Origin of the sequence: Rhizobium sp. CF142 (genome assembly GCF_000281145.1) — a bacterium.
Lineage (GTDB): Bacteria > Pseudomonadota > Alphaproteobacteria > Rhizobiales > Rhizobiaceae > Rhizobium.
Genome location: NZ_AJWE01000124.1, coordinates 1 through 57,671, shown reverse-complemented (window position 1 = coordinate 57,671; position 57,671 = coordinate 1). Strand labels below are relative to the sequence as shown.

The 57,671-nt window shown below is 60.7% G+C and carries 51 protein-coding genes and 1 riboswitch (1 of these 52 running past the window's edge); of the genes, 36 read left to right on the top strand and 15 right to left on the bottom strand.

Annotated features, from left to right (window positions below):
- The 4 genes from PMI11_RS31220 to PMI11_RS31205 form a co-directional block, all read left to right on the top strand.
- Window positions 1–448: part of a 4Fe-4S dicluster domain-containing protein coding region (locus PMI11_RS31220; RefSeq protein ID WP_007825461.1), annotated on the top strand (this coding region is incomplete at its 5' end). 148 nt of the annotated region lie to the left of the window's left edge; the window shows 448 of its 596 annotated nt.
- Window positions 449–472: 24 nt separating this feature from the next.
- Complete coding sequence (locus tag PMI11_RS31215; protein WP_007825459.1) at window positions 473–667, top strand: hypothetical protein; 195 nt, start codon at window positions 473–475, stop codon at window positions 665–667.
- A gap of 90 nt (window positions 668–757) precedes the next feature.
- Window positions 758–1,939 (top strand): acetyl-CoA C-acetyltransferase, encoded by a 1,182-nt coding sequence (locus tag PMI11_RS31210; RefSeq protein ID WP_007825457.1) that lies wholly within the window; start codon window positions 758–760, stop codon window positions 1,937–1,939.
- Window positions 1,940–2,006: 67 nt separating this feature from the next.
- On the top strand, window positions 2,007–2,732 hold the full coding sequence (locus tag PMI11_RS31205; RefSeq protein ID WP_007825455.1) for a beta-ketoacyl-ACP reductase: 726 nt from the start codon (window positions 2,007–2,009) through the stop codon (window positions 2,730–2,732).
- Between the two features lie 2 nt (window positions 2,733–2,734).
- Here PMI11_RS31205 and PMI11_RS38455 read toward each other — a convergent pair whose 3' ends face one another.
- From PMI11_RS38455 to PMI11_RS36910, 4 genes are all read right to left on the bottom strand, one after another.
- Complete coding sequence (locus PMI11_RS38455) at window positions 2,735–2,860, bottom strand: hypothetical protein (RefSeq protein ID WP_007825454.1); 126 nt, start codon at window positions 2,858–2,860, stop codon at window positions 2,735–2,737.
- 66 nt (window positions 2,861–2,926) lie between these two features.
- The gene (locus PMI11_RS37825) at window positions 2,927–3,073 is read right to left on the bottom strand and encodes a hypothetical protein (protein WP_007825453.1); all 147 of its coding nucleotides are present in this window, start codon (window positions 3,071–3,073) and stop codon (window positions 2,927–2,929) included.
- A gap of 193 nt (window positions 3,074–3,266) precedes the next feature.
- Complete coding sequence (locus PMI11_RS31200) at window positions 3,267–3,521, bottom strand: YMGG-like glycine zipper-containing protein (RefSeq protein ID WP_007825452.1); 255 nt, start codon at window positions 3,519–3,521, stop codon at window positions 3,267–3,269.
- Between the two features lie 25 nt (window positions 3,522–3,546).
- Window positions 3,547–3,702 (bottom strand): DUF3309 family protein, encoded by a 156-nt coding sequence (locus PMI11_RS36910; RefSeq protein WP_007825451.1) that lies wholly within the window; start codon window positions 3,700–3,702, stop codon window positions 3,547–3,549.
- Window positions 3,703–4,559: 857 nt separating this feature from the next.
- Here PMI11_RS36910 and PMI11_RS31195 point away from each other — a divergent pair.
- From PMI11_RS31195 to PMI11_RS31175, 5 genes are all read left to right on the top strand, one after another.
- The gene (locus PMI11_RS31195; protein ID WP_007825450.1) at window positions 4,560–7,697 is read left to right on the top strand and encodes a helicase-related protein; all 3,138 of its coding nucleotides are present in this window, start codon (window positions 4,560–4,562) and stop codon (window positions 7,695–7,697) included.
- A 2-nt stretch (window positions 7,698–7,699) separates the two neighbouring features.
- Window positions 7,700–8,104 carry an RNA-binding S4 domain-containing protein gene (locus tag PMI11_RS31190; RefSeq protein ID WP_007825447.1) on the top strand — a complete coding sequence of 135 codons (405 nt, stop codon included), beginning with the start codon at window positions 7,700–7,702 and terminating at the stop codon, window positions 8,102–8,104.
- A 195-nt stretch (window positions 8,105–8,299) separates the two neighbouring features.
- Window positions 8,300–8,638, top strand: coding sequence for a ferredoxin FdxA (gene fdxA, locus PMI11_RS31185; RefSeq protein WP_007825445.1), 339 nt, complete (start codon window positions 8,300–8,302; stop codon window positions 8,636–8,638).
- Window positions 8,639–9,035: 397 nt separating this feature from the next.
- Entirely contained in the window at window positions 9,036–9,608 is a 573-nt protein-coding gene (locus PMI11_RS31180; RefSeq protein ID WP_007825443.1) for a CarD family transcriptional regulator, read from the top strand.
- Between the two features lie 380 nt (window positions 9,609–9,988).
- On the top strand, window positions 9,989–10,852 hold the full coding sequence (locus tag PMI11_RS31175; protein WP_007825441.1) for an RNA polymerase factor sigma-32: 864 nt from the start codon (window positions 9,989–9,991) through the stop codon (window positions 10,850–10,852).
- Window positions 10,853–10,905: 53 nt separating this feature from the next.
- Here the strand turns inward: PMI11_RS31175 and PMI11_RS31170 are convergent, their stop codons facing one another.
- Both PMI11_RS31170 and PMI11_RS31165 read right to left on the bottom strand, forming a co-directional pair.
- Window positions 10,906–12,450, bottom strand: coding sequence for a M48 family metalloprotease (locus PMI11_RS31170; RefSeq protein ID WP_037072539.1), 1,545 nt, complete (start codon window positions 12,448–12,450; stop codon window positions 10,906–10,908).
- A gap of 384 nt (window positions 12,451–12,834) precedes the next feature.
- On the bottom strand, window positions 12,835–14,376 hold the full coding sequence (locus tag PMI11_RS31165) for an MDR family MFS transporter (protein WP_037072538.1): 1,542 nt from the start codon (window positions 14,374–14,376) through the stop codon (window positions 12,835–12,837).
- Window positions 14,377–14,493: 117 nt separating this feature from the next.
- Between PMI11_RS31165 and PMI11_RS31160 the strand changes: the two genes are divergently transcribed.
- From PMI11_RS31160 to PMI11_RS31135, 6 genes are all read left to right on the top strand, one after another.
- Complete coding sequence (locus PMI11_RS31160) at window positions 14,494–15,018, top strand: MarR family winged helix-turn-helix transcriptional regulator (protein WP_007825435.1); 525 nt, start codon at window positions 14,494–14,496, stop codon at window positions 15,016–15,018.
- Window positions 15,019–15,111: 93 nt separating this feature from the next.
- The gene (locus PMI11_RS31155) at window positions 15,112–15,786 is read left to right on the top strand and encodes an OmpW/AlkL family protein (protein ID WP_007825432.1); all 675 of its coding nucleotides are present in this window, start codon (window positions 15,112–15,114) and stop codon (window positions 15,784–15,786) included.
- A 120-nt stretch (window positions 15,787–15,906) separates the two neighbouring features.
- Entirely contained in the window at window positions 15,907–16,563 is a 657-nt protein-coding gene (locus PMI11_RS31150) for a thiamine diphosphokinase (protein ID WP_007825430.1), read from the top strand.
- 3 nt (window positions 16,564–16,566) lie between these two features.
- Window positions 16,567–18,390 carry an ABC-F family ATP-binding cassette domain-containing protein gene (locus PMI11_RS31145; RefSeq protein ID WP_007825428.1) on the top strand — a complete coding sequence of 608 codons (1,824 nt, stop codon included), beginning with the start codon at window positions 16,567–16,569 and terminating at the stop codon, window positions 18,388–18,390.
- A gap of 104 nt (window positions 18,391–18,494) precedes the next feature.
- Complete coding sequence (locus tag PMI11_RS31140; protein ID WP_007825426.1) at window positions 18,495–18,893, top strand: VOC family protein; 399 nt, start codon at window positions 18,495–18,497, stop codon at window positions 18,891–18,893.
- Between the two features lie 161 nt (window positions 18,894–19,054).
- A complete protein-coding gene (locus PMI11_RS31135) occupies window positions 19,055–19,684 on the top strand; it encodes a hypothetical protein (protein ID WP_007825424.1) in 630 nt (209 codons plus the stop codon).
- Between the two features lie 55 nt (window positions 19,685–19,739).
- Here the strand turns inward: PMI11_RS31135 and PMI11_RS31130 are convergent, their stop codons facing one another.
- Window positions 19,740–21,581, bottom strand: a complete 1,842-nt coding sequence (locus PMI11_RS31130; protein WP_007825422.1) for an ABC transporter ATP-binding protein/permease — start codon at window positions 21,579–21,581, stop codon at window positions 19,740–19,742.
- Window positions 21,582–21,729: 148 nt separating this feature from the next.
- A riboswitch (SAM riboswitch) is annotated at window positions 21,730–21,807 on the top strand.
- Between the two features lie 47 nt (window positions 21,808–21,854).
- On the opposite strand from PMI11_RS31130, the gene metA reads away from it, so the two are divergent.
- From metA to PMI11_RS31100, 6 genes are all read left to right on the top strand, one after another.
- Entirely contained in the window at window positions 21,855–22,778 is a 924-nt protein-coding gene (metA, locus tag PMI11_RS31125) for a homoserine O-acetyltransferase MetA (protein ID WP_007825420.1), read from the top strand.
- A gap of 140 nt (window positions 22,779–22,918) precedes the next feature.
- Window positions 22,919–23,941, top strand: coding sequence for an aldose epimerase family protein (locus PMI11_RS31120; protein WP_007825418.1), 1,023 nt, complete (start codon window positions 22,919–22,921; stop codon window positions 23,939–23,941).
- Between the two features lie 117 nt (window positions 23,942–24,058).
- Entirely contained in the window at window positions 24,059–24,832 is a 774-nt protein-coding gene (locus tag PMI11_RS31115; RefSeq protein ID WP_007825416.1) for a GntR family transcriptional regulator, read from the top strand.
- The gene (locus PMI11_RS31110) at window positions 24,829–25,860 is read left to right on the top strand and encodes an SIS domain-containing protein (RefSeq protein WP_007825414.1); all 1,032 of its coding nucleotides are present in this window, start codon (window positions 24,829–24,831) and stop codon (window positions 25,858–25,860) included. The genes PMI11_RS31115 and PMI11_RS31110 overlap by 4 nt, the downstream gene beginning before the upstream one ends.
- Entirely contained in the window at window positions 25,860–27,011 is a 1,152-nt protein-coding gene (gene nagA / locus PMI11_RS31105; protein WP_007825411.1) for an N-acetylglucosamine-6-phosphate deacetylase, read from the top strand. The genes PMI11_RS31110 and nagA overlap by 1 nt, the downstream gene beginning before the upstream one ends.
- A gap of 12 nt (window positions 27,012–27,023) precedes the next feature.
- Entirely contained in the window at window positions 27,024–27,752 is a 729-nt protein-coding gene (locus PMI11_RS31100) for an SIS domain-containing protein (protein ID WP_007825410.1), read from the top strand.
- 129 nt (window positions 27,753–27,881) lie between these two features.
- On the opposite strand, the gene efp is transcribed toward PMI11_RS31100, so the two are convergent.
- Window positions 27,882–28,451, bottom strand: a complete 570-nt coding sequence (gene efp / locus PMI11_RS31095; protein WP_007825409.1) for an elongation factor P — start codon at window positions 28,449–28,451, stop codon at window positions 27,882–27,884.
- A gap of 150 nt (window positions 28,452–28,601) precedes the next feature.
- Here efp and epmA point away from each other — a divergent pair, with 150 nt between their 5' ends.
- The 9 genes from epmA to PMI11_RS31050 all read left to right on the top strand — a co-directional run bounded on the left by epmA (window position 28,602) and on the right by PMI11_RS31050 (window position 41,413).
- Window positions 28,602–29,666, top strand: a complete 1,065-nt coding sequence (gene epmA, locus PMI11_RS31090; RefSeq protein WP_007825408.1) for an EF-P lysine aminoacylase EpmA — start codon at window positions 28,602–28,604, stop codon at window positions 29,664–29,666.
- Complete coding sequence (locus PMI11_RS31085; RefSeq protein ID WP_007825407.1) at window positions 29,663–30,715, top strand: lysine-2,3-aminomutase-like protein; 1,053 nt, start codon at window positions 29,663–29,665, stop codon at window positions 30,713–30,715. The genes epmA and PMI11_RS31085 overlap by 4 nt, the downstream gene beginning before the upstream one ends.
- Window positions 30,716–30,979: 264 nt before the next feature.
- Entirely contained in the window at window positions 30,980–31,231 is a 252-nt protein-coding gene (locus PMI11_RS31080) for an acyl carrier protein (RefSeq protein ID WP_007825406.1), read from the top strand.
- Window positions 31,231–32,412, top strand: coding sequence for an acyl-CoA dehydrogenase family protein (locus PMI11_RS31075; protein WP_007825405.1), 1,182 nt, complete (start codon window positions 31,231–31,233; stop codon window positions 32,410–32,412). The genes PMI11_RS31080 and PMI11_RS31075 overlap by 1 nt, the downstream gene beginning before the upstream one ends.
- Before the next feature lie 4 nt (window positions 32,413–32,416).
- The gene (locus PMI11_RS31070) at window positions 32,417–33,325 is read left to right on the top strand and encodes an amino acid--[acyl-carrier-protein] ligase (protein ID WP_037072536.1); all 909 of its coding nucleotides are present in this window, start codon (window positions 32,417–32,419) and stop codon (window positions 33,323–33,325) included.
- Entirely contained in the window at window positions 33,316–34,296 is a 981-nt protein-coding gene (locus tag PMI11_RS31065; protein ID WP_193385637.1) for a DUF1839 family protein, read from the top strand. Before PMI11_RS31070 ends, PMI11_RS31065 begins: the two co-directional genes overlap by 10 nt.
- 16 nt (window positions 34,297–34,312) lie before the next feature.
- The gene (locus PMI11_RS31060) at window positions 34,313–36,787 is read left to right on the top strand and encodes a glycosyl hydrolase 2 galactose-binding domain-containing protein (protein WP_007825401.1); all 2,475 of its coding nucleotides are present in this window, start codon (window positions 34,313–34,315) and stop codon (window positions 36,785–36,787) included.
- Between the two features lie 46 nt (window positions 36,788–36,833).
- Window positions 36,834–38,012 (top strand): glycosyltransferase family 4 protein, encoded by a 1,179-nt coding sequence (locus PMI11_RS31055; RefSeq protein WP_037072541.1) that lies wholly within the window; start codon window positions 36,834–36,836, stop codon window positions 38,010–38,012.
- Between the two features lie 89 nt (window positions 38,013–38,101).
- Window positions 38,102–41,413, top strand: coding sequence for an oligosaccharide flippase family protein (locus PMI11_RS31050; RefSeq protein WP_007825398.1), 3,312 nt, complete (start codon window positions 38,102–38,104; stop codon window positions 41,411–41,413).
- 54 nt (window positions 41,414–41,467) lie between these two features.
- On the opposite strand, the gene PMI11_RS31045 is transcribed toward PMI11_RS31050, so the two are convergent.
- The 3 genes from PMI11_RS31045 to PMI11_RS31035 all read right to left on the bottom strand — a co-directional run bounded on the left by PMI11_RS31045 (window position 41,468) and on the right by PMI11_RS31035 (window position 43,954).
- Window positions 41,468–42,634: a glycosyltransferase family 4 protein gene (locus tag PMI11_RS31045; protein WP_007825396.1), complete on the bottom strand. Its 1,167-nt coding sequence runs from the start codon at window positions 42,632–42,634 to the stop codon at window positions 41,468–41,470.
- A gap of 103 nt (window positions 42,635–42,737) precedes the next feature.
- On the bottom strand, window positions 42,738–42,974 hold the full coding sequence (locus tag PMI11_RS31040; RefSeq protein ID WP_007825394.1) for an Lrp/AsnC ligand binding domain-containing protein: 237 nt from the start codon (window positions 42,972–42,974) through the stop codon (window positions 42,738–42,740).
- Between the two features lie 71 nt (window positions 42,975–43,045).
- Window positions 43,046–43,954, bottom strand: a complete 909-nt coding sequence (locus PMI11_RS31035; protein ID WP_037072535.1) for a LysR substrate-binding domain-containing protein — start codon at window positions 43,952–43,954, stop codon at window positions 43,046–43,048.
- Between the two features lie 103 nt (window positions 43,955–44,057).
- Here PMI11_RS31035 and PMI11_RS31030 point away from each other — a divergent pair, with 103 nt between their 5' ends.
- From PMI11_RS31030 to PMI11_RS31005, 6 genes are all read left to right on the top strand, one after another.
- Complete coding sequence (locus PMI11_RS31030; protein WP_007825392.1) at window positions 44,058–45,464, top strand: 2-oxoadipate dioxygenase/decarboxylase HglS; 1,407 nt, start codon at window positions 44,058–44,060, stop codon at window positions 45,462–45,464.
- A gap of 69 nt (window positions 45,465–45,533) precedes the next feature.
- Window positions 45,534–46,817: an NAD(P)/FAD-dependent oxidoreductase gene (locus PMI11_RS31025; protein WP_007825391.1), complete on the top strand. Its 1,284-nt coding sequence runs from the start codon at window positions 45,534–45,536 to the stop codon at window positions 46,815–46,817.
- 25 nt (window positions 46,818–46,842) lie between these two features.
- Entirely contained in the window at window positions 46,843–48,381 is a 1,539-nt protein-coding gene (locus tag PMI11_RS31020; protein WP_007825390.1) for an L-piperidine-6-carboxylate dehydrogenase, read from the top strand.
- A gap of 205 nt (window positions 48,382–48,586) precedes the next feature.
- Window positions 48,587–49,612 carry an iron ABC transporter substrate-binding protein gene (locus PMI11_RS31015; RefSeq protein WP_007825389.1) on the top strand — a complete coding sequence of 342 codons (1,026 nt, stop codon included), beginning with the start codon at window positions 48,587–48,589 and terminating at the stop codon, window positions 49,610–49,612.
- Window positions 49,613–49,675: 63 nt separating this feature from the next.
- Window positions 49,676–51,334 (top strand): ABC transporter permease, encoded by a 1,659-nt coding sequence (locus tag PMI11_RS31010; RefSeq protein ID WP_007825387.1) that lies wholly within the window; start codon window positions 49,676–49,678, stop codon window positions 51,332–51,334.
- Entirely contained in the window at window positions 51,331–52,368 is a 1,038-nt protein-coding gene (locus PMI11_RS31005; RefSeq protein WP_007825386.1) for an ABC transporter ATP-binding protein, read from the top strand. The genes PMI11_RS31010 and PMI11_RS31005 overlap by 4 nt, the downstream gene beginning before the upstream one ends.
- Before the next feature lie 2 nt (window positions 52,369–52,370).
- On the opposite strand, the gene PMI11_RS31000 is transcribed toward PMI11_RS31005, so the two are convergent.
- The 4 genes from PMI11_RS31000 to PMI11_RS30985 form a co-directional block, all read right to left on the bottom strand.
- Window positions 52,371–53,702 carry a glucoamylase family protein gene (locus PMI11_RS31000; protein ID WP_007825384.1) on the bottom strand — a complete coding sequence of 444 codons (1,332 nt, stop codon included), beginning with the start codon at window positions 53,700–53,702 and terminating at the stop codon, window positions 52,371–52,373.
- A gap of 256 nt (window positions 53,703–53,958) precedes the next feature.
- Complete coding sequence (locus PMI11_RS30995) at window positions 53,959–55,797, bottom strand: ABC transporter ATP-binding protein (RefSeq protein ID WP_007825382.1); 1,839 nt, start codon at window positions 55,795–55,797, stop codon at window positions 53,959–53,961.
- 53 nt (window positions 55,798–55,850) lie between these two features.
- Entirely contained in the window at window positions 55,851–56,606 is a 756-nt protein-coding gene (locus PMI11_RS30990; RefSeq protein WP_007825378.1) for a DUF1028 domain-containing protein, read from the bottom strand.
- A gap of 2 nt (window positions 56,607–56,608) precedes the next feature.
- On the bottom strand, window positions 56,609–57,671 hold a 1,063-nt coding region (locus tag PMI11_RS30985; RefSeq protein ID WP_007825377.1), incomplete at its 5' end, for a gamma-glutamyltransferase family protein.

Sequence of the window (57,671 nt, the reverse complement as noted above, 5' to 3'; positions counted from 1 at the left end):
TGGCGGTCTCGACATGTGGACCAACCAGCTCTTCGGCTTCTCCTTCTTCGGCACGCTTGGTCACGGCAAGACCGATGCCGCCTCGCTGGAGCCGGCTTCACAGCACAAGAAGATCGATTATCCGAAGCCCGACGGTGTCCTGACCTTCGACCGCTTGTCCTCCGTCTTCCTGTCCAACACCAACCATGAGGAGGATCAGCCGGTCCACCTTCAGGTCAAGGACATGGCCCTGCAGAAGTCGTCCGAGCACGATATCTATGCCGGCCCGTCGACGCGCTACTGTCCGGCCGGCGTCTATGAATGGGTGGAGAAGGACGGCAAAGAGACCTTCGTCATCAACGCCCAGAACTGCGTCCACTGCAAGACCTGCGATATCAAGGATCCCAACCAGAACATCAACTGGGTGCCGCCGCAGGGCGGCGAGGGGCCGGTCTATCCGAATATGTGACCAATGAGCCAATGTGAGGCCGTTATGAACAATCTTATCAGCAGATGGCTGCAATGCCGGATACGTCGGCGTTGCAGCGGCTCCATCTATGAAAAAACTGCGCGCGGCGCGTCAGAGACGGGCGGCGCGAACTGCGTCGAGGACGACCACCTCCGCCTCGTCGCCGTTCTCGTCAACGAGATCTATATCGAAGAAAAAATGATGGGGACGGAACGATAGGCGGGGCTCTTCCACACTGCAAGATCACAGTCCCAACATGCAGCAGTCCATCTGTGGCACACGTCGTTCCTTGAAAACCAGGAGTATTCCATGAGCAGTTCATCCGTCGTCATCGCCAGCGCAGCGCGTACCGCTGTCGGTTCCTTCAACGGTGCTTTCGGCACAATTCCCGCTCACGAGCTCGGCGCAGCCGCCATCAAGGGCGCGCTGGAGCGGGCAAGTGTTTCCCCTGAAGACGTAGACGAGGTCATCCTTGGCCAGGTCCTGCAGGCCGGCGAGGGCCAGAACCCCGCTCGCCAGGCGGCGATGAAGGCCGGTGTTCCCAAGGAGGCGACGGCCTGGAGCGTCAATCAGCTCTGCGGTTCCGGTCTGCGTGCCGTTGCACTCGGCATGCAACAGATCGCGCTCGGCGATGCGAAGATCATCGTCGCCGGCGGTCAGGAATCCATGTCGATGGCGCCACACGCGGCGCATTTGCGCAGCGGCGTGAAGATGGGCGACATGAAGATGATCGACACCATGATCAAGGACGGCCTAACCGACGCCTTTTACGGCTATCACATGGGCGTTACTGCTGAAAATATCGCACGCCAATGGCAGCTTTCCCGTGACGACCAGGACCAGTTCGCCGTCAGCTCGCAGAACAAGGCCGAAGCCGCGCAGAAGGCTGGCCGCTTCAGGGACGAAATCGTTCCCTTCGTCATTCAGGGCCGCAAGGGTGACGTAACCGTCGATGCCGACGAATATATCCGCCACGGCGCGACGCTGGAGGCTATGGCCAAGCTGCGGCCCGCCTTCGACAAGGATGGCACGGTGACCGCGGCGAATGCCTCCGGTCTCAACGACGGCGCTGCCGCAGCCGTACTGATGAGCGAAGCGGAAGCGTCGCGACGCGGCATCCAGCCGCTTGCCCGCATCGTTTCTTGGGCAACAGCCGGTGTCGATCCGCAGGTCATGGGGACTGGTCCGATCCCCGCTTCCCGCAAGGCACTGGAAAAGGCCGGTTGGTCCGTCGGCGATCTAGACCTCGTCGAGGCCAATGAAGCCTTCGCGGCCCAAGCCTGCGCCGTGAACAAGGATCTCGGCTGGGATCCTAATATCGTCAACGTCAATGGCGGCGCGATTGCGATCGGTCATCCGATCGGCGCTTCGGGTGCGCGCGTCCTCAATACGCTCCTCTTCGAAATGAAGCGCCGCGGCGCCAAAAGGGGTCTCGCCACGCTATGCATTGGCGGTGGCATGGGTGTCGCGATGTGCTTCGAGGCAATGTAAATAGCGTACAATGCATGTTTCTTGAGGCCCGTCCGAGAGCGGGCTGACAACAACAGGGGAGCGGAACATGAGCAGAGTGGCTCTGGTCACTGGGGGTACGCGCGGCATTGGCGCGGCAATTTCGATGGCGCTAAAGAATGCCGGCTATAAGGTTGCCGCCAACTATGCCGGCAATGATGAAAGGGCCAAGGCATTTCACGATGTTACCGGCGTGCCGGTCTTCAAGTGGGACGTGTCCGACTATGTTGCCTGCGGCGAAGGTATCGCAAGGGTCCAGGCCGAACTCGGCCCGGTCGAGATCCTCGTCAATAATGCCGGCATCACGCGCGATGCGATGTTTCACAAGATGACGCCGCAGCAGTGGCATGAGGTGATCAATACCAACCTCACCGGTCTCTTCAACATGACGCACCATGTCTGGAGCGGCATGCGTGACCGCAGCTTCGGCCGCATCGTCAATATCTCCTCCATCAACGGCCAGAAGGGCCAGATGGGGCAGGTGAACTATTCTGCCGCCAAAGCCGGCGACCTCGGATTTACCAAGGCGCTTGCCCAGGAAGGTGCGGCCAAGAACATCACCGTCAATGCCATCTGCCCCGGTTATATTGGGACGGAAATGGTGCTTGCGGTGCCGGAAAAGGTGCTGAATGAGAAGATCATTCCGCAAATCCCGGTTGGGCGCCTCGGCGAACCCGAGGAGATCGCGCGGTGCGTGACCTTCCTCATTTCCGACGATGCCGGGTTTATTACCGGTTCGACGTTGACGGCCAATGGCGGTCAGTTCTTCGTCTGAACCTATTTCTTCTGGCTGTGGGCGTAGTTGCTCGGGAAGCTGCCGGCACTGTCATAGGGGCCGGCAGATGCGCCATAGGCCGCGAGGGCAATGGTGATGAGGGCGGCGATTGCGATGATCCTGTTCATGGTCGTGTCTCCCTGCGGACGGGCACTCGGATAGTTGCCGTCACGCGGTTCGGTTCATTGATGCTGTCAGGCGTTTGGATGACGCCGTCTATTGGCTTTGACGGGCACTTTCTGGACGGCGCGGTCCTGGCTGCGGAGGGCAGCGACAGCCGTCGTGAGGAAAACCGAGGCGATCAGGACGGCGACGGCGGAATTCAGGAAAATCTGGGCCATGGTAGCGTTCCTTTTCATTCACGGGCGGCACATGCTCTGCCCCTGTGATGTTGAAAGGAATATGCGCCTGGTCCTGGCGGCGCGGTAGATTTGACTTCAGCGACCGATCGTCAACGCCGCGTTGACGACAAAAGCGCGCAAGAAAAACGGGCGCCGAAGCGCCCGTTCAAAATTTCCGATGGGCCGATGCTGATTAGCGGCAACGCGCTTCGTAGCGGCGACCGTAGCGGTCGCGATAGATGCAGTAGCCGCGGCGTTCGACCGACTGGCCGATCAGTGCGCCTGTCAGGCCGCCGGCGACTGCGCCGACTGCCGCGCCACCCCAGCTGTTGCTGACGGCGCCGCCGATGATGGCGCCAGTGCCCGCACCAATCGCCGTGCCCTGCTCCGTCGGGGTGCAGGAGGCGAGAGCGCCAATGAGAGCGCAGCTAAGAACAATCTTTTTCATGTCTAACTCCCCAGGTTACCGGCCTTTAAATTCGGCCCATCAGTACAAGAATGATAATGATGACGAGAACTAACCCCAAACCACCGGAAGGTCCATAGCCCCAGCCGCGGCTATAACCCCAATTCGGCAAGGCGCCGACCAATAACAGAATAAGGATAATAAGAAGTATCGTGCCAAGCATGGTGTTTGTCCTGCCTCATTCTCATTTCGACTGGACTAGAAACCCGCATCCGCGATTTTTGTTCCCGGCTAAACTCTCAGAATATCACGGCGGCGTGATCGCCCTTTGCGACAGAGGCCGAATTTAGCCGGTTCCTTCGAAAGCAAGTCGGCGAAATGCTATCGGAATTTTCCGATTATGGTTAAAATCCTCTTTTAATACAATATGTTGCGGTGAACAAAGCGAGAAAATGAAGATGTCTCCGATTCGTCGGCGATTCGTTCCGGCTTTGATCAGCCGTGACTTTCATCGGCCTACCGGCGCCGGTCTGTTTAAGGCTCCGTAAATTCGGCATGCAAAAGATTAACGCGATCCGAGAGCGCGGAATGGCTGCGGCAAACCCGGAACCTGTATCTTGGGATCGGTGGCGAAAACGCCACAAGATCTCGCCGTGAACGAAAAGGGAAAACCTCGAGATCGGCGATTCGTCTCCGATTCGTTCCGGCTTTGGTCGAAGCGTTAATTTCGGGCTTGGCCTTTGTGTTTTTACGATGCGGCAAGAAGCGTTAAAAACGGTTGCCAGCATTTGTTCTCAGGCGAGTCTAGAGATTCAGCATCTAGTGTAAAAAGCGATTCAAAATCAATACTTAGCCGTGAACAAAAGCTGAATCAGCCGGAGTCAGCGATTCGTCTCCGATTCGTTCTCAAGCTGTTCCGAATCTTAAATCAAGGACTTAGCGGGCTGTGACTTCCGTGCTCAATCCAAAGTCTATTTCAAATCTGCCCTTGCGTTTGAAGCTTCGGCTGTCCATGTGTTCTGTGCCTCATTGGCAGCTCCGACTTGACCCTGGGGCGTCACCGCCTCACTTGCATGGAACATGACCCTGACTTCGCAGCCGATGATACTGAGCGGGCGCGGCGTGACCGCGGTGCTCGGGCCGACCAATACCGGCAAGACCCATTATGCGATCGAACGCATGGTGGCGCATGGTACGGGTGTCATCGGCCTGCCGCTCCGCCTGCTGGCGCGCGAAGTCTATACGCGCGTGGTCGAAAAGGTCGGCGCCCAGAACGTGGCGCTGGTGACCGGCGAAGAAAAGATCTCGCCGCCGAATGCGCGTTTCTCCGTCTGTACGGTCGAAGCCATGCCACGGGAAACCAAGGCCGCCTTCGTTGCTATCGATGAAGTGCAGCTCGCGGGAGATCTCGAGCGCGGCCATATCTTTACAGACCGTATCCTGCATCTGCGCGGCCGCGAGGAGACGCTTCTGCTGGGTGCAGCCACTATGCGGCCGATCCTGCAGCAGCTTCTGCCGGGGATTACGGTCACGGAGCGGCCGCGGCTTTCCCACCTTCTTTATGCCGGGCAGAAGAAGATCACCCGGCTGCCGCAGCGTTCGGCGATCGTCGCCTTCTCGGCGGACGAAGTTTATGCGATTGCAGAACTGATCCGGCGCCAGCGCGGCGGCGCGGCTGTCGTGCTCGGCGCGCTCAGTCCCCGTACCCGCAATGCGCAGGTCGCGCTCTATCAGGAGGGCGACGTCGAATATCTCGTCGCGACCGATGCGATCGGCATGGGTCTTAATCTCGATGTCGACCATGTGGCCTTCGCGCAGGACCGGAAGTTCGACGGTTATCAGTTCCGCAACCTCAACCCCGGCGAACTCGGCCAGATCGCTGGCCGCGCCGGCCGCCATGTGCGTGACGGAACCTTTGGCGTAACGGGCCAGGTTTCTCCCTTCGACGAGGAACTCGTGCAACGCATCGAGGGCCATGAGTTCGACAATATCAAGGTTCTGCAGTGGCGTACCAAGGATCTCGATTTTTCTTCGATACAATCCCTGCGGGCAAGCCTTGAGACCGGGCCCCGTGTGCCGGGTCTGACCCGGGCGCTGCCGGCCGTCGACCAGCAAGCGCTCGAACATTTGTCGCGCTATCCGGAAATTGTTGATCTCGCCAACACGCCGGCGCGGGTCGAAAAGCTCTGGGAGGCTTGCGCTCTGCCGGACTATCGGCGCATAACGCCTGCGCAACATGCCGATCTTATTTCTACCCTCTTTTCCGATCTGGTGCGCTATGGCACGGTGAACGAGCAGTTTCTAGCCGAACAGGTTCACCGTTCGGATCGGACAGATGGAGAAATTGACACGCTTTCGGCGCGAATCGCGCAGATAAGAACCTGGACCTATGTATCGAATCGGCCCGGCTGGCTTGCCGATCCGACACACTGGCAGGAAAAGACGCGGGAAATCGAAGATCGATTGTCCGACGCGTTACATGAAAGGTTGACGAAACGCTTTGTTGATCGCAGGACATCTGTGCTCATGAAGCGCCTGAGAGAGAATGCGATGCTGGAAGCTGAAATCAGTGTGAATGGCGATGTCTTTGTTGAAGGACATCATGTAGGGCAGTTGAGCGGGTTCCGTTTTACGCCTGTTGGTGGAACGGACGGACCGGACGCCAAGGCGGTTCAGGCTGCGTCGCAAAAGGCGCTCGCTCTTGAATTCGAAGCTCGTGCCGCACGCCTGCATGCGGCAGGCAATGCCGATCTGGCGATCGGTTCGGATGGACTCGTCCGTTGGCTCGGCGATCCCGTCGGCCGCCTTTCGGGCAGCGACCATGTGATGCGTCCGCGTGTCATCCTGCTTGCCGACGAGCAGCTCACGGGCAATGCGCGCGACCATGTCGCCGCCCGTATCGAGCGTTTTGTCAATCATCATATCAGCACGGTGCTGAAGCCGCTCGACGACCTGTCGCGCGCCGAAGACCTGCAGGGTCTTGCCAAGGGGCTTGCCTTCCAGCTCGTCGAGAATCTCGGCGTGCTCTTCCGCCGCGACGTGACGGAAGAAGTGAAGTCCCTGGATCAGGATGCGCGCGCCTCCATGCGCCGTTACGGCATTCGCTTCGGCGCTTATCATATCTTCGTGCCGGCGCTTCTGAAGCCGGCGCCGGCGGAGCTCATCACCCTGCTCTGGGCGCTGAAGAATGACGGCCTCGACAAGCCGGGCTACGGCGATCTCATTCCGGTGCTTGCCGCCGGCCGTACCTCCGTGGTCACCGATCCGAGCTTCGAGCGTATGTTCTACAAGCTCGCAGGCTTCCGTTTCCTCGGCAAGCGTGCCGTGCGCATCGACATTCTCGAGCGTCTTGCCGATCTCATCCGTCCGCTCCTGCAGTGGAAGCCGGGTCAGGGCACGCGTCCGGAAGGCGCCTATGACGGTCGCCGCTTCACGACGACGACGGCGATGCTATCCATTCTCGGCGCGACGCTCGAAGACATGGAAGAGATTCTCAAGGGTCTCGGCTACCGCGCCGATGCCGTGAAGGCCGAAGAGGCGGCCGCATTCCTCGCAACGCAGGATGTGGCATCCGCTCCCGCGGCGACGACGACCGAGGCTGCAGCAGAGGAAACTGCTGAAAAGGCGGATCATGACGACGCAGATGGCGCTTCGGAAGAAACGCTTGCCGTCGAAGTCGCATCCGTGGCTGCGGAAACGCCTGCATCTGCCGAAGCTACGACTGAAGCAGGCGAGGCTGAAGCTGAGGCAGCAGAGCCGAAGCCGGTTCTCCTGTGGCGCCTCGGTGGCCGCAACGAAAACCAGCGCCAAGCGCGCGGCCATGGCGACCGCCGCGGCGGACAGGGCCAAGGCCAGGGTCAGGACCGCGGTGAGCGTAACAATCGCCGCCAGGGCGGTGCTGAAGGCGGCGAGAGCCGGGACGGCAATCGCAACAACAACCGCAACCGGGATGGCGGCAATCGCGACGGTAACCGGGAAGGTGGCAATCGCGATGGGGGCAGGCCCCAGCATGCGCGTAATGATCGCAACGAGCAGCGCGGCGACCGTCAGGACCGCGGTGATCGCAAGGATCGTGGCGATCGCAACGACCGTAACAACAACCGCGGCAATTCGCAGCCGCTGCGCTTCGAGGCCAAGCCGCCGCGCAAGGAGAAGCCGATCGATCCGGATTCACCCTTCGCCAAGCTTGCAGCGCTTAAGGAGCAGATGAAGAAGTAATCATGGGCGAAGAGACACAGCCGGGAAGCGGTTCGCGCCAGCGCATCGACAAATGGCTGTTCTTCGCACGTATGGTGAAATCGCGCTCGCTGGCGCAGAGCCATATCCAGTCCGGTCACGTCAGCATCAATGGCGCGCGTTGTGCGCAGCCGAGCCAGATGATCAAGGTGGGCGACCGCGTTGAGCTGACGCTGGAGCGGCGGGACGTCGTTCTCGTCGTCCGTCTGCCTGGCGAGCGGCGCGGACCCTATGAGGAGGCGAAGCTGCTCTATGAGGATCTGTCGCCGCCTCCGAATGTGGCAAAACGCCTCACCCCTTATGAGCAGGCTATTCGGGCCACCGGCTCCGGAAGACCGACGAAAAAGGAACGGCGCGCAATCGACAGGCTGATGTCGGATGAGGATTAGAAAACTCTTCCTGCCGTCAGCTTTTCGAAGATCGTTTGTCCTTGAAATCCTGCTGTAAAGCCGATACGTGACACACAACCTGCCGGGTAGCGTGCTTGCCTCCCAAGCCTGTCCACGCTTTCTCTCCGGCTTAGGGGACAGGCGCGACGTTCCAGGTTGCCCGGCCCCGCCCGCGTGGAAATCCTGGAGTTCTTCATGACCTATGTCGTGACCGACAATTGCATTCGCTGCAAATACACCGACTGTGTTGAAGTCTGCCCCGTCGACTGTTTCTACGAGGGCGAGAATTTCCTCGTCATCCATCCCGATGAGTGCATCGACTGCGGCGTCTGCGAGCCGGAATGTCCTGCAGAGGCGATTAAGCCCGATACTGAACCGGGTCTCGACAAGTGGCTGAAGATCAACGCTGAATATGCGAGCATCTGGCCGAACATCACGGTCAAGAAAGAGCCGATGGCCGAGGCCAAGGAGATGGACGGCGAGACCGGAAAATTCGAGAAATACTTCTCGGAAAAGCCCGGTAGCGGCGACTGAAAATCTCGACGTACGGTGCCGTTGAAACCGGGTTCAGCGGCAGCTTAAACGTTTCAAATTACGCGTGAGTCACATGGGGGCTATGTGTTGCCCACATGACTCACGTTAAGCAAATTATTGATTTCCTCATATTTTTGTGATACGTTCACCACACTGTTCCATTTGTGGCATGACGCGTGCCCAAAACCATCACGAAAGTAAAACAAATCCGTACGCGGTTTCCGTGACATATCAATAACTTGAGCTGTCGGATCCCAAGATCGCGCGCAAGGATACCTTTTGCTTCTGTCTGGTGGAACCAGAGTGAAGTCACCCGACGGATTTAACCGTCTCATCCGGGCCTGACTGACCCGGCTCCGGCCGCCGCCGGTAGCGTAACAGGGAGTTTTTGATTAGAATGACCACCCAGCAGAAAAAACCTTCTACCGCACGTCACGGCTTCAAGACTGGTGAATCGATCGTGTACCCCGCACATGGCGTCGGTACCATCACGGCTATCGAAGAGCAAGAAGTCGCCGGCATGAAGCTTGAACTTTTCGTCATCGATTTCGAAAAGGACAAGATGCGTCTGAAGGTTCCGGTCGCGAAGGCCATGAGCATCGGCATGCGCAAGCTTTCCGAGACCGACTTCGTCGAGCGCGCCCTCAAGGTCGTGCAGGGCAAGGCTCGCGTCAAGCGCACCATGTGGTCCCGCCGCGCCCAGGAATATGATGCCAAGATCAATTCCGGCGACCTGATTTCCATCGCAGAAGTCGTTCGCGATCTTTACCGTGCCGAGAACCAGCCGGAGCAGTCCTATTCCGAGCGTCAGCTCTATGAGGCTGCCCTCGACCGCATGGCTCGCGAAATCGCTGCCGTCAACAAGATGTCTGAAACCGAAGCAGTTCGCCTCGTCGAGACCAATCTCAACAAGGGTCCGAAGCGTGGCAAGGTAATCGAGGAAGACGACTCGCAGGACGAAGCCGCTTAATAGCGCATTGTTTTTGCAGATGAAAAAACCCGGCCTTGGTGCCGGGTTTTTTATTGGAACTTTTTCGCTGCTACGACGTTGATACACAGTAATGCGGACATAACCGGAGCCCATAACGCTCGGTTTGAATTCCGCCGAAGCTGTCAACGTTCGATGAGGAGCGGATCATGATTTCCAGAATTTGCCTTTCCGGCAATCTCAAGAAACAGATCCAACCCTGCCGTCTTGGCGGCACATGACGAGAGATAGGGCCTCCTCCTGAAAAGTCCAGGAGGAGGCCTTTATGCATTCAAGACCCTAGTTTGCTCCGGAGCAGCGATGTTCCGGAAACGATGTTTGCTTGTTCATTTTTAGGCACGTGGCCCATTTAGGAGAGCGATATGAAGAACATGTCTGCAGATCGGCGCATGATCAAAATAGCAATGGCGGCTCCCTATCTTGCTCGTGAAGAAGAACACAATCTGGCCATCCGCTGGAAGGATCATGAGGATCGTGGCGCTCGCAACCAGATCGCCATGGCGCATATGCGCCTCGTCATTTCCATGGCGGGCAAGTTCCGCAATTTCGGCCTGCCGATGAGCGATCTCGTGCAGGAAGGCTATGTCGGGCTTCTGGAGGCCGCGGCCCGGTTCGAACCGGCGCGCGATGTGCGCTTTTCCACCTATGCAAGCTGGTGGATCCGCGCCTCGATCCAGGACTATATCCTGCGCAATTGGTCGATCGTGCGCGGCGGAACGAGTTCGGCCCAGAAGGCACTGTTCTTCAATCTGCGGCGCCTGCGCGCCAAGCTTGCCAAGGGCGATACGCAGCTGACACTGCAATCCATTCATCAGGAAATTGCCGCTGCCCTCGGTGTCAGCCTTGCCGACGTGCAGACCATGGACGCGCGCCTTTCCGGCAATGACGCCTCGCTGCAGGCGCCTTCCGTCTCGGGTGATGCCGACAGTGCAGAAAAGATGGATTTCCTCGTCAGCGACGAACCATTGCCGGATGAGCAGGTCTCGAACATGATCGACGGCGAACGCCGTCGCGTCTGGCTTGCCTCTGCCCTCAAGCATCTCAACGAGCGTGAAATGAAGATCATCAGCGCGCGCCGGCTGGCCGAAGACGGAGCAACACTCGAAGAGCTCGGCGCTGACCTCGGTATTTCCAAAGAGCGCGTGCGCCAGATCGAAAGCCGGGCGATGGAAAAGCTTCGCACGGCGCTCGTCAGTGCCGATCCGCACATGGCGGCCTATGCCTGATAGGAATTACTCCCCAGCAGCACAGACTGGCCCGGCATAAGCCGGGCCTTCTTTTATTCGGAGATGATCTTCACGCGGTCGCCGGGAGAAACGGCAGCGCCCGTCGGCAGGGCGTTGATCAGTTTGAAGAGATCAAGCTTGCGATCGGTACCCATCATGCGGGAAGCGAGCGTGGTGATGTTCTCGCCTGGGCGGACTGTGACCACCCGCACGCGCAGCGGTTTCAGCGAAGCGGCTTCGTCCGGCGTCATGCGGCGGAAGCTTGCGCGCAGAACGTCTGCCGTCGGCTCCAACGACGGGCTGCCTTTCGGCACCGCCGTCAGAAAGCGGAAGATCTGATTGTTGTTTCTGATGACAGTGACGTCGAAGTCCCAACGGTCGGCAGTGGCGCGCGCGGTCGCAGCCTCCATGCCATTGACGTTGATCGGCTGGATGGTCGAGGGATCAAGGCCGGTAACCCAGCCGCTGGAAATGTAATTCGTCAGGCTCTGGTTCTGGTTGTCGGCCACGCCGTCGAAGCGGATGGCGATATCGTTCGGGCCGGTTGCCATGACGGCTTCGACCTTGTTGTCGATGCTGAAGTCGGGCGGCACATCGAAGCGGATGCCGAGGCCGCCGTGCAGGAAGGTCTGGCCGCGTACATAGCCCTCTTCCGGACTGTCGCCGTAGAGAAGGCCATCGATGCCATCGAGATAGTAGCCACGGCCCTTGTCGCCGACTGAGCCTTCCTGGCCGAAGGCGCGAGCGTGGCTGCGGGCAAGCTCGATGCGCTGGGCGGAATTCGGATGGCTCGACAGGAAGTCCAGGCTTTGGTCGGCCTCGGGATCGACCGACATGAAGCGGCTGTAAGCGGCCATGGAATCGAGGAAACGGGCTGCGGCATAAGGATCATAGCCGGCTTCGCCGAGCATGCGTACGCCGATGACGTCGGCCTGCAGTTCCTGCTGACGAGAGAAGGCGGCAAGACGCAGCTTGCCGCGGGCAAGCGCCTGTTTGCCGGCTATATCGCTCGACAACACTTCGGCGACGACGCGGCTGGCAATGACTTCGGCCTCTTCGCGCTTCTGCCGCTCGATGCCATGGTTTGCGGTGACGTGGCCCATCTCGTGTGACAGCACGGCCGCGACTTCCGAGGCATCGTTGGCGAGCGCCAGCAGGCCGCGAGTGACATAGAGATACCCGCCCGGCAGCGCGAAGGCGTTGATAGCGGGCGAGTTCAGGATGGTGATGCGGTAGGACTGGCTCGGATTTTCCGAGACGGCCGTCAGCGCGCCGGCGATGCGGGCGACGAGGCGCTCGGTCTTGGCGTCCTTATACTCGCCGCCATAACTCGCGACGATGCGCGGATGCTCGCGGGCGCCCATGGCGGCGCGCGGATCGTTCTTCTGCACTTCGTCGACGATTTGCGGATTAGACGAAGGGCCGACGGTCGGCTGATAGGATTGTTGGATCAACGACTCGCAGCCGTTCAGCGCGACGGCGCAGGCCGACAGCAGCAAGAAGCGGCGCGCCCAGCGGCGTGGCGCCAAAAAGGCATCACTGGAAAGCGCGGGCGATTTCCACGTCGTCATGCTGTCCAGTCTGTCTCTCCGCACCATTTTAAGTCGCCGGTCTGCCGCATCTTCGGGCCGGCCGTTGCCAGGAAAATTCAATAGGCTTCCGCCTCGGTTCTCGCGCTGCACAATCGGCCGATCCAAGTCTTTGCTGTAGCCGATTTCCGCGTGGGTTGCATAGCGAGACTCTATCTAAATGTGGCGCCGTTGCATTTCGGCAATGCCCCGCCTGTCGAGGCACTTCTCGCTCCGATGAAATTATGGCGAAAGTTCCATCGCAAGTGCAGATTCCGGCTGCACTGCGGAAAAAATCGGTCAGTATGGCGACCGATACGGGCACGCGTAACATTCGCGCGAATAATGCAATTAATGGTGGTGTTTTCGGGCCGACTAAATTGGCGAGGCGCGCGGAGGCCGCGCGCCCTCTGCCTACTCCGCGGCTTCGGCGGCGACGTTGGTCTGGCTGGTCTTCTGTTCGCCAGCGCGGGGGAGCTGCACCGGCTTCAGCATGATGGCGGCGATCAGACCGATCAAAGCAATGCCGCAGGAGGTCATGAACAGTGGCGAGAAGGCGGAGGCGTAAGCATTAGCCACCGCCTGACGGCTGGCTTCGGGAAGGGCTGCCATCATTTTCGGCGTCAGCTCCTCGATATTGGCCACACCCGGGATGGAGGAGCCGAGCCTGCCGAGCTGCGATGCAATGATTGCACCGTAGATGGAGATGGCAATCGAGGCGCCGCCCATGCGCGACAGCGTGACCGAGCCGGTCGCGGCACCCACATCGCGGGCCGGTGCGGCATTCTGAACGCCGATGACCGGAACCTGCTGGGCAAGGCCGATACCGATGCCGTGCAGCAGCATGATCGCGCCGATGAAGGCAATCGGTGTGCCGGCATGAACCTGCGAGATCAGTGCAAAAGCGATGGCGCTGCAGGTGAGGCTGGCAATGGCGAAGGGCTTGTAGCGACCGGTCTTCGAAATGATGCGACCGGCATTCAGTGAGCCGCAGACGAGACCGCCTGTCAGCAGAATGAAGAGCAGCCCGGCGCCTGACGGCGAAAGGCCTGTCGTCGTCTGCAGGAACAGCGCGAGGTAGTTGACCATGCCGATGGCGATCGCACCACCCATGATCGAGATCACCAGCAGCAGGCTGAAGGTGGAATTGCGGAAGAGCGGCAGCGGCACGATCGGCTCCGGCGCGCGACGTTCGACGAAAACCCAGGTGATGGCGCAAGCGACACCGAAGGCGATTATGCCGATGCTCTGCGGCGAGATCAACGCACCGAAAAGCTCGCTGCTGTCGGTCGCAAGCACGATGCTGGTTGTCGTCAGCGCCAGCAGGAGTGCGCCGGCATAGTCGATCTTCGGCCGGCGATGCGGCTTGCGGTAAGGCAGCATGAAGGCGAGGCCGGTAAGCACGATGAAGCCGATCGGCACATTGACGAGGAAGATCGAGCGCCAGCCGAAGAGATCACTCATCGTGCCGCCGAGGACCGGGCCGATGGCGCCGGAGGCCATCAGTACGAGGCTGGAATAGCTCTGATATCGGGCGCGTTCGCGCGGCTCGAAGAGGTCGGCGTTGACGGCGAAGATCGAAACCATGATGCCGCCGCCGCCAAAGCCCTGCAGCACGCGGGCGGCAATCAGCGTGTTCATCGAAACAGCGAGACCGCAGACGGCGGAGCCCACCGTGAAGATCGCGATCGCCGTCATCATCACATATTTGCGTCCGAAGAGATCGCCGAGCTTGCCATAGAGCGGCATCACGGCGCTGAGCGCCAGCAGATAGGCCGAACCGATCCAGCCGAAGCGATCCAGATGACCGAATTCGCCGACGATGGTCGGCAGTGCGGTGGAGACGATCTGGTTATCCAGCGTCGCCATGAACATGGCGGTCATCAGGAAGAAGAAAAGGATGAGCCGCCGACGGGGATCCGTTACGAGCGGTGCGGGGGCAAGTTGCATATCCATGGGATGGACCATTTTCGTTATGTAGATGCCTTATGTGCTAATGTCATATATTTGTCAATGGCACATTATTGATATTGGCATATTTTACTTTTAACTCCGGTCTGTTATGGTTTCGTCATGAACGAGACCTTGACCAAGACAAGAACGACCGAGCTTGATGATCCGTTGGAGAGCGTGCCGCGCATCGGCCGCACGATGACGCGTATGCGAATGATGACAGGACGCCGACTGATCGGCCGCCTGGCGATCCAGAGCGTGGCGCCGGATCTGGAGCTGTCGCATCTCGACGTACTCGATGCCGTGCGCCGCGCGCAGGAAAACGGCGAGGTAACGGTCGGCGCCATTGCCGAGATGCTGCGCATCGATCCGTCGAGGGCAAGCCGCGTCGTGTCGGATATGGTGGGTCGAAACGTCCTGCGCCGTGAGGCTTCGCAGGCGGATGCACGGCGTATCGTCGTCGTCATGACCCCGCTCGGGACGAATCTGCTGGCGGAAATCCGGGCCCAGAAGCTCGCCTTCGTTTCCGAGGTCGTGCGGGACTGGCCGCAGGAAGAGATCGACACTTTCTCGCTGCTGTTCGAGAAATTCATCGGCGGCTACGAGGCGATCTTCCTTTCCCGCGACAAGGATACGCCGGGCTAGAGAAAATAGTCCAAGCGTTTGATCTCGCTCAAGCCGACCCGTCCAAGGCAAGCCTAAGTCTCTCCTCGTTCGACGACATCAGGAGAGATTCACATGAAACATCATCCGCTTCGGCTGAGGGGTATTTTTGCCACTATCGTTTTCGCATCCTTCGGGCATGCGGCGCTTTCGGCCGATCTGGCGCCTTCAGCGGGCTCGCCAATGGCCACGCAAAGCCCATGGCAGGTACGCCTGCGTGCGCTTGGCGTGATCACGCGCGACAACGGTTCAGTCGACGGCATTCCCGGATCCGATCTGTCCTATTCGGACACGGTGATTCCGGAAGTGGATATCTCCTATTTCTTCACCGACAATATTTCCGCGGAGCTCATTCTCGGCACGACCTATGCCAATGTGCATGGCGAAGGCTCGATTGCCGGTCTCGGGGAAATCGGCAAGACGTGGCTGCTGCCGCCGACGCTGACGCTGCAATATCATTTCACCGATTTCGGTGCCTTCCAGCCCTATCTCGGTGCCGGTGTGAACTACACGGTCTTCTACAACCAGTCCGGCAAGAGCGCCGACAGCCTCGATGTGAAGAACACATTCGGCGTCGCGCTGCAGGCCGGTTTCGACTACATGTTCGATGAGCATTGGGGTGCGAACCTGGATGTGAAGAAGATCTTCCTGCGTCCGGATTTCGATGCGACAGTCGGCGGTGCCGATGTCAGCGGCAAGGCGAAACTGGATCCCTGGCTGATCGGCGCCGGTGTCACCTATCGCTTCTAGAGCATTTGATTGACGCAATTCCCGCAAAACGGCTGCGCGCTTTTGCGGGAATTGCTTTGAGGGAAAGGCACCGGATATCCGGCGCCTCTTCCCCTTCACCCCCCCTTTGCGCTATGGGCAATGCCCATGAGCCAATCCACCTTCACCATCCTGCTCGGCGGGGCACTCAGCCTGACGGATCGTCTGCGCGACGCCGTGCGGGAAAGCCGGTTCATCGCGGCCGACGGCGGCATGCGGCATGCGGCGGCGCTCGGCGTGGTGCCGGAATTGTGGGTTGGCGATTTCGATTCGACGTCGCCCGATCTCGACGTCGCTTTTCCCGACGTACCGCGCCAGCCCTATCCAGCCGCAAAGGCTGCGACGGACGGTGAAATTGCCGTTACCGAGGCGATCGAGCGTGGTGCGAAGCGCCTGATCCTTGCGGGTGCGCTGGGCGGCGAACGGTCCGACCACGCCTTGCAGCATCTGCTCTACGCCGTGGAGCTGGCGGAGGAAGGCTTCGACATGCTACTGACATCGGGCAGTGAGGAGGCCGTGCCTTTGCTTCCTGGCTCGCTGGAGATCGATCTTCCGCCGGGCAGCCTGTTTTCCGTGCCAGGTTTCAGCGAGCTGCGTGGCCTGTTCATCGAAAATGCCCGCTATCCGCTCGCCGACTTCCATTTGCCCTTCGGCTCGTCGCGCACCATTTCCAATGTGGCGGAAGGCCCCGTGCGCTTCTCGCTTGCCAGCGGCAGGGCCATCGTGCTCGCGCGGCCCTATGATCTTTCCGGAGTCTGATTCTTGGCGCCTCCCATTCTGAAACTCGACGATATCTTCCTGAGCTTCGGCGGTGCACCGCTTCTGGCGGGAGCTGCCCTGCAGGTGGAGTCCGGCGACAAGATCTGCCTCGTGGGCCGCAACGGCTCGGGCAAATCGACGCTTCTGAAGATCGCAGCAGGCCTCGTCGACGCGCAGTCGGGTGAGGTCTTCCGCCATCCAGCGTCCACGGTGCGCTATCTGGAGCAGGCGCCGGATTTTGCCGACTTCGAGACCGTGCAGGCCTATGCCGAAGCCGGACTCGGGCCGGGCGACGATCCCTATCGTGTCAGCTACCTGCTCTCGCATCTCGGGCTGACCGGCGAGGAAAATCCTAAGAACCTATCCGGCGGCGAGGCGCGCCGCGCAGCACTTGCGCGCGTACTGGCGCCGGAGCCCGACATCCTGCTGCTCGACGAGCCAACCAATCATCTCGACCTGCCGACCATCGAGTGGCTGGAGGGCGAATTGCAGAAGACGCGCAGTGCGCTGGTGCTGATCTCGCACGACCGCCGCTTCCTCGAAAAGGTCTCGACGGCCACCGTCTGGCTCGACCGCGGCACGTCTCGCCGGCTCGACAAGGGCTTTGCGTTTTTCGAGGCGTGGCGGGACCAGGTGCTGGAAGCAGAGGAGCTGGAGCAGCACAAGCTCGGCAAGGCGATCGAGCGTGAGGAGCACTGGCTGCGTTATGGCGTGACGGCACGACGCAAACGCAACATGCGCCGGCTTGGCGAGCTGCAGACGATGCGTTCGCAGTATCGCGGCCACAAGGGGCCGCAGGGAACGGTACAGGCAAGCGCTTCCGATGCGCAGGAATCCGGCAAGCTGGTGATCGAGGCTGACAAGATCACCAAGAGCTATGACGACCGGCCGATCGTCGCGCCGTTCTCGATCCGCGTGCATCGCGGCGATTGCATCGGTCTCGTCGGCCCGAACGGCGCCGGCAAGACGACGCTTTTGAAGATGCTGACCGGCCAGCTTGCGCCCGACAGCGGCACCGTGAAGCTCGGCACCAATCTTGATATCGCGACCCTGGACCAGAAGCGCGAAGATCTGAACCTCGACGATACGCTTGCCAACTACCTGACGGACGGGCGTGGCGAGAACCTGCTGGTCAATGGCGAGCAGCGGCATGTGACTGGCTACATGAAGGAATTCCTGTTCCAGCCGGAGCAGGCGCGCACGCCGATCAAGAACCTCTCCGGCGGCGAACGCGCCCGGCTGATGCTGGCGCGCATCCTGTCGCGGCCGACGAACCTGCTCATCCTCGACGAGCCGACCAACGATCTCGACATCGAGACGCTGGATCTCTTGCAGGAGATCGTCACGGGTTTTGCCGGCACCGTCATCCTCGTCAGCCACGATCGCGACTTCCTCGACCGGACGGTGACCTCGACGATTGCGCCAGCCAATCCGGAAGCGCCGGATGGGCGCTGGATCGAATATGCCGGCGGCTATTCCGACATGCTGGCGCAGCGCAAGGGTGCGGCCGAGGAGCGCCGCAGGGCCGAGAAGGCGGCGGAAAAGCCCAAGGCGCAGGAGACTGCGGCTGCCGCACCCTCTGCCTCGAAGGCCAAGCTCTCCTACAAGCAGAAATTCGCTCTCGAAAACCTGCCGAAAGAAATGGCCAAGGCAGAGGTGGAGATCGGCAAGCGTGAGGAGAAGATGGCCGATCCGAGCCTCTTCACCAAGGATCCGGCAACATTTAATCGGCTGGCATCCGAGATGGAGAAGCTGCGCGAAAGCCTGACGAAGATGGAAGAGGAATGGCTGGAACTCGAAATGCTGCGCGAAGAGCTGGAAGGCTGATCCGATAAAAATTTCCTGAAATGTCGGATCGGGTGGTTTTTCTCCGTCCTTGGGCCGAACGTGATCAACGGCATGGTGCCGCCACGTCATAAGGGAGATTTTTCATGCGCATGATTTTCGTGAACCTGCCGGTCAAGGACCTCGTCAAGTCGAAGGAATTCTTCTCGGCGCTCGGCTTTTCCTACAATCCGAATTTTACCACCGACGATGCTGCGTGCATGATCGTGGAGGAAAACATCTATGTGATGCTGCTGACCCACGGTCATTTCCAGCAGTTCATCGAAGGCGATATTGCCGATACGACGAAGGGCAAGGAAGTGCTGACCTGCCTCTCGGCCGGCAGCCGCGATGAGGTGGATGATTACCTCAAGAAGGCGTTGGCAGCGGGCGGCAAGCCCTGGAAGCCGATCCTCGATATGGGGCCGATGTATGGATGCAGCTTCCAGGACCTCGACGGCCATGTCTGGGAAATCATGTACATGGACATGTCTGCTGCCGGTTGAGCCGGTCTTTTCAAAGGTCTTTCGCGGACTCCGGCCTCTGGAACCGGATTGTCGGGGTCCGCTTTCCTCACTTTTCCTTGATTCGCCCGCGCCGCGTCATGCGGCATAGAGTGCCGCTCAGCCGGGGGTCGTGCCGATCAATGGCGACAAGGAAGAGTTACATGTCTAGCAAATCCTATACCAGAATATTGACGGCGCTTGCCGCCAGCGGCTTCGTCGTGCTTAGCCTTTCGCAGGCGGCGATTGCTCAGGAAAGCCAGCGCCTGCGCGTGCGTGGCACGATCGAGAGCCTCAACGGCGACACGCTAACCGTCAAGACCCGCGAGGGCAGCGATGCGACGGTGGCGCTCAAGTCCGGTTGGAAGGTCGCCGGTATCAGGAATGCTTCCGTCGATGATATCAAGGTCGGCGATTTCGTCGGTGTCGCCTCCCTGCCGAAAGGCGCAGGTCCCGATGGCGCGATCGAGGTGCTGATCTTCCCGGCCGCGATGAAGGGTACTGGTGAAGGCAGCCGTCCGTGGGACGTGCAACCGAACAGCTCGATGACGAATGCGACCGTCAGCAATGCGGTCAAGGCTGTCGACGGCCACACAATCACGCTCACCTATCAGGGCAAGGAAAAGACCATCTCGATTGCCGAGGGTACGCCGATCGTCACCTTTGCGCCGGCAACGAAAGACGATCTGAAGCCGGGTGCCGGCGTCATCGTGATGGCGGAAAGGGCAGCCGACGGCAGTATTTCGGCCGCGCAGGTCGCCGTCGGCATCAACGGCGTGATGCCGCCGATGTAAGCTCTCCTGGAGCAATTCCAGCTGATCCGCTGTAGACTTCTTCTACTGGAATTGATCAGAGCGCCGGGGCAGGAGCTGCTGCGGCGCTCGATCCTGCAACGGACGCTACCGGTTCTTCATTGGATTTCGAAGGCAGCGCCAGCAGGTGCAGTGTGCGCGGATGCAGCGATTCCAGATAGGTCTCCGAGCGGCCGATGTAGATCATGCCGGTGTCCGGCATCGTAGTAAGCAGCTTCGTCATCGTGCGCTGCCATTCCGGCTCCATGCCTTCAAGCACTTCGTCGAAGACGACCCAGCGCGGCTTGACGAGGAGCAGGCGCGCAAAGCCGATTGCCTTCTGTTCATCGGCATCGAGAAGCTTGTCCCAGCGCGCGCGGCTATCGAGGCGGGCGACCAGCGAATGCAAGCCGGCAGCCTCAAGCGCAGCTTCGATGGCCGCCGTGTCATAGGCTTCGGGTTTTTCGGGGAATGCGATTGCCTCGCGCAGCGTTCCGCCCGGCACATAGGCAACCTGAGGGATGAACAGGATGTCGTCAATCGGCGGCAGGCCTATTGTGCCTTTGCCGCAGGGCCAGAGGCCGGCCATGGCCTGGAAGAGCAGGCGGCGGTTCACGCTGTGATCGCCGTTGATCATGACCTTTTCGCCGGCCCTGATCGTCACATCCGTTTCACGCATCTGGAAGCCGCCGCAATCATCGATATCCTCGCCAAGCTTGGCCATGATGACGATATCCTTCAGCGTCAACCTGTCGGGCGCGGTTTCCTCGTAGACGATTGCGTCCTTCAAATCGAAGCCGTCATCCATCTCCTGAAGCGCCTGGCGGAAATCGGTGACGCGCATCAGCGTGGCGCGCCATTCGGCAATCGGGCCGAAGTTGGCGACATACCAGCGCAGCGCCGTATTGACCTGGTTGAAGGCGCCAACCGACATCATCAGCTGGCCGAAAGTGAGCCCGCCGGAGAAATAAGCGGGGGCTGCAACAATGATCGGGATAACGATAACCAGCCAGCCATAACCCGCCGAGACCCAGGTCAAGTTGGTATTGGCCATGGCGAGCCGCTTGATCACGGTAAGGACGTTGCTGATATCGCCGTTGATGCGCTTGCGCTCGTTCTCTTCGCCGCGCGCCACTGTTATCGCCGGCATGTTCTCGTTGGCATGCATCAGCGCAAAGCGCAGTTCGGCTTCCTTCGAGAACCGGTCGGCATTGAGCTTGACGAGCTTGCGGCCAACGACCTGGCTCAATAGCGAGGCCGATGCGGCGTAGAAGATCGCCGCCCAGACCATGTAGCCGGGGATGGTGAAGCTGTGGCCGCTGATATGGAAGATGAAGCCGCTCGAAAGTTCCCACAAGACGCCGATGAAACTGACGAGCAGGATGGTCGATTGCAAGAGGCCGAGAGCGAGGTTGGTAGTGCTTTCGGCAAGATTGCGGGAATCTTCGTGAAGGCGCTGGTCCGGGTTAACGCCGAGGATGCCGATGGTGGAGAGCTTGAGGGCGCGCTTGCGCTCCAGCCACTGATCGACGAGATCGCGCGAGAGGCCTTCGCGCATGTAGAGGGCCGTCATCTGATTCAGCCATGCCTGCAGCACGTTTAGCAGCAACAGCGCGCCAGCGATCATCGCGAAGACTTCGAGCTGGCGGAAGAACTCGCCGAGATCACGACGCTCGAGGGAATCGTAGAAGGGGGCGTTCCATTCGTTGAGGATCACCTGTCCGTAGGCGGTTGCCAGGATGATAATGACAAGCAGAACCGCGAGCGCGACGACTTTGCCGCGGACCTGCGAATTCCAGAATGCGGAGAACATCACTCCAAGCCGATATGTCAGGCTGAGATCATACCCCACCCGGTCCTGACTCTGGATGCCCTTCCCTCCTTTTACGTCATTTTTCATTATTTTTTTCCAAAATCGCCCATCACACCATTAATAACATGGGGGCGTTACTGGTCCATCAACAGATTCCACCACCCATAAAGAAAGCGTGATGGTTTGTGCAGCTGTCTCTATTGACAGTTGATTCGCAGCGCGACTGGCGCTAATTAAGATGGCTCGTGGTGATTTGGCCGGCCGGCTTGCAGCCACGTTAAATAAGTCGCTAAAGGGCCGCGTGCGGACCGGTAGCGATTCTTTCGCCGCCGGTTTTTTATTTTGATCGAGTTGACCGCAATGCCCATCAAGATTCCCGATACGCTGCCCGCCTTCGAAACCCTCGTGAACGAGGGCGTGCGGGTGATGACCGAAACGGTGGCGATCCGCCAGGATATCCGCCCGCTGCAGATCGGGCTGCTCAACCTCATGCCGAACAAGATCAAGACCGAAGTGCAGATGGCGCGCCTGGTCGGCGCTTCGCCGCTGCAGGTGGAATTCTCGTTGGTCCGTGTCGGCAACCACAAGGCCAAGAATACTTCTGAAGAACATCTGCTCGCCTTCTACCAGACCTGGGAGGAAGTGAAGCACCGCAAGTTTGACGGCTTCATCATCACGGGTGCGCCGATCGAGACGCTGCCTTACGAGGACGTTACCTATTGGAAGGAAATGCAGCAGATTTTCGACTGGACGCAGACAAACGTCCATTCGACCATGAATGTCTGCTGGGGTGCGATGGCAGGGATTTATCATTTCCACGGCGTGCCGAAGTATGAACTGAAGGAAAAGGCCTTCGGCGTCTACCGTCACCGCAATCTCAAACCCTCTTCCGTTTATCTCAACGGTTTCTCTGATAATTTCGAGGTTCCGGTGTCGCGCTGGACCGAGGTGCGCCGGGCCGACATCGAGAAGGTCGACGGCCTCGAGATCCTGATGGAATCGAGCGAGATGGGCGTCTGTCTCGTCCACGAGCCAAAGGGTCGGCGGCTTTATATCTTCAATCACGTCGAATATGATTCCACGTCTCTTTCGGACGAATATTTCCGCGACGTGAATGCCGGCGTGCCGATCAAGATGCCGCACAATTACTTCCCGCATAACGATCCGGCGCTCGCGCCGCAGAACCGCTGGCGCAGCCATGCGCATCTGCTTTTCGGCAACTGGATCAATGAGATCTACCAGACGACGCCCTACGATATCGAAGAGATCGGCTCGGACATCTGAGCGTCACCGGTCTGGTTTAGAAATAACGCCGTCGCAGAAATGCGACGGCGTTTTGTTTTCCGGCACTGCCCGGTTGCGGTTTGCGGCGAATGGGGGCAGGTTCCGGTTCCAGAATTCTAGGGATGGAGTGAGCGTCGATCATGGCGGACAAGTTGGAACGGGAAGTTTTCGGACAGACGAAGGACGGGGAGACCGTCCATCGCGTCGTCATCCGCGGCGGCGGACTGACGGTCAAGGTGTTGAGCTGGGGCGCAGTGATCCAGGATATCAGGCTCGAGAGCCATAATGCCCCGCTGGTGCTCGGCTTCGAGGATTTAGGCAGCTACCTCGCGCATTCGCCTTTCTTCGGCGCTACGCCGGGACGCTGTGCCAACCGCATCGGCGACGGCAAGTTCACACTCGACGGCAAGGACTACCAGCTCGAATTGAACGAGAAGGGTGTCACGCATCTTCACGGCGGCAGCAACAATATCGGTACGCTCGTTTGGACGATCGTCGAGCATGAGACCGACCGTGTCGTGCTGAAGATCGTCGATCCCGATGGCCGCGCCGGTTATCCCGGCAACTGCACGGTCCAGGCGACCTATCGCGTGCATGGCAATGGCGAGCTTTCCGTCAATTACGAGACGACGACGGACCAGCCGACGATCGCCAATGTCTGCCAGCACTCCTATTTCAATCTCGATGGCCGGGAGGATGCGCTGGCGCATGACATCATGATCGCTGCCGACCACTATCTGCCGACCAATGAGAAGCAGATACCGACCGGCGAGATCCGCTCTGTCGAGGGCACCGCGTTCGATTTCCGCGCGATGGCGCCGATGAAGCGTTTCGCCGAGCAGGAGCAGGCGCTCTACGACCATAATTTCTGCTTCTCGAGCGAGCGCACGGCCAAGCGCTCCGTCGTACTTGCCCGCAGCTTGCATTCCGGCGTTTCGCTGGAAGTGCGCACGACCGAGCCTGGCGTACAGTTCTATGCCGGCTTCAAGCTCGGCGTGCCGGTGCCGGGTCTCGGTGGCCGCAAGTATGGGCCATTCGCAGGTTTCTGCCTGGAAACGCAGATCTGGCCTGACGCCATCAATCACGCGGATTTTCCGAACGCGGTTCTGCGTCCAGGTGAGGTACTGCGGCAGGAAACGGATTACATCTTCACGAAGAACTGAGTTCAGCCATCCTGTCAGGATCAATGAAAACCCTCGCGGTGTCCCGCGAGGGTTTTTCTTTTTGGTGAAGCGAATCCGACTTGCCGATTGGTTCTAAATAGGTTCTATTATGTGTCCATGGATAGAACCAGTCTGATAGCGGAACTGAATGGCCGTGGGCTGCGCGATGAGGCGGCAACGGGGCCGCTTTACAAGCGGCTGGCGCTGGCGCTCACAGGCCTCATTCAGGAAGGTCTGCTGAAGCCCGGAACAGCGTTGCCCGGCGAGCGCGATCTGGCGGAAGCCTTGAAGCTTGGCCGCGTGACGGTTCGGACAGCCTATCGCGATCTCATGACATCGGGTGCGCTGGAATCGCGCCACGGCAGCGGCACCTTCGTTTCCAGCAAGGTGGAGCGCATGGAGCAGTCGCTATGGCGGCTTTCCTCCTTCTCGGCGGACATGCGCTCGCGTGGGCGCTCGCCGGCAGCGAAGATCCTGTCGCGTACCATCAACAATCCGTCTCCCGAAGAATCCTTCCTGCTCGGCCTCGGTGTCGATGAGCCTGTGCTGCGGCTCGACCGCCTTCGTCTGGCTGACGGCCTGCCCCTCGCCATCGAACGCGCCGTCGTGCCGGTCAAGTTTCTAGGCGAGGATGCCGGCGGCGAAGGCTCGCTCTATGACGCGCTTGCCCAGAGCGGCCACAAGCCGGTACGCGCCATGCAGCGACTGACGGCCGTCACGCTCGATCCTTCATCGGCGGCTATCCTCGATGTCAAGGCCGGTGCGCCGGCACTTCTGATCGAACGCGTTTCACGCCTGGAAGACCAGCGCGTCGTTGAATACACCCGATCGCATTATCGTGGTGACGCCTATGATTTCGTCGCCGAACTGAGAATTGGAGATGACCTATGAGTGAGAACCAGTCGTTGATGCTGCAGGAGGCGGGCCAGTCGCCCGAAGTGGTCGCCACCCTGCTCGAAAAGGAAAAGCCGGTCTTCGCAGAAATCGCCCGGCTATTCTCGTCCGCCCGCCCGAGCGTCGTGACGACGGCGGCGCGTGGTTCTTCCGACCATGCGGCGACCTTCTTCAAATATCTGTTCGAGATTACCTGTGGCGTGCCGGTCGCCTCGATCGGCCCGTCTATTGCCTCCGTTTATGGTGCTCCCCTGCATCTGAAGGGCGGCATCCATTTCACCGTTTCACAGTCGGGCGCGAGTCCTGACATCGTGGCGCTGCAGGAAGCGGCCAAGAAGGGCGGGGCGACGACGATTGCCGTCGTCAATGTCACTGACAGCCCGCTCGCCAAGCAGGCCGATCTCGTTCTCGGCCTCAATGCCGGTGCTGAAAAGAGCGTTGCGGCGACCAAATCCTTCATCGCATCTGTCGCCGCGCTCGCCGGCGTGACGGCTGCGATCGGCGGCAAGGCCGATCTGCAGGCGGCGCTTGAGAAACTTCCGTCCGCTCTTTCCGCGACGTCCGGCATCGAAACCAAGGCAGCCGAGGATGTTCTGTTCAACGCCGCCTCGCTTTATACCGGCGGCCGCGGCACGGCTTTCGCCATCGCTCTCGAGGCTGCACTGAAGGCCAAGGAGACGGCTGGTCTTCACGCGGAGGCCTTCTCTCTTGCGGAACTGATGCACGGCCCGATGCGCCTGGTCCAGCCGGGTTTCCCGATCATCGGTTTTGTGCCTGAAGATGCCGCCTACGACAACAATGTAAAGGCGCTAGAGCGTCTGCAGAAGCTTGGCGCTACCACCGTGCCCTTCTCGACAAAGCCGCTCGCCGGCGTCAATCTGCAGGTTCCGACGACCGGCAACGGTCTTGTCGATCCCCTAGTTTCGCTGCTCGTCTACTATCGCCTGATCGAGTCCGTCACCCGCCGGAAGGGCTTTGATCCGGACAAGCCGGCCAACCTTCTCAAGGTGACGGAGACCGTCTGATGACCCGCAAGATCTTCACCGGCGCGCGTATCTTCGATGGCGAACGCTTCCATGACGAGCGGGCGCTGATCGTTAAGGATGGACGCGTCGAGGCGATCGTCGGCCTGAGTGATCTACCCGAGGGTGAACTCGTGACACTGGCAGGCGGCGTTCTGTCTGCCGGCTTCATCGATGCACAGGTCAATGGTGGCGGCGGCCGCATGCTGAACGATGAGCCATCGCCGGGTTCGATGTATATGATCGCCGATGGGCATCGGCCGTATGGAACGACGGCGCTGCTGCCGACGCTCATCACCGATACGGCAGAAGCGACGGCTGCCGCGATCGAAGCGGCGAAGATTGCGGTGAAGACCAACCGCGGCGTTGCTGGCCTGCATCTGGAAGGTCCGCATCTGGCGCCGGCGCGCAAGGGTGCGCATCTCGCCGAGCTGATGCGCCCGGTCGAGGACAAGGACGTCAAGGGCTTTATCGCCGCGCGCGAGGCCATCGGCACGCTACTCGTCACCATGGCGGCGGAGCAGGTGACAGTTTCGCAGGTGCGTGAACTGAGCGAAGCTGGTGTCATCGTCAGCATCGGCCATTCCGACAGCACCAGCGAGGCGGCGGAAGCCCGCTTCGATGCCGGGGCTCGCGGCGTGACGCATCTCTTCAACGCCATGAGCCAGCTGGCGCACCGCGCGCCAGGCCTCGTTGGTGCTGCGATCGATCATCCGGCGGTCTGGTGCGGCATCATCGCCGATGGACATCACGTCGATCCGAAGGCGTTGCGCACGGCGCTGCGTGCCAAGCGCGGCGAGGGCAAGCTTTTCTTTGTGACCGACGCCATGTCGCTGGTCGGCTCGCAGATGGATACGTTCACGCTGAACGGCCGCACCGTGCGGCGCGAAAGGGGCGGCTTCTGTTCGAAGCTCGTGCTCTCGGACGGCACTCTGGCAGGCTCGGACGTCGATATGGCTTCGACGATCCGCTACGGCGTCACCTATCTGGAGCTGACACTTGCCGAAGCGCTCAGGATGGCGACGCTCTATCCGGCGCGTTTTCTGCGGCTTGCCGATCGCGGTCATCTTTCGCCGGGCGCGCGTGCCGATCTCGTGCATTTCACCGATGCGATCGAAGTGACGGCGACCTGGCTAAACGGCGAAGCGGCTTGAAGGGAGCGGCGGATGAGTGACATCACGGACGCCTATTTCTCCAATCTGATCGGCCGGCTGGAAGAGTTGAAGCGAGCGCTGGCCGAACCAATGGCGCAGGCCGCCGCCGCGATCCTCGAGGCTGCCCGCGGCGACAAGCGTGTCTATGTCTTCGGCACCGGCCATTCACATATGCTGGCGGAAGAGGTGCATTACCGCGCCGGCGGACTTGCCTTCACGGTGCCCGTTCTCGTCGGCTCGGCCATGCTGCATGAGGGTGCGGTCATCAGCTCGGTCTATGAGCGCACGCGGGGCTTGGTGCGGCCAATGCTGGAGCGTTACGGCATGCAGCCGGGCGATGTCATCATCATCGCCTCCAATTCAGGCGTGAATGCCGCGCCGATCGAGGCGGCCGACTATGCGCGCGAGATCGGCGCCAAGGTGATCGCCATCACCTCGATCGCCTATTCGACGGCGATCGCCAATGGGCGCCGGCGGCTTGCCGATGTGGCCGACGTGGTTCTGGATAATGGGTTGCCACCGGGTGACGCCGTTCTTGATCTCGATGGCACGGGCCTCCGGGTCGGGCCGGTCTCGACGGCGGTGGGCGTCACCGTCATCAATGCCATCTTTGCGGATGTCGCCTCCGAGCTTTCGAAATCAGGCGATGCGCCCGTTTATCTCAGCGCCAACATGCCGGGCGCTGCAGAAATCAATCAGAAGCTAGTGAAGAAATACCGGCCGCGTAACCCGCATCTCTGAGCAGGAGGCCGGCTTTTTTGCCAGTCTTTCTCTATTGGCGCTGCCGGAAGCGAATGAGTATTTCCGATCAAATGAAAACGGCCCGAAGCGGTTGCTTCAGGCCGTCCGAATGTCTGGAAACTGATGCAATCAGTTCTTGGCGCGCTCGACGTAGGAATTGTCTTCCGTCGCGATGACGACGCGGGTGCCGGCATCGATATGGGGCGGAACCAAAGTGCGGATGCCGTTCGAGAGCATCGCCGGCTTGTAGGAGGAGGAGGCCGTCTGGCCCTTCACGACCGGTTCGGTCTCAACGATCTCGAGGGTGACGTGGCGCGGAAGTTCGAGCGCCAGCGGAATACCTTCGTGGATCGACAGGATGCAGGTCATGCCTTCCTGGAGGAAGGCCTTCTGGTCGCCCATGGTGTCAACGTCGACGACGACCTGGTCATAGGTGGCCGGGTTCATGAAGTGGAAGCCTTCGCCGTCTTCATAAAGGTACTGGAAGTTGACGTCTTCGACGAAGGCGCGCTCGACCTGCTCGGTGGTGCGCCAACGCTCGGAAACCTTCACACCGTCGACGATGCGGCGCATGTCGACCTGGGTGACCGGCGTGCCCTTGCCCGGGTGGAAATTCTGAGCCGTGAGAACGACATAGAGCTTGCCGTCGACATCGAGAACGTTGCCCTTGCGGACCGAAGAGGCGATGACCTTGACCATAAGACTTCCTTGTAAGTCGGCTTTCGGCGTCGTAGAGGACAGTCAGAATGGCCCTGAAGACGCAAAATGTTTTTCTTTCGGGGCGCACTAACCTAAAATCGCAGAAATAGCCACCCCCATCCCGGCTGAATCCGGCGAGGAAAGCGTTGAATGAACCCCACGAGCGCCAAAGCGTCTCCCTGGTGGACCCCCGCCGTACATGCCGATCGCCGTCCGTTCCTCATGGGGCGCAACGCGATCCAGGCAGCGTTGCGCGGTTACTTCGCGCGTGAGGATTTCATCGAGGTCGATACCGCCACCCTGCAGGTCTCTCCGGGCAACGAGGCGCATCTGCATGCCTTTGCCACACAGGCTCTGACGACAGATGGACAGGCTGCACCCTTCTACCTGCACACATCGCCGGAATTTGCCTGCAAGAAGCTTTTGGCCGCTGGTGAAGAACGCATCGCCTGCTTCGCGCATGTCTATCGCAACCGCGAGCGTGGGCCGCTGCATCATCCTGAGTTCACCATGCTCGAATGGTATCGTGCGGGCGAAAGCTATGAAAGCCTGATGATGGATTGCGTGCGCATGCTGGCGCTCGCCGCCGAAACGGTTGGAACCGCAAGGCTCACCTATCGCGGCGCCGAGTGCGATCCCTTCGCCGGGCCGGAGCGGGTGAGCGTCGCGGAGGCTTTCAGCCGCCACGCGGGTATCGATCTTCTGGCTTCGGTTTCCGCCGATGGTTCGACTGATCGCGAACATCTGGCTGCCGAAATGCGGCGGGTCGGCATGCGCGTTGCCGATGACGATCATTGGGCCGATCTCTTCAGTCGGGTGCTGGTGGAGAAGGTCGAGCCGCATCTCGGCTTCGGCCGTGTCACCATTCTCGACGAATATCCTGTTTCAGAAGCGGCTCTTGCGCGGCCTTCGGCGCGCGATCCGCGCGTAGCGGAGCGCTTCGAGCTCTATGCCTGCGGGGTCGAGCTTGCCAACGGCTTTGGCGAACTGACAAATGCCGCCGAGCAGCGGCGCCGTTTCGAGATCGAGATGGCGGAGAAGATGCGGGTCTATGGCGAGGCCTATCCGCTCGATGAGGATTTTCTGGCGGCGCTGGCGATCATGCCGGAAGCGAGCGGCATCGCGCTCGGCTTCGATCGGCTGGTGATGCTGGCGACAGGTGCGTCGCGGATCGATCAGGTGCTCTGGGCGCCGGTGGCGGAGTACGGCCGATGAATGTCATGCGTCCGATCAAGAGCGTCGACGATCTCGTCAGGGCGGGGCTGATCGAGGAAGCCGACCGGCTGGCGCTCGATGAGGTCGCCGCGCGCTATGCCATCGCGCTGACGCCTGCCATGGCGAGGCTGATCAATCATGCCGATCCGGCCGATCCGATTGCCCGGCAGTTCGTGCCCGATGCGGCGGAACTCGTCACCACGCCCGAGGAACGGGCCGACCCCATCGGGGACCATGCGCACAGCCCGGTTGAGGGCATCGTGCATCGCTATCCGGACCGCGTGCTGTTGAAGGCCGTGCATGTCTGCCCGGTCTATTGCCGCTTCTGCTTCCGGCGCGAGATGGTGGGGCCGCAGGGGCTCGGCACGCTCGATCCTTCAGCACTGGCTGCAGCCTTCGACTATATCCGCGGGCATGGCGAGATCTGGGAAGTGATCCTGACTGGCGGCGATCCGCTGGTGCTCTCACCAAGACGTCTTGGTGAGATTCTCGTTGAGCTTGCAGAGATCGAGCATGTGAAGATCGTGCGCTTTCATACGCGCGTGCCCGTCGTCGATCCGCAGAAGATCGATGCGGAATTGATCGCGGCGCTGAAAGCGAGCGGCAAGACCATCTATATAGCGCTTCATGCCAACCATCCGCGTGAGCTGACGACTGAAGCACGCGCCGCCTGCGCCCGTCTCGTCGATGCCGGCATCGTCATGGTCAGCCAGTCGGTGCTCCTGAAGGGCGTCAATGACGATCCCGACGTGCTGGCAGAACTTATGCGGGCCTTCGTCGAGACGCGCGTGAAACCCTATTATCTGCATCATCCGGATCTTGCGCCCGGCACCAGCCATTTCAGGCTGTCGATAGAAGAGGGGCAGAAGATCGTCGCCTCGCTTCGCGGCCGCATCTCTGGTCTCTGCCAACCGACCTATATTCTCGATATTCCCGGTGGTTACGGCAAGGCTGTCATCGGTGAGAGCGCTGTGAAGACGACCGCGGAGGGCTGCTACTCGGTTTCGGACTATCGCGGCGGCGAGCATTCCTATCCGCCTGCCGGTTAACGCAAAAGCGCGCTCCCGGCGTACCATTTCTGCACTCGATATAGCCGAGGCCATTTGCTGCCGGTCGTCTCAGGCCACATCAAACTATTGATAGGAATGAAGTATTAGGCCTCAAGCGGGCATGATTTATAAAATGCAAAGTATGAGTGATAGTCATATTTAACTAATTACATTAGCGGAATTTTCTGTTTTCCGCACTAAAAGCACTACCATGAAAAGGCGATGAATGCCGGCTCAGGATCATGAAAATCTGGAGTTAATGGGATGAACAAGACAATCCGCGACCTCGTAGCCAAGTTCGGTAAGCTTCCTGTTCCGGTTGATCAGGTTGCCGACGATGCGGATCTCTACGCTGCGGGTCTGACGTCCTTCGCCTCGGTGCAGCTCATGCTTGGCATCGAAGAGGCGTTCGACATTGAATTTCCGGATAATCTCCTGAACCGCAAGTCCTTCGCCAGCATCTCGGCGATCACCAAGACGGTCGATCTCATCCAGGATAGCCGAAAGGTCGCCTGATGAACTTCCCGGTCAAGATCACGGAAGACAGCCTTGTCGCAAGGGCTGTCCGCGTCGCCGAAATTGCGGCAAAACATGCGGATGCCGTCGATTTCGAGGGCCGGTTCCCGCAGGAAGCCGTCAACGCGATGAAGGCCGAGCGCCTGCTCGGCATCCAGATCCCCCGCCATCTCGGTGGCGAGGCCGCTTCCATCACCCAGATCGCCGAATTGTGCTCGATGCTCGGCCAGGCCTGCGCGGCAAGCGCGATGGTCTTTGCCATGCACCAGATCAAGCTTTCGAGCCTCGTCGAACACGGCGTTGACAGCGAATGGCACAGCGCCTTCATGCGCCGCATCGTCGCCGAACAGCTCCTGATCGCTTCCGCCACCACCGAAGGTGGGATCGGCGGCAATCTGCGCAACAGCATCTGCGCCATCGAAATCGACGGCGATATCTGCAGGCTGCAAAAGGATGCGACCGTCATTTCCTATGGCTCGCATGCCGATGCCATCCTCATCACCTCGCGCAGCCATCCGCAGGCCGCTTCTTCCGATCAGATACTGACTGCCTTCCTCAGGGATCAGTATGCGCTCGAAAAGACGCATGCCTGGAACACGCTCGGCATGCGCGGTACCTGCTCCGACGGCTTCCTGTTCAAGGGTGAAGCGCCGGCCGCACAGATCCTGCCGAAGCCCTTCGCTGAAATCGCTGCTCAGTCGATGCTCGCCTCCTCGCACCTGCTCTGGAGCGGTGTCTGGTATGGTATCGCGGTCGATGCCGTTTCCCGTGCCCAGGCCTTCGTGCGTGCCGCTGCCCGGAAGTCTCCCGATGCCACTCCGCCCGGCGCGCTTCGCCTCGCGGAGGTTTCCAACCTTCTGCAGATGGTGAAGTCGAACGTTGTTGCCGGCCTGAAGGCCTATGAGGATGCCAAGGTTGACGGCGACAAGCTCTCCTCGATGGGTTTTGCGGTAGCGATGAACAACGTCAAGATCGCCTCTTCGGAAACGATCCTGGAAATCGTCAATCATACCATGCTGATCTGCGGCATCATGGGCTACAAGAACGGTACGCCCTTCAGCCTCGGACGCCATCTGCGCGATGCCCATTCCGCACAGCTCATGATTTCGAACGACCGCATCCTCGGCAATACGTCGAGCATGCTTCTTGTCCATAAGCAGGACACTAGCCTACTGGGGTAAAGCCATGGATATGCAGACCTCGTTTCTGGACCGGCTCTTCGAGTCCGGTCTGCTGATCGATACCGGCGTTGACGGTCTTTACGGCCGCAGCGGCCAGTTCGAAGACGTCATTGCCGCCTTTGAACGGCTGATCGACAAGTTCGGCGGCGGCGATTGCGCCGAGGCGATGCGTTTTCCGCCCGGCATGAACCGTGCGCTCTTCGAAAAGAGCGGCTACATGAAGAGCTTTCCGCAGCTTGCCGGCACGGTGCACAGCTTCTGCGGTGCCGAACTCGACCATATGAGCCTGCTGCAGTGCATGGAAGTCGGCGAGGACTGGACCAAGGACCAGAAGGCGACCGACATCGTGCTGACGCCGGCCGCTTGCTATCCGCTCTATCCGACGGTTGCCAAGCGCGGCAACCTGCCGACCAAGGGCGGTCTCTTCGACCTGCAGTCCTACTGCTTCCGCCACGAGCCTTCCAAGGATCCGGCCCGCCAGCAGCTTTTCCGTATGCGCGAATATGTCTGCATGGGAACGGAGCAGCATGTGACCGATTTCCGCCAGAGCTGGATGGATCGCGGCGTCGAGATGATGAAGCAGGTCGGCCTCGACGTGACGATCGACGTTGCCAACGATCCGTTCTTCGGCCGCGCCGGCAAGATGATGGTCAACAACCAGCGCGACCAGAATCTGAAGTTCGAGCTCCTGATCCCGATCACGTCGTCGGCAAACCCGACAGCCTGCATGAGCTTCAACTACCATCAGGACTCGTTCGGCGTGAAATGGGGCCTGAACCTTGAAGACGGCAGCGTGGCCCACACCGCCTGCGTCGGCTTCGGGCTGGAGCGCATTGCGCTCGCGCTCTTCCATCACCACGGCCTCGACGTGAAGGAATGGCCTGCAAACGTGCGGAAAGTGCTGTGGGGCTGAGCGGCGCGATGACATCGGTCTTTGCGGGTGTCGATCCCGATACCTACAAGCCGCATGCGCTGCATTCCGGTGAGCGCATGTGGCCGGAGACCAATTGCTACATCGATCTCTGGATCGAGGTGCTCTCGACATTCGGCGTTGCGCCGGAGGCGATGCTCGGTTTCACGCTGACGCAGGATTTCGAGGGCGACCAGTTCACCTTCTTCAAGGTGCCGCTGGAGGATCTCGAAGCGCTCTACAGCATTCGCGCCACCGAGCTTGCGATCTACGACCGCGTCGAGCGGCATATCGAAGTGCAGATCGCCCGCGGGCGGCTCTGCCTTATCGAGATGGATTCCTTCTACATGCCGGATACGCGCGGCACCGCCTATCGGCAGGAACATGGCAAGACGACGGTTGCGATCAACCGCCTGGACTTTGCCGGAAAGCATGTCGACTACTTCCATAATGCCGGCTATTTCCGCATCGAGGGCGAGGATTTTGACGGGCTGTTCCAGTCCCATCTGACGGATGAGGATGCGCCGTTCCTGCCCTATACGGAATTCGCCAAGTTTCCGGAACGCCCTGTTGGCGAAGCACATCTGCGCGAGGTTTCGCGTCGGCTCCTGGGCTTCCATTTCCATCGCCGCCCGAGCGCCAATCCGATCCGCGCTTTTGCCGAGGTCTTTCCGTTGCAGGTCGAGGCAGTAGCCGATCGGCCCTTCGGTTTCTTCCACAAATATGCCTTCAACACGCTGCGGCAGGTGGGTGCGAATTTCGAACTCGCAGCCGATCATCTGACCTGGCTTTCAGCCGGCGAGTTTGGTGTTGCGGCCGAAGAGGCGCACCGTATCTCGGAAGTGGCGAAGTCGGTTCAGTTCCAGCTTGCCCGCGCCGTCACCCGCCGCAAGTTCGAGCCTTTGAAAGCGGCACTTGATCCGGCAGCCGATGCATGGGATTCGATGATGGCATCGCTCGTGCAGCGAGTCTGAAGCCGGAGATCTGACCATGCGGGGGCGGTTGGCAAGCATCGGGGCTGAGGAAAGCTTGCTTTCCGAAGGGTGGAATCTGGTTCTGACCGAGCCTGGCGCCTGCGCGACACCCCACGACATCCATCTTTCGGCGCAGTTCATTCCTGCACCTGTTCCCGGCACCGTTGCAGCGGCGCTCGAAAGAGCAGGGCTGTTCGACCGGGAAAATCCACAGCCGCTGAACACCAAGGACGCCTGGTACCTGACCCGCCTCTTCGATACGGAGCCGGGTGAGGCGATCCTGCGTTTTGAGGGGCTGGCGACGATCTGCCATGTTTTTCTCAACGGCCAGGAAATCCTCTTTTCCGAGAGCATGTTCACTGCGCACGAAATGCCGGTTACGCTGACAGGCGGTGATGAACTGGCGCTCTGCTTCCGGGCGCTTGGCCCTCGTCTGTCGGAGCCCGGGCCGCGTGCTCGCTGGCGACCGCAGATGATTACGCCTCAAGGGCTGAAGAATGTCCGCAACACGCTGCTCGGGCATATGCCCGGCTGGTGTCCGGAGATCCATGCCGTTGGGCCGTGGCGGCAGATTTCGCTCGTGCGCCGGGGCGTGGCCTCGGTCGATCATGTTTCGGTGCGCGCGGTGTTGGAGGAAAACGGCGCGGGGCGACTCAGCGTTTCGCTTTATACCGCTGGCGAAGAGCCGGTGATGCTATTGCGTTGCGCCGGCGCCGAGCAGGGTTTCGAGAAGATCGGCGATCGGCATTATTCGGCGATTCTCAAGCTTTCCGACATCGAGGCGTGGTGGCCGCATACACATGGTGTGCCGCATCTCTATGATGTGACGCTGGTTATCGATGGCGAAGAACATTCGCTGGGCAAAGCCGGCTTTCGTCGTATCGAGGTTGAGCATGGCGCTGATGGCAATGATTTCGCGCTTGTCATAAACGGCGAGCAGGTCTTCTGCCGCGGCGCGGTCTGGACAACGGCCGATATCGCACGGCTGCCTGGCGAGCGGGCCGATTACGAGCCCTTCCTGCGGCTTGCTGCCGAGGCTGGCATGAACATGATCCGCATCGGCGGTACCATGGCCTATGAAACGCCTGACTTTTTCGCGCTCTGCGATGTGCTCGGGCTGATGGTCTGGCAAGACTTCATGTTCGCCAATTTCGACTATCCGAAGAATGACAAGGCTTTTATCGGCCATGTACATGCCGAGGTGGAAGAGTTTCTGCATGGCGTACAGCTCTCGCCCTCGCTTGCCGTGCTCTGCGGCGGCAGCGAAATCCACCAGCAGGCGGCGATGTTCGGTCTGCCCCCGGATTTCTGGAGCGGGCCGATCACCGACGAGATCATCCCGGCGATCTGCCAGCGCATGCGGCCGGATGTGCCCTATGTGCCGAATTCGCCCTATGGCGGGGCGATGCCCTTTTCGCCCAACGCCGGCGTGACGCATTATTACGGCGTCGGCGCCTATATGCGGCCACTCGAGGATGCGCGCCGCGCCGAGGTGCGCTTTGCGGCCGAAAGCCTCGCCTTTGCCCATGTGCCGCAGCAGCGGACCTTGCAACGGCATCTCGACGTGCCCCCAGTTCACAGTCCGCTCTGGAAAGAGCGGGTGCCGCGCGACCGCGGTGCTTCCTGGGATTTCGAGGATATCAGAGATTTCTATCTCGGGCTTCTCTACGATCTCGATGCGGCCATGCTCCGTCGAGAAGACCCCGAGCGTTATCTCGATCTTTCGCGCGCTGTGACGAGCGAGGTGCTGGAGGAGACTTTTGCCGAATGGCGACGCAAGGGATCGTCCTGTAATGGCGCGCTCGTCTGGACCCTGCAGGATCTGTTGCCAGGTCCCGGCTGGGGCGTGATCGACTCAACCGGCGAGCCGAAGCCTGTCTGGCATGCAATGCGCCGCGCCTTCCGTCCGGTGCAGGCGGTTTTTACGGACGAGGGGACGAACGGCCTCTATGTCCACGTCATCAACGAAACGGATAAGGTGGTCGCTGTCGAACTCGATGTCGCCTGCCTGCGCGAGGGGCGCCAGCAGGTCGCGAGCGGCAGCAAGGCTTTCAATCTCGACCCGAGAAGCGTGGAGCGTATCGCTTGCACCGATCTCTTCGGCGGCTTCTTCGATGCGACCTATGCCTTCCGTTTTGGTGCGCCGTCGCATGACGTCAGCGTTGCCTGGCTGCGGTCGACGATGGACGGAGCGTTGCTCGCACAGGCTTTCCATTTTCCGCGCGGCCGAGCCAAAGCCTTCCACGACGCGACGATCGAGGCATCTTTCATGCGTGAGGGCGATGATTGGTTCATCACGCTTGCGACCGACAGGCTGGCCCAATCTGTCCATATCGATGTCGAAGGCTACCGGGCGGAAGAGGACTGGTTCCATCTGGCACCGGGCCCTGCCAAGCGAGTGAAGCTCATCGCCGCTGCGGGCACTGATGGCGATGCATTGCCGGCAGGCGAAATCAGGAGCGTCGGCGCCGCGCGCCGTTTCGCGCTTTAAGGGCTAGGGAGCGGTCATGACCATCAGAGTGCAGGCGGAAGAGGCTCTGCGGGGCGTCTATCGGAGCGTGCGCGGGCATCTACTGCAGCGGCTTATCGTCAAATCGCGGCTTGCCTTCAATCCGCGCCGGCCGGTTGAGATTGTCGGCTATCTGTCGATGGCGGCGGGTGTAGGCGAATCCGCGCGACTTTGCGTTGGTGCGCTTTCGCGGGCGGGCCGTGAGATCATGCTGGCTGATGTCAGCACGCATCCGGATGAAGGCAAGCTGGTGGGGTGGGCATCTACACAGGTTTCCGACGGCCAGCCGGGAAGCCGCATATGGCATCTCAATCCGCCCATGCTGCCGCGCGCGATCCTGAAGAAAGGCCTCGGGAATTTCACTCGTGCCTTCAACATCGGCTATTGGGCCTGGGAGCTTGAAGTGGTGCCGGCGGAATGGCGCAATGCCATGCACTATATGAGCGCCGTCTTCGTTCCCTCTGAATTCACCAGGCGAGCAATCGCGCCGCATACGACTGCACCCGTCATTGTCGTGCCGCACCCTGTTACCGAGCGGCCGGCGGCTGACGGTATCAGGCAGAAATTCGGAATTGCCGAGGATGCTTTCCTCGTATCGTTCATCTTCAGTGCCGGCTCCTCGATCAACCGCAAGAACCCGCAGGCGGTGATCGAAGCCTTCAGGCTCTTCAGCGCCGAATGCCCCAATGCCTTCCTGCTGATGAAGGCGAGCGGCAACCCGGCCAGGGACGAGACGCTTCGGGCACTGATGCAGTCCGTGGAAGGCGACCGCAACATCCGGATCGTTACCGACAATCTGGCGAGTTCGGAGATCAACGGCATTATCCGCGATTCCAATGCCTATCTTTCGCTGCACCGCTCGGAGGGCTTCGGCCTGACGGTGGCTGAAGCGATCATGCACCGCACGCCCGTCATCTCGACAGGATGGTCGGGCACGGCCGATTTCTGTGATCCCGACAATACCTGGCTGGTCGAGCCGTCGCTCATTCCCGTCGTCGACAGCCATCCGGAATTTGCCGATCTCAAGAATGCCGTCTGGGCCGATCCCTCGCCAGTGGCCGCGGCAGCGCATCTGAAGAGCATCTATTCCGATTCTGATGGTGCGAGGCGAAAAGCGGAGGGGGCTCGGACCTATCTGATGCGCCATCTTGCCGAGCACAGTTATGACAAGGCGCTTTCGAGGCTTTCGACGATGCAGGCAAGCTAAGCTGAGTGCCTCACTCCCCTTTATTTTAACGTTTCCAATTTAGAGATGGCTTGTTTTCGGCCGCGATGCGGCTTCTAGCGGATGGACGGATGTCGAAGGGCATTATTGCAAACTCGGTGATGAATGCGGCGGCTGGCATGCTGCTTCTGGTGACGGGATTCGTATCCTCGATCATAACCGCACGCCTGCTCGGCCCCGAGGCCAACGGTATCGTCGCCTTTTCGCTCTGGCTCGTTGTCACAGGGGCCTCGATTGCTGAGCTCGGCTCCAGCATCACGCTTCTGAAGACGCTGCCGCAGCTTTCGGCGCAGGGCTACAGTTTCGAGCAACGTAGGGGATTTGCCTCGATCCTGGTCACCTTCATGGTCTGCTCCACGTTGGTGCTGCTGGGGCTCTATGCCCTGTTCTTCCTGACATCGGAGGAAATGCACTGGGCTGATACCGCGCCGTCGGTGGCGCTTGTGACAGGCATTCTCTTCTTCGTCCAGGCGATTGGCTCCTTCGTCAAATTCTACCTCATCGGCGAAAAGCGGCTTGGCACCTTCTTTCAGCTGACGCTGATCGTCTCGGTCTTTCAGCTTGTGGGTGTGGCGGTCGGTGCCGTTTTTTATGGGGTGCTGGGCGTGCTCGTCGGCTATGCGCTCGGCCAGCTCGTGCTTTTCGTCGCTACCTTGCCGATCCTCTTTACCCGTCGTGACCGCTGCGGCGTCTCGCTCAAATATCTGGCGTCGTCGTCGGTCATCCTGTCTATGCAGTTCATCATCGATTCGATCTTCCTCAACCGCATTGAACTGCTCTTTCTGCAGCAGTTCTGGTCGGTGGAAATGGTCGGTTTCTATGCTGCCGGCCTGTCGATCGCCAATATCGCGCTGCAGCTTCCCATCCAGATGAGCGGCAGCCTGCTGCCCTATTATTCTGAACGGCGGCATGCCAGCGCCGACTCGAAATTCCCGGTCGAGGCCTTTGCCGCCGTCATCCGCAGCATGGCCTATATTGTGCTGCCGATGAGCCTCGGGCTTGCTGCGATCTCTACTGAACTTGTGCATGTGGTCTTCGGCGAAGCCTTCGACCGAAGCGGCGGAGTTGTCGCCCTGCTTGCGCTTGTCGCGCCTGCCTACACTCTCATGCAGGTTCTCAGCCTGTACCTGCTTTCAATCGACAAGGCCAATGTACGGTTGAAAATCAGTGTGATAGGTGGCCTCCTGATGGTAGTGGGTTGTTTACTCATCGTACCTAGTCTTGCCGCCGAGGGTGCCGCGCTTGTGCGCATAGCCGTATTTGTTGCGATGTCGGTAATGATGGTCAGGCAAACGGGATTCGGAACGCAGCTTTCGGGCCTTTATCTCAGCCTTACGAAGATTACTCTCGCGGCGGTATTTTGCGGCTGCGGTGCCATCACTGCACTTGAGCTCATCCAGGGTCCGATTGGTCTTGTCGCGGCGATCATCGCTGGCACATTTACTTATTTTGCTGCGTTGAAAGTCCTGCGCGCCGTTCCGGCCGAAGATATCCAGGTGCTGCGCTCGATCCTCGACAAGATGCCGGCGCTGCTGAAGGGACCGGCAAGGCGCGTGGTCAATTTCATCACCCCGCCGACCCGAGAAGGAGAAGCGAAGAAGCCGGTCAACGAAGAATTCTCGCGTGAACCAGCAGAAGGCGCCGGCCGTGCCGCTGCTCTTCCCTTTGTCTTCGATGGCACGATTGGTCTGTTCATGCCCGAAAAGCCTGATGTCGCAAGACGCTCGGCTGCCGTTCTCTTCGTCAGTCCTTGGGGTTTCGAAGAAATGTGCACGCGGAAATTCTACCGCGTCGCGGCAGAGCATTTTTCCGATATCGGCGTACCGAGCCTGCGTTTCGACTATACGGGCACCGGTGACGCACTCGATTTCGGAAATCAGACGCCGAGCCTGGAAATCTGGAGGAGCTCCATCCGCGCGGCCGCTGTAAAGTTGAAGGCGCTCAGTGGTTGCTCGCAGATCATCCTTGTCGGCCAGGGTCTCGGCGGCACTCTTGCTCATTTGACCGGCCATTCGATCGAGGGCGTCGACAGTGTTGTGCTGCTTGCGCCTATTCTGAGCGGCAGGGGGCATCTGCGTGAAATCAACATGTGGTCGCGGATCATCCATGCCGACCTCGGTCTCGGCAAGGAGCATGCGCCGAGCGCCCAGGTGCAGATCGCCGGTCTGACCTTGCCCGACGCAATTGCTGCGGAAATCGGCAAGCTCAATATCAGTTCACCGCAGGACCTGGCGGCGCCGAATTACCTCATCCTCGAACGCCCGGTTCGGGTTGACGATACGGCCTTCGCCGACGCCTTGAAGGCGCTCGGTGGCAATGTCGAACAACGTGTTTTCGAAGGTTATGACGAGCTGGTCACGAACCCGCTCTTTGCCAAGACGCCGATGGCAGTCATCGCGCTGCTCAGCGAATGGCTTGTTGAGACGACATCGCTTGAAGCGTCTGCCGCCCGCTCCCCGCAGACAGTCGAAAACCAGCCGCTCGCAGGTGATGGTTTTGAGGAAATTCCGGTGCGTTTCGGATCCTTTCAGCATCTCATCGGTGTCGTCAGTCGGCCGCAGGGCGAGATCAAGGGCAATGCCGTGCTCTTCATGTCAACGGCCTATGACCGGCATGCCGGTTGGGGCCGTACCACTGTCGATATGGCGCGCGAGCTTGCTCGCCAGGGTGTCGTTTCGCTGCGTTTCGATTCCGCTAATGTCGGCGACAGCGTTCCCCGCCCGGATGCGCCGGAACAGGTTCTCTATTCGGCGACACAGACGGAAGACGCGCTCGCCTCGCTGGATCTCCTGGAAAGCTTTGTCGCCGGACCGATCATGGTCGCGGGTCGCTGCAGCGGCGGTTATGTGGCCCTGCGCGCGGGCATCGAGGATGAGCGTCTGAAGGCGATCGTTTCCATCAATCCCTTCGTCTACTACTGGGATCCCGAGATGCCGGTGCGGCGCGAGCATGTCGTCTCTGTTCCGCGCAGCGTCGACGACTACGGTCAGCGGATGATGCGGCTCGACACGGTCAAGCGGCTGTTTCGCGGCGAGGTCGATGTCTTTGCGGCCCTGCAGAATATCTTCATCGCGATCGGCCGCCGGCTCTCACCACGCATCGCGCCGCTTGTCGAGCTCATTCCGGGCCGCCGTCATATCGCGCGGCAAGTGCGCCAGTCCTTTGCGGCGCTCGGCAAGCGCAAGGTGCCGCTGACGCTGATCTACAGCGAAGGCGATGTCGGTCTCGACCACATGTATTTCCACTTCGGCCCGCGCGGGCACAAGTTTACCCGGCACCCGAATGTGCGGGTGGTGATGCTGCAGGATGCTGATCACAACCTAACGCCGCCGGAATCGCGCAAGCTGGTGCTGGACGAGATCGCACGGCTTGCGAAGGCATGAGAATTTGCTGATCTGTTAGAGCAATTCCGGGATTCGAAGAAAAACGGAAATGCTCTAGGCGGTAATGCCGATCGACCGGTAGAGGTCGATATAGCGTTCGGCGACCGCATCCCACGAATAAGCGTGCGCTGCCTGAACAAGGCTCTCCCGCAGCGCTGCACCCTCGGCGCTTACTTTCCGATAGGCTTCCTCGATCGCGTCAGCGGCCCGATCCGGCTTCATGAAGTCGGCGAGAATGATCTCCTCGTGCCGCCCGGCAAGTATCCGGTAAGCCTCATTGGAGTTCAGAACCGGCTGTAGGCCGGCGCTCATCGCTTCCAGCGCGACGAGGCCGAAGCCTTCATATTCCGAGGCGGAAGCGAAGAGGGATGCTTTTGCGATGAACTCGCGGATCGATTGATTATCCGGCGAAATAGTCAGGGTGACGGCTGCGTCCAGCGACCTTGCCGTGATCTCGCGCCTGAGATTGGCGGCGTTGAGATCGGATTCGGCGCCGATGATATCGAGACGCCAGTCGGGATTGCGTTTGACGAGCGCTGCCGTTGCATCCAGCAGCAGATCGAGCCGCTTGTTTACCGAGAAGCGCCCGATAGTGACGACGCGCCGTTCAGGCGTGCGCGAGGCAGCGTCGGCAAATTTGCCGATATCGGCGCCATTCTCGATGGTAATGCCATCGGGGACGATCTGGATAAACTGGCTGAGATCGGATGCGCTGCAGCAGATAACGCGGCGATAAGCGAGCGCCGAGCGCCGTGTCAGCGTCCTGAACCAGACCTTCTTGATAACAAGGAATTTCTTCGTGTGAAAGAAGCCGCCATGTGTCGTGACGACCATGGGCTTGCGGTGCAGGAACCTGCCCCAGGCTAGCGCATCGAAGAAGAAGTCGATTGCATGGACATGGATAAGGTCGGCATCGCCGATATGACGGAACACCTGCGGCGCCAGCGGATAGCGGCTGCTGCCCGACCAGGGGATGCGCACGATCTCGATGCCGTCGATGGTTTCGCGCGCCGGTAGCTTGTTTTCAGATGCCGTAAAGAGGGAATCGAGTGTGACGACGCGAACGCGGTATCCGCGTTTCAGGGTCTGGCGGGCGAGATTGGCGACCACATCTTCCAGGCCGCCGCGGTTCGGCAGAAACTGGCGTACGACGTGCACGATGAGAGGCGCAGCAATAAGCTGCGGCCTTTTCTTGACGGTCTCTGTCATGGAGACGGACATTTCCCACCTATTCTCTGTGGGAATGACCAGCCATGCCGGCCGTTAAGGTGCGGTATATGAAGATGCGCCCCGATCGGCTTTATTAACAAAAGGGTTAACCGGTTCAAAACGCCTTGAAGGTCAATGTCGTCAGCGAACGGACGATGCCGGGGATGTTGGCAATATTGTCGTTGATGAACTTGCCGATATCCTGGCCTTCTTCGATATAGACCTTGAGCAGCAGGTCGTAATTGCCGCTGGTCGAATAGAGCTCCGAGACCAGTTCGGTCTTGTAGATGGCGTCGGCGACCTCGTAGGTCTTGCCTGGGGCACACTGGAGCTGGACGAAGATCGGCTTCATGGGAATTTCCTGCATCGAATTCTGATGGCGCGCATAATGGTCGAAACCGCTGCTGCGATGCAAGCCGTTCCTTACGTCTCCTGACTCGAATGGGCTTCGGAGACAATCCAGTCGCGGAAGGCGGCGAGCGGCGCGTAATCGGCGCGTTCCGGCGGAAAAGCGAGATAGTAGCGTTCGCGGCTTTCCATCTCACGGTCGACGGCGGCGATGAGATCGCCGCGCTTCAGTTCTTCCTGGATGAGGAAAGTCGGCAGCAGGGCGACACCGAGGCCGGCGATCGCCGCCTGCGCTGCCGTCGCAAACTGGTCGAACAGCATGCCGTGCACGCTTTCGAAGGTGACGCCGTTGTCGGTAAACCAGCGTTCCCAGGCGTCGGGCCGGGTTGTCAGATGCAAGAGGGGCACTGTCAGCAGGTCTTCCGCGCGGGAGATCGCGTTGCGTTTGAGGAAATCCGGGCTGCAGGCGGGCAGCGTGCGTTCCGACATCAGGAAGGCGAGCTCCGCGCCCGGCCAGTGCGGGTGGCCGAAGTGGATGGCGGCATCGATGGAATCGAGCCGAAAATCGAAGGAGGAGAGCCGGGTCACGAGGTTGATCGTGACGCCCGGATTAGTGGCAAGGAAGCGGCCGAGGCGCGGCGCCAGCCAGCGCGTGCCGAAGGTCGGCAGAATGGCGAGGTTCAGCGTGCCGCCATGCGGGTTGGCGCGGAGGTTCAGCGAGGCGCTGGAGATGCGCCGTAATGCCTCGCGGATCTCCCGCGCGTAGGCGTCTCCGGCAAGAGTAAGTCGCACGGTCTGGCGTTCGCGCAGGAAAAGCTCGACGCCGAGTTGCTCCTCCAGCGCCTTGATCTGGCGGCTGACAGCGCTCTGCGTCAGGTCGAGTTCGCGGGCAGCTGACGTGACGCTGCCGGTGCGGGCGACCGCCTCGAAGGCGGCGAGATGCGAGATCGACGGCAAAAAACGTCTTGGTGAGAGCATAATCATTCCATTTCAGAATGAACTATTTCTGAAACGTCTATATTCACGGCTTCGGCGGCCTTGTAAAGAACTCCATCCTGCAAAATCGGAATGAACGCGGAGTTTCCTCATGCCCGGCGCTTTCGTCTCCACGGATCGCATCCGTTCGCTTTTCACCGAAGCCATGTCGCAGATGTACCGGATGGAAGTGCCGCAATACGGGACGCTGATCGAGCTTGTGGGGGAGGTCAACGCCGAAGTCCTCGCGCGAGACCAGGAACTCAGCGAGCGGCTTCGGCGTGCGGGCGAACTTGAGCGCATCGATGTCGAGCGCCATGGCGCGATCCGCCTCGGAACCGCCGAAGAGCTGTTCACCATCCGCCGACTCTTTGCCGTCATGGGCATGCAGTCGGTCGGTTACTACGATCTTTCGGTCGCCGGCGTTCCAGTCCATTCCACCTGCTTTCGGCCGGTCGATGAGGCGGCGCTGAACGTCAACCCGTTCCGTGTCTTCACCTCGCTGTTGCGCCTGGAACTGATCGAAGATGAAGAGCTGCGCGCGGAAGCCGCCGCGATTCTGGCCAGGCGGTGCATCTATACGCCGCGCGCCATTGCCCTCATCGAGCAGCATGAAAAGGCCGGCGGGCTGACGGACGCGGAGGCAGCGGAATTCGTTGCCGAGGCGTTGGAAACCTTCCGCTGGCACGGCGAGGCGACGGTCAGCGCCGGGACCTACAAGCGTCTGCATGACGCTCACCGCCTCATTGCCGATGTGGTCAGCTTCAAGGGGCCGCATATCAACCATCTGACGCCGCGCACGCTCGATATTGATGAAGTGCAACGGCGCATGCCGGAGCGCGGTATCACGCCCAAGGCCGTCATCGAAGGTCCGCCGCGGCGCAATTGCGATATCCTGCTGCGGCAGACGAGCTTCAAGGCTCTGGAAGAGCCGATTGCTTTTACCGGCGAGGCCGGGACGACATCAGGCACGCATACGGCCCGCTTCGGCGAGATCGAACAGCGCGGCGTGGCGCTGACGGCCAAGGGCCGGGCGCTCTATGATCGGCTGCTTGCTTCGGTGCGCGGCGAAGTGCAGGTCGGCGCATCCGGCGCCAAGGCCGGCGACTACGATGCCGAGCTTGCCGAGCGGTTCAAAGCGCTGCCGGACAGCTGGGACGAACTGCGGCGCGAGGGGCTTGCCTTCTTCCACTATTCGGCGACGCCAGAAGGTATTGCGGCCAAGGGACAGCTGCCCTCCGATCCGGACGCGTTGATTGCCAGGGGCTATCTGCGGTTCGATCCCATTATCTACGAGGATTTCCTGCCCGTCAGCGCGGCCGGTATCTTCCAGTCGAACCTCGGCACGGACCAGCAGCAGAATTATGCAACACGCTCGAACCGGGATGCCTTCGAGGAGGCGCTCGGCGCGAAGGTCCAGGACGAGCTCGCGCTCTATGCCGAGCGACAGGCTGCCTCGCTCGACATGGCCATGGAAAAGCTCTGCCTTTCCGGCCTTAAGCTGAAGACAGTCGCCTGATATTTGGCCGCTTCCGCAAGGGCGGAGGCGGCGCTAGAGTGCCGATTTCGATCCTGACTGGACTGTCCGATGTTCAATGATCCGCGCTCCCACGGCCTGTGGGAAAAGACTGCTCCCCAGCCGCCCGTCACCTCTGTGCTGGAGGGCGCCACCGAGGCCGATGTCGTCGTCGTCGGCGGGGGCTATACGGGCCTTTCCTCCGGCCTGCATCTGGCCGAGGCCGGGTCGCGGGTCGTGCTCCTGGAGGCGAAGGAGATCGGTTTCGGCGGTGCGGGTCGCAATGTCGGCCTCATCAATGCCGGCATGTGGGTCATGCCTGATGACCTGCCCGGTGTGCTCGGCCCGGTCTATGGCGAACGCTTGCTTGATCTGCTTGGCAATGCGCCGCAGCTGGTCATGGCGCTGATCGAAAAGCACGGCATTGCTTGCGAGCTGGAGAAACAAGGCACTCTGCATTGCGCCGTCGGTCCCGATGGGTTGAAGGAAGTCGCGGAGCGCTACAAACAATGGTCGGCGCGCGGCGCGCCCGTGGCGTTGCTCGATGCGGATGAGACGGCAAAACGCATCGGCACGAATGTCTATGCCGGGTCGCTGCTCGACATGCGGGCCGGCACGCTGCAGCCACTTGCCTATGCGCGCGGGCTTGCCCATGCGGCGCAGAAGGCGGGTGTCGTGTTGCATACGGCAAGCCCCGTTATCGCGACCGAGCGGCAGGGCAGCCGCTGGCTGGTAAAGACAGAACGCGGGCAGGTGAGCGCTGAGTGGATTATCGTGGCGACGGATGCCTACAGCACCGGCCCTTGGGAGCAGGTGCGCAACGAGCAGGTGTTTCTGCCCTATTTCAATTTCGCGACCGTGCCGCTCGGCCACAATCTGCGTCAGTCGATCCTGCCCAATCGCGAAGGCGTATGGGATACGAAGGAGATTCTTTCCTCCTTCCGCATGGATCAGGCCGGGCGGCTTGTCTTCGGCAGTGTCGGGGCGTTGCGCAACACCGGTCTTTCCGTACACAAGGGCTGGGCCAAGCGCTCGCTGAAGCGGCTCTTCCCCGAGATCGGTGATATCGAATTCGAATGTGAATGGTACGGCCAGATCGGCATGACCGACAATGCACTGCCGCGCTTCCACAAATTCGCTCCCAATGTCATCGGCTTTTCGGGCTATAATGGCCGCGGGATTGCGCCCGGTACAGTGTTCGGCCGTACTTTGGCGGAGCATATTCTTGGCCGGATGGGCGAAGCGGATCTGCCTTTGCCACTGACCGATCCTCGCGAGCCAAGCTTCCGCACGCTTAGGGAATTATGGTACGAAGCCGGCGCTCAGGTCGCCCATTTCGCCGATGCCCGTTTCTGAGAACAACAAGACTGGAACCAAGACAATGACCATCGCCGTCCTCGATCTCGCCACCGAAACCGCCAAGCTGCTCGCCGATCTCGGCGTCGATGCCAAGAGCTATGCGGGCGGTACGCTGTCCGTCACTTCGCCGATCACCGGCAAGGAAATTGGCAAGCTCAGGGAACATTCCGTTGCCGACGCCAAGGCAGCGATCGACGCGGCGCACAAGGCTTTCCTTGAATGGCGGGCTGTTCCGGCGCCGAAGCGCGGCGAACTGGTCCGTCTTCTCGGTGAAGAGCTGCGTGCCTCCAAGGTTGCGCTCGGCCGGCTGGTCTCGATCGAAGTCGGCAAGATCACCTCCGAAGGCCTTGGCGAAGTGCAGGAAATGATCGACATCTGCGATTTCGCCGTCGGCCTTTCCCGCCAGCTCTATGGCCTGACGATCGCCACCGAGCGCGCCGAGCACCGGATGATGGAAAGCTGGCATCCGCTTGGCGCGATCGGCATCATCTCGGCGTTCAATTTCCCTGTGGCTGTCTGGTCGTGGAATGCAGCACTCGCCATCGTCTGCGGCAATTCCACGGTCTGGAAGCCTTCGGAAAAGACGCCGCTGACGGCGCTTGCCGTCCAGGCGCTGTTCGAGAAGGCGCTGAAGCGTTTTGTTGCCGAAGGCGGCAAGGCGCCGGCAAATCTCTCGACGCTCCTGATCGGCGGTCGCGAGGTTGGCGAAGTGCTGGTCGACCATCCGAAGATCCCGCTCGTTTCGGCCACCGGCTCCACGGCCATGGGCCGTGCCGTAGGTCCGCGCCTGTCGCAGCGCTTTGCCCGCGCAATCCTGGAGCTTGGCGGCAACAATGCCGCAATCGTCTGCCCGACGGCTGATCTTGATCTGACGCTGCGGGGCGTTGCCTTCGCGGCCATGGGCACGGCCGGCCAGCGCTGCACGACGCTGCGCCGTCTCTTCGTGCATGAGAGCGTCTACGACCAGCTCGTTCCGCGGCTGAAGAAGGCCTATGGTTCGGTGACGATCGGCAACCCGCTGGAAACGGGCACGTTGGTCGGCCCGCTGATTGACGGGCAGGCCTTTGACAAGATGCAGACGGCCCTCGGTCAGGCAAAGGCCGCCGGCGGCGCTATTGTCGGTGGTGAGCGCGTCGAGAACGGTTCGGCAGAAGCCTTCTATGTTCGTCCCGCACTCGTCGAAATGTCTGAGCAGACCGGCCCGGTCGAGCAGGAAACCTTCGCGCCGATCCTCTACGTCATCAAGTATAGCGATTTCGACGCTGTGCTGGAGCTGCACAACGCCGTGCCGCAGGGCCTGTCGTCCTCGATCTTCACAAACAATATGCGCGAAGCTGAGACCTTCCTGTCTTCGCGCGGTTCGGATTGCGGCATCGCCAATGTCAATATTGGTCCGTCCGGTGCTGAGATCGGCGGAGCCTTTGGCGGCGAGAAGGAGACAGGCGGCGGCCGTGAATCCGGTTCGGATGCCTGGAAGGCTTACATGCGACGCTCCACCAACACCGTCAATTACGGCAAGACCCTGCCGCTGGCGCAGGGCGTCAAGTTCGACGTCGAATAAGCTAACGCATTGGAATCTAAAAAGCGACGCCTCACCGGCGTCGCTTTTTTTGACGAAATCCGGATTTATTCCCCGCGAAGATGAAAGATTGAGTCAAGATAATGTGATGTTATTTTTGACCTCGAAACTTGAAGTAATCAGTCAACAAAAATATACGCCTGCCATCACCCTTGGGAGTTCGGGTGACATCGCCACGGAGGCCATCATGAAAATTGCTCTTAACCGTCTTTCCGGCGCGCTTGCGCTTGCCGCTTCACTTCTCGCGGCCACCGCACTCGCAGGCAGTGCCAATGCGCAGCAGTCCGAAGGCATCGTCGTCTACAATGCCCAGCACGAAAGCCTCGGCCGCGAATGGATCGATGCCTTCACCAAGGAGACCGGCATCAAGGTCACCATGCGCCAGGGCAGCGATATGCAGTTCGCCAATCAGATCATCCAGGAAGGCGATGCTTCGCCCGCCGACGTTTTCCTCACCGAAAACTCGCCGGCCATGACGCTGGTCGACGGCGCAGGCCTGTTCGCGCCGATCGAGAAGGACACGCTGGACCAGGTTCCGGAGCAGTATCGCCCGGTTGATGGCATGTGGACCGGCATTGCCGCGCGCACCACCGTCTTTGCCTATGACAAGACGAAGCTGACCGAAGACAAGCTGCCGAAGTCGATGCTCGACCTTCAGGATCCGGCCTGGAAGGGCCGCTGGGGTGCCGCTCCCGCCGGCGCAGACTTCCAGGCAATCGTTGCCGCCTTCCTGCAGTTGAAGGGTGAAGACGCTACCAAGACCTGGCTGAAGGGCCTCAAGGACAACGCCACCCCCTACAAGGGCAACAGCGTTGCCATGAAGGCCGTGAACGCTGGCGAAGTCGAAGGCGCAATCATCTATCACTATTACTGGTTCGGCGATCAGGCCAAGACCGGCGAGAACAGCAAGAATGTCGGCCTGCACTATTTCAAGAACCAGGATCCGGGTGCTTTCGTTTCCGTTTCGGGCGGCGGTATCCTGAAGTCCACGCAACACATGAAGGAAGCTCAGGCTTTCATCAAGTATCTCACCAGCAAGGCAGGTCAGACCGTGCTCAAGGACGGGGATTCCTTTGAATACGCCATCGGCAAGGATGCAGCCTCCAACGACAAGCTGGTACCGCTTGCCGACCTTAGTGCCCCAAAGGTCGAAGCCTCGACGCTCGACAGCAAGAAGGTCGTAGAGTTGATGACGGCCGCCGGCCTTATCTAACCTTTCTGCCGCAGTCTTCTTCCAGCCAAAACTATTGCTTTTGGCTCAAGAAAACCTTAGGGCATGACAAAATCCGGCAACCGCTCCTCAAAGGCGGTTGCCTTCCTTTTTCAGCGTGTGAAGGCATCGGCCTTGCTGCAGGACAATAGATTGCTCGCATCCGGCAACGAGGCGCCAAGGGCTTCGCGAATGGTTTTGCCGCGCTGGCGCATGCCGCACGCTTCCGTCGTTCTCCTCGCATCGATCGTAGCGATCTTCAGCCTCGTGCCGCTCGGCTTCATCGCCTGGGTGACCTATGATGTCGGCTGGGAAACGGTAAAAACGCTGGTCTTTCGCCCGCGCGTCGGCGAGCTTCTCGTCAATACGGTTCTTTTGGAATCGATCACCGTTCCGCTGTCTATCGCGCTTGCCGTCACACTTGCCTGGCTGACGGAGCGGACAGATATCCCGTTCGCACGGCTCTGGGCATGGCTGGCCATCGCCCCGCTTGCCGTGCCGGCCTTCGTGCATTCCTATGCCTGGGTGAGCCTGCTTCCAGGCATGCGCGGGTTGCAGAGCGGCGTATTCGTTTCGGTGCTTGCCTATTACCCGTTCCTCTATCTGCCGGTTGCCGCGGCACTGCGCCGGCTCGATCCGGCCATCGAGGATGCCGCTGCTTCGCTTGGCCTCGATCCGTGGCGGGTCTTCTTCCGCACGGTCCTGCCGCAGCTTCGCCTGGCCATCTGCGGTGGCTCGCTGCTGATCGCGTTGCACCTGCTGTCGGAATATGGTCTGTTCGTGATGATCCGCTTCGATACCTTTGCGACCGCGATCGTCGATCAGTTCCAGTCTTCCTACAACAGCCCGGCTTCCAACATGCTCGGCGGCGTGCTCGTCGCCTGCTGCCTGTTCCTGCTCGGCCTCGAGATCCTGCTGCGCGGCAATGAGCGATATGCCCGCGTTGGCTCCGGCTCAGCGCGCCCGGCAGACCGTCGCCGGCTCGGCTGGTTCGTCGTGCCCGCCGTGGCGCTGCCGATCGTCCTCGCAGCGCTGACGCTCGGCGTGCCGCTGATCACGCTCGGCCGTTGGCTCTATCTCGGTGGGCTCGGCATCTGGCGCATCGAGGTGGCGAGTGCCTTTGCACAGACGATCGTTCTCGCCGTCGCCGGTGGCGTGCTGACGACGATCGCTGCTGCCCCTATGGCCTGGCTCTCGGTGCGCGCGCCGGGCCGCCTCCAGCGCATCCTCGAAGCCTGCCACTATTATGTCGGTTCGCTGCCCGGTGTCGTCGTGGCGCTTGCGCTTGTCTCGATCACCGTCCGTCTCATCCTGCCGCTCTACCAGACCTTTGCAACGCTGCTCGTCGCCTATGTACTGCTCTTCCTGCCGCGCGCCATGGTCGGCCTGCGCGCCAGCATTGCGCAGGCGCCTGTCGAGCTGGAGCGGGCGGCAATGGGGCTTGGCCGCACGCCGGGACAGGCCGTGCGCCAGATAACCATGCGGCTCGCAGCGCCGGGGGCCGCCGCCAGCGTGGCGCTCGCAGCACTCGGCATCACCAATGAACTGACGGCGACGCTGATGTTGTCGCCAAACGGCGTCGATACGCTGGCGACGAAATTTTGGTCGATGACCAGCGAGATCGATTATGTCTCCGCAGCACCCTATGCCTTCATGATGGTCGTGCTGTCGCTGCCGCTCACCCTCATGCTCTATGCCCAATCGAAACGGACGGCCGGCCAATGACGCTGCTTACGATCGACGCTATCAGCAAGCGTTATGGGCCGGTTCAGGCCTTGAAGGATATCTCGCTTGAAGTGCAGGCGGGCAGCCGCACGGCGGTTGTCGGTCCCTCCGGTTCCGGCAAGACGACGCTGCTGCGCATCATTGCCGGCTTCGAACAGCCTGATGTCGGCCGGGTGACGCTCGATGGTGAGGTGCTCGCTGACGGGCCGGCGTGTGTTCCCGCCCACAAGCGCGGCATCGGCATCGTCTCGCAGGATGGCGCTCTCTTTCCGCACCTAAGTGTCGCAGAAAATATCGGTTTCGGTTTCGAGCGCGGCGCGCCGGATCGCGAAAAGCGAATTCGCGACCTTCTGGAAATGGTGGAGCTGGAAAACAGTATGCTGGATCGCCGCCCGCACCAGCTTTCGGGCGGCCAGCAGCAGCGTGTGGCGCTTGCCCGTGCGCTCGGCCGCCGGCCGCGCCTGATGCTGCTGGATGAGCCGTTTTCGGCCCTGGATACGGGCCTCCGTGAAAACATGCGAAAGGCCGTGGCCCGCGTGTTGCAGGCCGCCGGCATCACCGCCGTCCTCGTGACCCACGATCAGGGTGAGGCCCTGTCCTTTGCCGATCAGGTTGCGGTATTGCGCGAAGGGAGGCTTGTGCAGGCCGGCACGCCGCAGACGCTCTATCTCAAGCCGCGGGATCGCGAGACGGCGCTTTTCCTTGGCGATGCGGTGATGCTGCCGGCGATCATCAAGAATGGTTTTGCCGATTGTGCGCTCGGCAGCGTGCCGGTTGAGGGAGCCCATCAGGGCAAGGCGGAAATCATGCTGCGGCCGGAGCAGATCCGCGTCGTTGTCGGTGAGGACAACGCGAAATATGGCGGGCGTGTCGTGGATGTAGAATTCGGCGGCGCGACCTGCACGGTGGCGGTGTCGCTTGCCGCTGTCGCCCTGCCGCCGATCCTCATCAAGACATCGAGCGTGGCGTTGCCGGTGCGGGGCGATCTCGTTCGCCTCGATATCGCCGGCAAGGCGCACGTCTTTTCGCGATAAGTTCAGCCTGCCTTCAGAACCAGCTCCTGCGGCTCTTCGCCGGCCAGCCAGCCGCCGGTGAAGCCAGCGCGCTCGAGGCCGAGGCGGATGACCGGCGACTTGCGCATCAGCTTCCAGATGAAGTCTGAGCGGTCGTTCTCGATCGTCATGACGAGAAGGCCCTGGTCTATGGCCACGGTTCGGTCATCGACCCAACCCTCAGGCCGCTTGGTCTGGACTGTCGGGTTGAAGCCGCCAGGGAAGCCGCCTTCCAGGAGCAGGTTCGGATAGGTCGTCAGCAGCGCCTTGGTGCCGTCCAGGGCAGCCTGCCGGTCGTAGGGCAGGCAGCCGAGCGCTGCCCAGGGCGCGATCGTGCCGTCATCGGGGCCGAGCGGAGCACCGCGGGCAGCATAACCCAGTACTTTCGGGCTGCGGCCACCGCGCATGCGCCGCGTCGGCGGCGGGCCATCGCAAGCCGTGAAGCCCCAGATATCCTTGCTGTAGCCGACGAACTGGCCGGGATTGCGTTCCGCGTAGTCGCGCTGGACGTTGATGACGACCTGCGTGTTGCGGAAATAGTCCCAGTTCCGCTCGACCATCGGCTTGTCCTGGATGCCTCGGAAATCGATCCAGGCATGGGAGAAGAGATGGATGAAGAGCGGGCCGGCATAGAGATAGGGCTGCTCGTTGAAGATCATCCACGAATAGCTTGCCGTGAAGGCGTCATAACTCGATTGCGGGATCGGGTAGGTCGGTGATGCCAGCGCCAGTGTGTAGAGAATGATCGCTTCATCGAAGCCATGGTAGCGCCAGCGCAGAAAGCCCGAAGAGGGCTTCCAGCCCATCGAGATACAATCGCCCTTGTTCAGCGCCCAGCGCCAGTCGACGCGCTCATAGATGAATTTTGCGAGCGCGCGAATCTCGGTCTCGGTTTGATCCTCGCCGTCGAAATATTGCGCGGCGGTCAGGATACCGGCGACGAGCAGAGCAGTATCGATGGTCGAAAGCTCGCTGTTCCAGGCGCGGTTGCCGGTATCCACGTGCAGGAAGTGGTAGAAGAAACCGCGATGCCCGGTCGCGTGGCGTTCCGTGCCCTGCTTGGCGTTGGCGAAAAAATGCAGCGTGTTGAAGACGCGTTCGGCAGCTTCCGCGCGGCTGATCCAGCCGCGCTCGACGCCGACGGGATAGGAGGAAAGTCCGAAGCCGACCGCGGCGATGCTCGCCGGCACGCCGGGGATCGACGTATCCGGCACAAGGCCGTTTTCAGAATTAGAATATTTCAGGAAATATTTGAACGCTGAATGCTGCAGCCTATCGACTAGCGCGGCATCAATGTCTTCAATCCGTTGCAGCATGTGCTCCTGCCCAACTGTTCTATCGCCCCATGCTTCAACATGGTGGCTGCCCCCAGGCAAATCAAACCTTTTTGATTCGCAAGGATAAGAGAACACAAACGTCGCCGATTGGCGTTAATAATTCCCACTGAAATAATATCTGGAATAAATGATATAAGCGATGCAGCAAAAGGGATTAAACCGCACCCCCCGTATGTGGTCCGTTCCGTGCAATACCTACCATCCCTAAACTGTCCGTTGAGCCTCCTGGACTAGCTCAGGCAGCTTCCTCCGTCCGTACCATATGGCCTGCTACGACCTCACGGAACTGACGCTTCGGAGGCACGTAACCCACGGGACGGACGGGGCTTTTCAGTTCGTCGGTGCCGAGGTTGCGGCGGATGCCGCGGCGGGCGGGATCGGGCACCGGAACAGCCGCCATCAGCTTCCTGGTGTAGGGATGCTGCGGATTGCGGAAGAGCTCTTCGCGCGGGCCGATCTCGACGATCTCGCCGAGATACATGACCGCAACGCGGTGGCTGACGCGTTCGACCACCGCCATGTCGTGGGAGATGAAAAGGAAGGCGAGGTTGAGGCTCTGCTGCAAATCCATCAGCAGATTGCAGACCTGCGCCTTGATCGAAACGTCGAGGGCGGACACGCTTTCGTCCGCGACGATCACCTTCGGGTCGAGCGCAAGAGCGCGGGCGATGCAGATGCGCTGGCGCTGGCCGCCGGAAAATTCATGCGGGTAACGCTTCATCATGTCCGGCTTCAGGCCGACGCGTTCGAGCAGGTCGGCGGCCTTTTCGCGGGCCTGAGCACGGGTGCCGAGCCCGTGTTCGACAATGGGTTCGGCGACGGCAGCCCCTATCGTCATGCGCGGATTGAGGCTGGCGAAGGGGTCCTGGAAGATCATCTGGATGCTGCGGCGCATCTGACGCAGGCTGATCGCGTCGAGGTTCAGCACGTCATAGCCGTCAAGGCTGACAGAGCCGGCGTTCGGCTGCACCAGGCGTGTGATCGAACGTCCGGTGGTGGATTTGCCGCAGCCGGATTCGCCGACGAGCGACAGCGTCTCGCCCTGGAAAAGTTCGAAGGAAACGTCCTCGACCGCATGAATGGCGCCGGTCTTGCGGCCGAGGAGACCGCCGCGAATATCGAAGCGGGTGACGAGGTTCTTCACTTCGAGGATCGGCGTCTTTCGGCGGTCGACGGTTTCGGCCACTTCTACCGGCTCGCGGCGTTCGCCGGTCGCGGTGTCAATCACCGGGAAACGCAGCGGCCACTTGCGGCCATCCATCGAGCCGAGCCGCGGCACGGCAGAGAGCAGGGCGCGCGTATAGGGATGTTTGCCACGATTGAAGATATCGTCCGTCGTGCCGGTTTCGACCGCTTCGCCGCGATACATGACGATAGTGCGATCGGCGATCTCGGCGACGACGCCCATGTCATGGGTGATGAAGAGAACGGACATGCCTTCCTCTTCCTGCAGCACCTTGATGAGGTCGAGGATCTGGCCCTGGATGGTGACGTCGAGTGCGGTGGTCGGTTCGTCGGCGATCAGAAGCTTCGGCCTTGATGCGAGTGCCATGGCAATCATGACGCGCTGGCGCATGCCGCCGGAAAACTGGTGCGGATATTCATCGAAGCGGGATGCGGCGTTCGGAATGCGCACCTTTTCCAGGAGGCGGATTGTCTCGGCCCTTGCGTCAGCCTTGCTGATATCGCCGTGGCAGGTGAGCGCCTCGGAAATCTGCCGGCCGATGGTGAAGATCGGGTTCAGGCTGGTCATCGGTTCCTGAAAGATCATGGCGGCATCCTTGCCGCGCACGGAACGCATCTCCTTGTCGGAGAGGGAAAGGATATCGCGTCCATTGAGCGTGACGCTGCCTTCGACGTGGCTTGAGCCCTTGGCGAGCAGGCGCATGATGGAAAGCGAGGTGACGCTCTTGCCGGACCCGCTCTCGCCGACGATGGCGACCGTTTCTCCTGGCATGACATCGAAGGAGACATTGCGGACGACGGATCTCCACTCGCCGTCGGCGAGAAAAGAGGTTGTCAGGTTCCGGACGGAAAGAACCGGAGAGACGGATGCTGCAGGCTGATCACTCATATCGTTCCCTTATTCTTTTTGTGCCGGAGGCGGGTTCTTCTTCCGGAGAGGCTTCAGGTCTTCAAAGGCGTGGCGAAAGAGGCAGACGGCCGTCCTTCCGCAAGGCGCGCGGCTTCCAGCGCCGCGATCTTTTCATCGATCTCGCGCCTGTCAATCATTCCGTTCGGGTTGGCCTTGGTCGCCATGGTTTCGGCGACGTGCATGTAGCGCTCCTGTGCCACCACATAGAGCCGGCGCAGTTCGGCGAGCGGATCGGGATGATCGTCCGCGCGGATGCTGAGCCAGGGATAATCCTGATCGCGATGGACGAGGAGGGCGGCAGACTGCTTGCCACGCTTGTCGCCGCCGGCATCCTCGCCGGCCTGCATGGCTTCGAGCAGGCGCTCGATGAAGGGCTTATCCATCGCCTTCTTGTAGGTGGCAAGCGTCTGTGCGACCACATCAGGGCCAGCCAGCATATTGCCAGCGACGGAAACATTGTCGTCGATCAGATGACCGGCCCAATCGATGCATTTGGCGCCGGTAAAGGCGGCGTTGCGGCCGCGAGCATCGATCAGGTGAAGCTGGCGCTGGTCTCGGCCGGCATCACGGGCGGTCAGTTCGGCGATGATCTCATCCGGCGCCTTGCCGGTAGCAAGCAAAGCGAGCCCATCGCTACCATAGAGCGGGCTGACGAAAGCCTGCGTCGCGACTGCGCCGATGCCGCCGCGGATATGCGGCACTAGCCCGCCGACTGCAAAGAAGCGGGTGGCGACGGCAATGCCGAGATAACCTGTCTCAGGATCACGGGCGACGATGGACCAGGTCATGCTTATCTCCCGATCGCATAGGCCTGCATGAGGCGCGGCGTGGCAGCGGCACGCAACAGCCCGTCGGCATCGCGGCGGGCTGCCGTCAGGCGGCCGATGGTCCAAGGCTCGGCGACGGTGAGCTTGTGGCCGCGGGCACGCAAACTGTCGAGAACAGCAGTGCTGAAATTGCCTTCTACCATCAGACCGCCCGGTTCACGCGTGCGCGGATAGAAGGAGCCGGGGAAATGCGAGGTGTGGAAGAGCGGCTGGTCGATTGCCGCCTGCAGGTTCATCTTGTGGTGTACATAACGCAGGAAGAAGGAGAGCTGCCACTGTTCCTGCTGGTCGCCGCCAGGCGTGCCGAAGGCGAGCGTCGGGCGTCCTTCATAAAGGGCGAGCGAAGGCGTGAGCGTCGTGCGGGGGCGCTTGCCAGGAGCAAGCGATGTCGGCAGTCCGGGCTTCAGCCAGAACATCTGGGCGCGCGAATTCAGGCAGAAGCCGAGGCCCGGAATGATCGGCGAGGACTGCAGCCAGCCGCCCGAGGGGGTGACCGAGACCATATTGCCTTCCCGGTCGATGACGTCGATGTGGACGGTGTCGCCGCGCTTTTCCGTCAGATGCGCCATGGTCGGCTCGTAGACGGCACCGGTCTTGGAATCGGCGCCGAGCATCGCCATCGTCACATCATATTGCTGCTCGAAACCCGCCACCTTGCCGGGGCGAAGATCGAAGGAGGCTTCGCCCGTGATGAGCTTGCGGCGGCCGGCGGCGTAAGTGTCCGAGAGAAGATGGTCTAGTGGTATATCGGCGAAGTCAGGATCGCCGTAGTAAACCTCGCGGTCGGCGAAGGCGAGTTTCATGGCCTCGGTGACAGTATGGACGAAATCCGCTCCATCAGGCGCCATAGAGGCGATGTCCATATCCTTGAGGAGCGACAGCGTCTGTAGGAAGACAGGGCCTTGACCCCAGGGGCCGATCTTGGCAACCGTCCAGCCGTGATAGTCGTAGGTCTGCGGCTCTTCGATCGTTGCCGACCAGTTGGCCATGTCGTCCGCCGTCAGCACCGCCTTGTGGCGGCTGCCG

Bases quoted from the DNA above. Each gene is read 5' to 3' on its own strand.
- PMI11_RS31015 (WP_007825389.1), top strand. From the start codon at position 48,587: ATGAAAATTGCTCTTAACCGTCTTTCCGGCGCGCTTGCGCTTGCCGCT.
- PMI11_RS31080 (WP_007825406.1), top strand. From the start codon at position 30,980: ATGAACAAGACAATCCGCGACCTCGTAGCCAAGTTCGGTAAGCTTCCT.
- PMI11_RS31205 (WP_007825455.1), top strand. From the start codon at position 2,007: ATGAGCAGAGTGGCTCTGGTCACTGGGGGTACGCGCGGCATTGGCGCG.
- epmA (WP_007825408.1), top strand. From the start codon at position 28,602: ATGAACCCCACGAGCGCCAAAGCGTCTCCCTGGTGGACCCCCGCCGTA.
- PMI11_RS31155 (WP_007825432.1), top strand. From the start codon at position 15,112: ATGAAACATCATCCGCTTCGGCTGAGGGGTATTTTTGCCACTATCGTT.
- PMI11_RS31175 (WP_007825441.1), top strand. From the start codon at position 9,989: ATGAAGAACATGTCTGCAGATCGGCGCATGATCAAAATAGCAATGGCG.
- PMI11_RS31120 (WP_007825418.1), top strand. From the start codon at position 22,919: ATGGCGGACAAGTTGGAACGGGAAGTTTTCGGACAGACGAAGGACGGG.
- PMI11_RS30990 (WP_007825378.1), bottom strand. From the start codon at position 56,606: ATGACCTGGTCCATCGTCGCCCGTGATCCTGAGACAGGTTATCTCGGC.
- PMI11_RS31170 (WP_037072539.1), bottom strand. From the start codon at position 12,450: ATGGTGCGGAGAGACAGACTGGACAGCATGACGACGTGGAAATCGCCC.
- PMI11_RS38455 (WP_007825454.1), bottom strand. From the start codon at position 2,860: ATGAACAGGATCATCGCAATCGCCGCCCTCATCACCATTGCCCTCGCG.
- PMI11_RS31200 (WP_007825452.1), bottom strand. From the start codon at position 3,521: ATGAAAAAGATTGTTCTTAGCTGCGCTCTCATTGGCGCTCTCGCCTCC.
- metA (WP_007825420.1), top strand. From the start codon at position 21,855: ATGCCCATCAAGATTCCCGATACGCTGCCCGCCTTCGAAACCCTCGTG.
- PMI11_RS36910 (WP_007825451.1), bottom strand. From the start codon at position 3,702: ATGCTTGGCACGATACTTCTTATTATCCTTATTCTGTTATTGGTCGGC.
- PMI11_RS31180 (WP_007825443.1), top strand. From the start codon at position 9,036: ATGACCACCCAGCAGAAAAAACCTTCTACCGCACGTCACGGCTTCAAG.
- PMI11_RS31035 (WP_037072535.1), bottom strand. From the start codon at position 43,954: ATGATTATGCTCTCACCAAGACGTTTTTTGCCGTCGATCTCGCATCTC.
- fdxA (WP_007825445.1), top strand. From the start codon at position 8,300: ATGACCTATGTCGTGACCGACAATTGCATTCGCTGCAAATACACCGAC.
- PMI11_RS31140 (WP_007825426.1), top strand. From the start codon at position 18,495: ATGCGCATGATTTTCGTGAACCTGCCGGTCAAGGACCTCGTCAAGTCG.
- PMI11_RS31085 (WP_007825407.1), top strand. From the start codon at position 29,663: ATGAATGTCATGCGTCCGATCAAGAGCGTCGACGATCTCGTCAGGGCG.
- PMI11_RS31070 (WP_037072536.1), top strand. From the start codon at position 32,417: ATGGATATGCAGACCTCGTTTCTGGACCGGCTCTTCGAGTCCGGTCTG.
- efp (WP_007825409.1), bottom strand. From the start codon at position 28,451: ATGGTCAAGGTCATCGCCTCTTCGGTCCGCAAGGGCAACGTTCTCGAT.
- PMI11_RS31010 (WP_007825387.1), top strand. From the start codon at position 49,676: ATGACAAAATCCGGCAACCGCTCCTCAAAGGCGGTTGCCTTCCTTTTT.
- PMI11_RS31215 (WP_007825459.1), top strand. From the start codon at position 473: ATGAACAATCTTATCAGCAGATGGCTGCAATGCCGGATACGTCGGCGT.
- PMI11_RS31020 (WP_007825390.1), top strand. From the start codon at position 46,843: ATGACCATCGCCGTCCTCGATCTCGCCACCGAAACCGCCAAGCTGCTC.
- PMI11_RS31045 (WP_007825396.1), bottom strand. From the start codon at position 42,634: ATGTCCGTCTCCATGACAGAGACCGTCAAGAAAAGGCCGCAGCTTATT.
- PMI11_RS31165 (WP_037072538.1), bottom strand. From the start codon at position 14,376: ATGGATATGCAACTTGCCCCCGCACCGCTCGTAACGGATCCCCGTCGG.
- PMI11_RS31130 (WP_007825422.1), bottom strand. From the start codon at position 21,581: ATGAAAAATGACGTAAAAGGAGGGAAGGGCATCCAGAGTCAGGACCGG.
- PMI11_RS31075 (WP_007825405.1), top strand. From the start codon at position 31,231: ATGAACTTCCCGGTCAAGATCACGGAAGACAGCCTTGTCGCAAGGGCT.
- PMI11_RS31025 (WP_007825391.1), top strand. From the start codon at position 45,534: ATGTTCAATGATCCGCGCTCCCACGGCCTGTGGGAAAAGACTGCTCCC.
- PMI11_RS37825 (WP_007825453.1), bottom strand. From the start codon at position 3,073: ATGGCCCAGATTTTCCTGAATTCCGCCGTCGCCGTCCTGATCGCCTCG.
- PMI11_RS31110 (WP_007825414.1), top strand. From the start codon at position 24,829: ATGAGTGAGAACCAGTCGTTGATGCTGCAGGAGGCGGGCCAGTCGCCC.
- PMI11_RS30995 (WP_007825382.1), bottom strand. From the start codon at position 55,797: ATGAGTGATCAGCCTGCAGCATCCGTCTCTCCGGTTCTTTCCGTCCGG.
- PMI11_RS31000 (WP_007825384.1), bottom strand. From the start codon at position 53,702: ATGCTGCAACGGATTGAAGACATTGATGCCGCGCTAGTCGATAGGCTG.
- PMI11_RS31050 (WP_007825398.1), top strand. From the start codon at position 38,102: ATGTCGAAGGGCATTATTGCAAACTCGGTGATGAATGCGGCGGCTGGC.
- PMI11_RS31005 (WP_007825386.1), top strand. From the start codon at position 51,331: ATGACGCTGCTTACGATCGACGCTATCAGCAAGCGTTATGGGCCGGTT.
- PMI11_RS31040 (WP_007825394.1), bottom strand. From the start codon at position 42,974: ATGAAGCCGATCTTCGTCCAGCTCCAGTGTGCCCCAGGCAAGACCTAC.
- PMI11_RS31060 (WP_007825401.1), top strand. From the start codon at position 34,313: ATGCGGGGGCGGTTGGCAAGCATCGGGGCTGAGGAAAGCTTGCTTTCC.
- PMI11_RS31100 (WP_007825410.1), top strand. From the start codon at position 27,024: ATGAGTGACATCACGGACGCCTATTTCTCCAATCTGATCGGCCGGCTG.
- PMI11_RS31190 (WP_007825447.1), top strand. From the start codon at position 7,700: ATGGGCGAAGAGACACAGCCGGGAAGCGGTTCGCGCCAGCGCATCGAC.
- PMI11_RS31115 (WP_007825416.1), top strand. From the start codon at position 24,059: ATGGATAGAACCAGTCTGATAGCGGAACTGAATGGCCGTGGGCTGCGC.
- PMI11_RS31160 (WP_007825435.1), top strand. From the start codon at position 14,494: ATGAACGAGACCTTGACCAAGACAAGAACGACCGAGCTTGATGATCCG.
- PMI11_RS31135 (WP_007825424.1), top strand. From the start codon at position 19,055: ATGTCTAGCAAATCCTATACCAGAATATTGACGGCGCTTGCCGCCAGC.
- PMI11_RS31150 (WP_007825430.1), top strand. From the start codon at position 15,907: ATGCCCATGAGCCAATCCACCTTCACCATCCTGCTCGGCGGGGCACTC.
- PMI11_RS31210 (WP_007825457.1), top strand. From the start codon at position 758: ATGAGCAGTTCATCCGTCGTCATCGCCAGCGCAGCGCGTACCGCTGTC.
- PMI11_RS31195 (WP_007825450.1), top strand. From the start codon at position 4,560: ATGACCCTGACTTCGCAGCCGATGATACTGAGCGGGCGCGGCGTGACC.
- PMI11_RS31030 (WP_007825392.1), top strand. From the start codon at position 44,058: ATGCCCGGCGCTTTCGTCTCCACGGATCGCATCCGTTCGCTTTTCACC.
- nagA (WP_007825411.1), top strand. From the start codon at position 25,860: ATGACCCGCAAGATCTTCACCGGCGCGCGTATCTTCGATGGCGAACGC.